The sequence below is a fragment of the Mesorhizobium sp. RCAM 05104 genome (assembly GCF_059683645.1).
The window spans coordinates 3,394,161-3,450,370 of sequence record NZ_CM185033.1; the positions used below are offsets into that span (position 1 = coordinate 3,394,161).

The window sequence follows — 56,210 nt, forward strand, 5'->3', positions numbered from 1 at the left end:
TGGCTGCTCGGCGAGCCGGCCACCGCGATCAGGCTGGCTTGCATCGCGCTCATCGTCTGCGGCATCATGGGGTTGAAGTTCGCGGCCTGAGCCTGCCTTCAAGACAAACGCTTTCAGGGCCGCTGCAAGGCGACCCTGATCTCAACTCAATTCGGCGCGTGGCCGTGAAGGCGCTAGCGGGCGGAGAAGCCCGGAGGCGTTCTGCCGGTGCGCTGCTTGCGCGCCGCATAACGCGCGTCGCGCTTGGCCTTGCGTTCGGCTTCGTCGGCCAGCAAACGGGCGATGCGCTCGTTTTCTTCGGCTTCCCGAATCTTGGCCTCCGCCTGTGCCGCCTCTTCGGCTGCAATGCGTGCCGCTTCGGCCGCCGCCTCGCGCTCGGCCTTCTCGACCGCTTCGCGAGCCAGCTTTTCCTGCTTCAGCCTTGCCTTCTCGGCCTCGCGTATCTGGCGCGCCTCGAGGATTGCCTTGCGTTCGGCCTGTCGTGCCTGCACCGCAGGATCATCTGCCGCCGGCTTTGACTTGAAGCGCTCCAGAAGCGCCTTCTTTGCCTCGTTCGCGGCATTGCGCCGCTCGAAAATATCTTTTTCCCTGTAGATAGCCAAGTCCACTTCCCTGAAGTCAATTCGCGAGGCTTACATACGCGCGAATGCCAAGAGTTCAAGCGCCAAATCGGTATGCCAGCCATGAAATTCTGGCTTGTTGCAGCCGGGAGACGGCTTTTTGGGACATTCACTGTTCACAGTCCGCCCCTCTGGCGACGAAGCGGGCCGATCGCTACCTCTAGCGCGAAAAGCCCAACACCAGGATGACATGACATGGAACTCGGTCTCTACACCTTCGCCGACGTCAGCCCGCAGCCGGGCCCCGGCGCCATCGGCCCGCACGAGCGGCTGCGCAATCTGATCGAGGAGGTCGAACTGGCCGATCAGGTCGGCCTCGACGTCTTTGGTCTCGGCGAGCATCACCGGCCCGACTATGCCGCCTCCGCACCGGTGGTGGCGCTGGCCGCGGCCGCCGAGCGCTCGAAGCTCATCAAGCTGACCAGCGCGGTCACCGTACTGTCCTCCGATGATCCGGTTCGCGTCTTCCAGCAGTTTGCCACGCTCGACCTTCTGTCGAGTGGCCGCGCCGAAATCATGGCCGGGCGCGGATCGTTCGTCGAATCCTTCCCGCTGTTCGGCTACAATCTGGAGGACTATGACGAGCTGTTCGCCGAAAAGCTCGACCTGCTGCTTGCCATCCGCGATCAGGTAAAGGTCACCTGGTCCGGCAATCTGCGTGCGCCGATCAACGATCGCGGCGTCTATCCCCGGCCGTTCCAGGACAGGCTGCCGGTCTGGATCGCCATTGGCGGCACGCCGCAGTCGGCGGCGCGGGCCGGCGCGCTCGGGCTGCCGCTGGCGCTCGCCATCATTGGCGGCGAGCCGGCGCGCTTCACGCCGCTGTTCGACCTTTATCGCGAGGCCGCCAAGCGCTCCGGCAGTGATCCGGCGGGCCTCGCCACCAGCATCAACGTGCACGGTTTCATTGCAGAAACCACGGAACAGGCGGCCGATGATTTCTACGGCCCCCAGGCGGAGGTGATGAACCGCATCGGCCGCGAGCGCGGCTGGGGCCCGACATCGCGGGCGCATTTCGACCAGTCGCGCGGTCCCAATGGCGCACTGTTCGTCGGCAATCCAGAGCAGGTGGCCGAGAAGATCGTCGCCCAGCACAAGATCTTCGGCAACGATCGCTTCCTGCTGCAGATGGCGATCGGCGTCATGCCGCATGCCAAGATCATGAAGGCGATCGAACTCTACGGCACCAGGGTGGCGCCGATCGTGCGCAAGGAAACGGCGAAGTCCGCGCCGGCGGTGACGGCGCCTGCCGCATAAACCGACGGCAGCGCCCTCATCGCGGGGCAATGCCGGCTAACGGAACCTTGAAGCCACGCCGGCGTTTTCCGTCGACGGATTGCACCAATTGCGGTGCGCCGCCGAGGGACCACGATGAAAGCCGAACCCGCTGCCTCTGGCGCCGGCGTTGCCGATGAGCCGGATCCGCGTGTCGAGGCACGCGCGGACACGCATTTGATGCGTTCGCTGCTCGTCGGCATCTTTGTGTTCATGACCATCTATGCGCTTTACTTCGCCCGCGCCTTCTTCATGCCGGTGATTCTCGCTTTCCTGCTGGCCTTGACGCTGACGCCGATCGTCCGGCTGCTGCGCAAGCGCGGCATTCCCGAAGTGGTTTCGGCGACCCTTCTGGTGCTGCTGTCGATCTGCGTTTTCGTCAGCGCCGGCTACCTGCTCAGCGGCCCGGTCATCGACCTCCTCAACAACACCTCGTCGATCGGCCAGCAGCTCACCGAGCGACTGGCACAATTGCGGCGTCCGCTCGAGAGGATCATGCAGATCTCGCATCAGGTCGAACAGATGACCCAGACCTCGCAGGAGCCGGGCATACAGAAGGTGGCGGTGGCGCAGTCCGGCATCCTGTCGGCGGCCGCCAGCAACATCCTGTCGGCGGGGACAAGCCTCACCATCATCTTCGTGCTGTCGCTGTTCCTGCTCGCCTCCGGCACGATGTTCTACGAGAAGATCATCCAGTCCTTCGCCAGCCTCAGCGAAAAGAAGCGGGCGCTGCGCGTCGTCTATGACGTGGAGCGCGAAATCTCGCATTACCTGCTCACCGTCGCCATTATCAATGTCGGCCTCGGCACCGTCATAGGTCTCGGCCTGTGGGCGCTCGGCATGCCCAACCCGCTGGTCTGGGGCGTGGCTGCGGCGCTGCTCAACTTCCTGCCCTATGTCGGAGCACTGATGACCATCGTGCTTGTCGCGATCATGGCGCTGATCAGCTTCGACACCATCTCCTATGCCCTGCTGGCGCCGGCCTTCGTGCTGTTGTGCGATATCGTCGAAGGCCAGTTCGTCACACCCATGGTGGTCGGCCGGCGCCTCGAGATCAACGCCGTGGCGATCTTCATTGCCATTGCCTTCTGGTCATGGCTCTGGGGCTTCGTCGGTGCCTTGATGGCGGTGCCGCTGCTGGTTGTCATCAAGGTGTTCTGCGATCATTTCGACGGGCTCAGCCATGTCGGCAATTTTCTCGCCGCGCAGCAGACGGCGGTGGTTGTGGAGGAACCGACCGAGGAGGGCGGCAAGGCCCCCGCATAATCGGCGGACCGTGTTTGCGGCACCCGGATCGAATGCCTATATCCGGCCAGTCAATGCCGGTGCCTGTCCCATGAGCGATACCCCCTTCGATCTCGACGCCTATCTCACGCGCATCGGCTATGCCGGTTCGAGGGATGCGTCGCTGGACACGCTCAAGGCGCTGCATCTCATGCACCCGCAGGCCATCCCCTTCGAGAACATCGATCCGTTCCTCGGCAGGCCGGTTCGGCTCGACCTCGCCTCGTTGCAGGACAAGATCGTCGCCGGCGGTCGCGGCGGCTATTGCTTCGAACACAATCTGCTTTTTATGCATGCGCTGAGGGCGCTTGGTTTTCAGGTCGGCGGCCTTGCCGCGCGGGTGCTTTGGGGCCAGCGCGAAGACGCCATCACCGCGCGCGGCCACATGCTGCTACGCGTCGAACTCGACGGCCGCACCGTCATCGCCGATGTCGGGTTCGGCGGCCTGACCTTGACCGCGCCGCTGCTGCTCGATCCGGGCCGCGAGCAGACGACCCCGCACGAGACCTTCCGCATCGTCGAGACAGACGATCATTTTCGATTGCAGGCGGCCATCGGCGGCGACTGGCGCTCGCTCTACCGCTTCGACCTGCAGCCGCAATATGAAGTCGACTATTCCGTCACCAACTACTTCCTGTCGACCAACCCGACATCGCATTTCCTCTCTTCGATCCTCGCCGCGCGTGCCTTGCCGGACAAACGTTACGCACTGCGCGGCAATCGCCTGTCGATCCACCACATTGGCGGCCGCAGCGAGCAGAAGGAAATAGCCACGGAAGCCGAGCTCGCCGACACGCTGCAAGGCCAACTCGGCATCGTCATTCCCGACCGCGCCGCCTTCGAAGCCAGGCTGCGCGAAAAGAACATCGTGGAGACCAACGCATGACTGACCTTTCCGTCCTCGACCTGTCGCCGATCGTCGAAGGCAGCGATGCCTCGCAGTCGCTCGCCAACTCGCTCGATCTTGCCCGCCATGCCGAGCGGCTGGGCTACAAGCGCTACTGGCTGGCCGAGCATCACAACATGCCGGGCATCGCCAGTGCTGCCACAGCGGTCGTCATCGCCCATGTCGCCGGTGGCACCAGGACCATTCGCGTCGGCGCCGGTGGCATCATGCTGCCCAACCATTCGCCGCTGGTCATTGCCGAACAGTTCGGCACCCTGGCCGCCTTGCATCCGGGCCGCATCGATCTCGGCCTTGGCCGCGCGCCCGGCACCGACATGGGCACCGCGCGGGCGCTGCGCCGCAACCTCGAGGCCGGGGTCGACAATTTCCCGCAGGACGTCGTCGAGCTGATGGGTTATTTCCGGCCGGCCGAGGAGGGCCAGCGCATCCGCGCCGTGCCGGGCGAGGGCCAGAACGTGCCGATCTGGATTCTCGGCTCCAGCCTCTACGGCGCCCAACTCGCCGCCATGCTTGGCCTGCCCTATGCGTTCGCCTCGCATTTCGCGCCGGCGGAACTGGACAATGCGCTGGATATCTACCGCTCGCGCTTCCAGCCGTCGGACCAGCTCGACAAGCCGCATGTCATGCTCGGCCTCAACGTCTTTGCCGCGCCCACCGATGCCGAGGCGCGATTGCTGTTCACTTCGCTGCAGCAGGCCTTTGTCAATCTGCGCACCGGCAGGCCCGGAAGACTGCCGCCGCCGGTGGAGAACTATGACCGCGATCTCGATCCGATGGCCAAGACCATGCTTGACCAGGCGCTGTCCTGCGCCGTCGTGGGGTCCCCGGAAACGGTCAGGCAAGGCATCGACGCCTTTGTCCACCGCACCGGCGCCGATGAGCTGATGGTCACCGCGCAGATCTTCGATCATACGGCCCGGGTGAGGTCGTTCGAGATCCTGGCCGAGGCACACAAATCGCTGTCGCAGGCGGCCTGAAATTTATCGGCCGCCAAGCGCTTTTGCCGACATCGATGCTCTGCTAAGTGCGGTGCATCCATAGGCAAGAGCGAGCTTTCCCGTGACACATGATCTCGACGCACGCGTGCAGTTCGCCATCGATCTGGCGCGGAGGGCCGGCGAACTCGGCCTGAAATACTTCCGCGACCTCGACAGCCTGACCATCGAGAGCAAGGGTCATCAGGACCTGGTCTCGCAAGCGGATCGCGAGGTCGAACTGTTCATCCGCGCCGCCATTGCCAAGGACTATCCGCAAGACGGCATCGTTGGCGAGGAACATGCCTCGGTCGCTGGCTCGACCGGCTATGTCTGGGTCATCGATCCCATCGACGGCACCGCCAATTTCGTGCGCGGCATCCCGGCCTGGTGCGTGGTGATCGCTTGCGCCAGGGACGGAGAGACGGTCGTTGGCGTCATCCACGAGCCGTCGACCGGCGAGACCTTCCATGGCAGGCTCGGCGGCGGCGCCTTCGTCAATGGCAAGACGATCAAGACAAGCGCGGCCACCAGCCTGGAAGAAGGGTCGGTCGGGACCGGATTCTCAAACCGGGCGGAAACCGAACATGTCGCCGTGCTGATCCGCATGCTCCTGGCCGAAGGCGGCGTCTTCTTCCGCAACGCGTCCGGTGCCCTGATGCTTGCCTATGTCGCCGCCGGCAGGCTGCTTGGCTATGTCGAACAGCACATGAACGCCTGGGATTGCCTGGCCGGCATGCTTTTGATCGAGGAGGCCGGCGGCAAAATCGTCAAGCCCGATCCGAAGACGGTGCTGCAGGACGGGACGCTGGTGATATCAGGCGGCAAGGGTGTCTTTTCGAAGCTGCAGGAGCTTTCCTCGGAGGCGTTCAGGCTCTGATCGCGATCCAGCCTGCTCCACCTGGAATGAAACCGATTATTTCCGCTCAGGCCAGTTTGGCCAGCAGCTTCATGAAGGTGGCGATCTCCTTGGCCGAGAGTGGCGCCAGCGTTTCCTGGGTGATCTCGCGGGCCAGCGGGATCAGGCGTTCGACGGCGTCGCGGCCCTCGGCGGTCAGGTTGACCAGCAGCCGCCTCTTGTCGACCTCGTGCTTGGAGAGCTCGACCAGGCCGCGCGCCTTCAGCCGGTCGATGACGCCCTTCACCGTCGCCGCATCCATGGCGATCAGAGTGCCGAGCTGATTCTGCGAGGTCTCGCCGACGTCGCGCAGTTTGGCGAGCGCCGCGAATTGCGGCGGCGTCAGATCGGCGATACGCGCGGCGAAGATCGAGACATGGCGCTGATGCGCCTTGCGCAGGATGAAGCCGACCTGCTCCTGCAGGCGATAGTCGTTTTCGTCAGGCTCTTCGGCCTCGACCAGCTTGAGCAGATTGTCCTCGCCGCTCACCGCAGCCCGTCCCAGGCCTTGATATCCTTGGCCGCCAGGCCGCCCATGCGGTCGTGCACGCGCGGGCCGCAGGTCATGGCGAGGCAGAACAGGATCTCGTCGGGGCGCGGCCCATCGCTGATGCCGACTTCCATGGCGTCGAAGTGGCTGCGCACATAGGCGGCGTTGATGTGGCCGAGCGGCACGTCGAGTCGCGAGCCGAAGGCGCCGACCTTCTTCGCCGACGGCACGATCGCCTTGGCATCGCCGAGCCGCTCGCGCATGGCGTAGCCGCCCGGCACATGCCACAGCGCGCCGTGCTCCAGCTCGCCTGATGTGCCGACAATAGCCCCCTTGCCGTAGCCGTCGATCCGTTTCACGTCGCCGCCGAGGGCCGCGATCAGCCGGTCGGCGAGCAGCAGCCCGAGCGGCTTCAGGTCATCCATGGCGCTCTGCAAGTCCTCGACATAGCGCCCGGCGAACGGGTTCTTGACCAATGCCATCGCGGCGGCGCGCCGGCGTGGAACCGCGACCACCGGCCCGCCCTCGTGAAAGATCTCTTCGGTCAGCACCGCGATCTTGCGGATCGGAAACTCAGGCATGGGCAACTTCCTTCCCTGGAATTTTGTTGGGCGCGGCGAGTGCGACGGAGCCGCTGATGCGGGCCTCGCCGCCAAGAAACAGCGCCGATCCGGCAATCAGCCCGCGCCGGCGAAAATCTTCGGCGACGGCAAGGCCATTGTCCAGCGCCCGTGCCACCTCGCCAAATGCAAGCGTTCCGACGGCCTGTGTCACCAGGCGCGGGCCGAGATCGCTGTCGGGCGACAGTTCGTGTGCTGGAACGCGCTTGATGGCGGGATTGCCGGGCAGGTCGACGGCGTTGGCAATGAGCGTCGCCGCCGCATCGGCCTCGGCGCCAGTCCGCGCGAGAACGGTGACGGCGTCGGCAATGCCAAGCGAGAAGGAGCGGCCGCGCCAGCCGCTGGTTGCAACGCCGCGAACGCCATCTTCTGAGCGAATGGTGATCCGGTCCGCCATGCCGTTGCCGGTGCCGGCAACCGCCAGGCCCATCGACTGGCCCCTGCCGATATGGAGAGCGCTGTCGCCGCCATTATTGACATAGGCGCGATCGAGCTTGCGACCGGCAAGCAGCGCGGCGAGCATTTCGTCGGCTACCGATCCTGCAACGGCCGCCATTGGTGTTATGAAGCATTCCGCCAAGGGCATGACGGCGGCTTCCATGCGGCGCGCCGTCGGGCCGGCGAAGGTACGCGGCGCCAAGAAAAACGCCGGGAGCCGCAATTCGGGAAGCTCCTCGACCAACTCGATCAGGATCGTCTGGAAGCGCGCAACCGCTTGCTCATAGGCTTGGCGGCATTCGCTCGCATCGCCAAAAGCCTCGACGATCAGGTCGATCGGCCCGTGGTTGAGATGCAGCCGCCTGCCGTCCTGCAGCCAATGTGCTTGCGGGCCATCCATCATCCGGCCCCGTTCGTCGGCGTGCGGTGCAATTGCGCCAGCGGCGGCCATGGATTGCCGGCCACGGCATCCGTGCCGCGGCGTGGATTGAGATATTCGCCACCCTTGGCAACGATATCGTCGACGCTGCGGATCTCGGCCTCGTAGCCGCCGAGCCTGATGTAGTCGTCGCGGCGCAGTGTGAATTCGATCGGCGCCACCAGCGCCGGGGTCGGCACATAGCCGAAGGCGCCTTCCGGCACCCGGGTGACATCCACCATCAGCGTGATGCCGCCGCCCGGCCAGACATAGACCGGCGCGCCGCCGACCGTCACATAGGTGGTCAAGCGTTGCACGGAACGGGTGAGATTGACCGGGTTCTCGGTGACGCCGGCGCGCAGCGATCCGCCGGCGCCGCCGATGAACAACACGGTGCATAGCGCCGGCTCGCAATTCTCCTCGATCAGTCCGACGGACTTTTGCAGCCGCTCGGGAAACGGCTTCCGCACCGGCTTCAGTTCATCGTCGAGCTCGTAATAGGCGAATTGCTCGCCGGTGGTCGAGACCATCAGCAGCGACAGGCCCGGCCGCGCGCCCTTCTTGGCGTTCCACTCGCCGAGGATCGACAGCGGGTCGGATATGCTGGTGCCGCCCCAGCCGAGGCCGGGCTCGGATACCTTGAAATAGCGGCCAGGTGTAGAACGGCGGCCGACGATCTTGATCCCGGTATCCTGCCAGCCCAGCACCTTGCCTGCCTGATGCTCGGAGACGACGCCGGTGATGTGGTCGTCGACCACCACAACCTCGTCGACGAGGCCGCGCCATTGCATGGCGAACATGCCGATTGTCGCCGAGCCGCAACCGACGCGCATACGGTGTTCCTGCTTGCCGTCGATGACGGGTGGCTTGCCGGCTTCGACGATGATGGTGGCACCGCCGTCGATGGCGAGTTCCACCGGCTTGCGGTTGCACAGATTGAGCAGCGCGTCGCAGGTGGCGCGGCCTTCCGCCTTGGAGCCGCCGGTGAGATGATGCACGCCGCCCAGCGACAGCATCTGCGAACCATATTCTCCCGTGGTGACATGGCCGATCGCCTCGCCCTGCGATCGCACGACAGCCGTTTCGGGTCCGATATGACGATCGGTGTCGATCTTCACCTTGACGCCGCAGTAGGAGAAGATGCCCTCGGTAACGACGGTGACGAGATCGACGCCTTCGACCTCCTGGCTGACGATGAAGGGGGCCGGCTTGTAGTCGGGATAGGTGGTGCCGGCACCGATGGCGGTGACGAAGCGGCGGCCGGTATTGACCAGTTCGCCATCCCATGCCTCGCCCTCGGCGACGAACGGCACCACGGCGGCACCGGTCTCCGCCGCATGGTCGAGGATGGTCAGCGGGTCCATCCGCACGATCCTGCCGCCGACATTGCCGTAGCGGTCGCAGGCGCCGGTGCGGCCATCGGCGATGTAGCACATCACCGGGCAGGCATCGCAGCGGATTTTCTCCGCCACCAGCTTCTCGCCGGGATCATGGGTTTCGAAGCGTTCGGCAAGCTCGCTCATCGGCGTGCCTCCTTGTCGCGGATGGCGGCGCGGATACGCGTCGGCGTCGCCGGAACCTTGGTGACCAGGACACCGGTGGCGTGCCTGATGGCGTTGAGGATCGCCGGCGCCGTCGGGATCAGCACATGCTCGCCCAGGCCCTTGGCGCCGAACGGACCTTCCGGGTCGGGAACCTCGATCAGGATCGTCTCGATCGGCGGCACGTCGCCGATGGTCGGAATGAGATAGTCGTGCAGGTTCTCGGTGCGGCCGGGAATGTACTCTTCCATCAGCGCCATGCCGATGCCTTGCGCGATGCCGCCCTCGATCTGGCCCTCGACCAGCAGCGGGTTGATCGCCCTGCCGACATCGTGCGCGGCGGTGATCTTGATCAGCTTCACCGTGCCGAGCTTGAGGTCGACCTCCAGCTCGGCGATCTGCGCGCCGTAGCCGTAGACCGCATAGGGTTTTCCCTGGCCCTTGGCATCGAGCGGCAGTGTCGGCGGATCGTACGTCTCCTCGGCGCGGAAGACGAAGCCATCGGCATCCTCGTCAAGAGCGGCAAGCTCGATACGGCGGGCGGCGTCACCCTCGCGGATGACGATCGCCGAGCTGTCCAGCCGCAGGGACGCCTTTTCGGACACATTGGCAAAGCGCAAGATCTTTTCGCGCAAGGCGCGGCCGGCCTTCTCGGCGGCCTTGCCGGTGACGAAGGTCTGGCGCGAGGCCGATGTCTTGCCGGCATCGGGGGTGATCGCCGTGTCAGCGCTCCTCAGCTGAAATTTTTCCAGCGGCAGGCCAAGCGCGTCGGCGCAGATCTGGGCTATGACCGTATTGGAGCCCTGGCCGATATCGACGGCGCCCTGGTGCAGGATGATATCGCCGGAGGGCGAGATGCCGACCCTGATGGTCGACGGATTGGGCAGCGAGGTGTTGCCGCAGCCGTACCAGCAGGAAGCGATACCAACGCCGCGCTTTCTATTTATATTAGCAATATTGAATGTATATGCATCGGCGTTCGCGCGCGCCCAATGCGGGCGCAGGGATTCGAGGCATTCGGCGATGCCGACGCCGGAGTCCAGCCGCTGCCCGGTAACCGTTTCGGAGCCGTTCCGAAGGCAGTTCTTCAAGCGAAAGTCGAGCCGGTCCATGCCGAGCTTGCCGGCCAGTTCGTCGTAGAGCGTCTCCTGCATGATCGTCGCTTGCGGCACGCCGAAGCCGCGGAAGGCGCCGGAGATCGGGCCATGCGTGTGGATGGCGCGGCCCTCGGCGCGGTAGTTGGGCGTCGCATAGGGGCCGGACGCGTGCACCGGCACCCGGTTGGCCACGGTCGGGCCCCAGCTGGCATAAGCGCCGGTGTTGAAATCGCCGGCAAAGATCATGCCGATGACATGGCCGTCGGCATCGGCGCCGATGGTCGCCTTCATCTCCGAGGGATGACGCTTGGTGGTCGACATCATCGATTCGTTGCGGGTGTAGGCGAGCGCCGCCGGGCGTCCGGTCTTCAGCGCCACCAGCCCGATCAGCGGTTGTAGCGACACGTCGAGCTTCGAGCCGAAGCCGCCGCCGGTCGCGGTCGGCACGATGCGCACCTTGTCGGCGGCGAGGCCGAGCACCTTGGCGGTGTCGTCGCGGTCCATATAGGGTGCCTGGGTGCAGGCGATGACGACCAGCGTGTCGCCGTCCAGATATGCATAGCCGGCTTCCGGTTCGATATAGGCATGCTCGACATAGGAAGTGTCGATCGCGCCGGACACGGTGACGGCAGCGCCGGCAAGCGCCGCCTCGGGGTCGCCGCGCTCGACGAAGCCTGAGGTGAGCAGGTTCGCCGGGCGGTTGTCATGGATCAGCTTGGCACCGCTGGCCTGCGCTTCGCAGGGCTGCAGGAGATGCGGCAATTCGGTCCATTGCACCGGGAAGTCCGACAGGTCCAGATCGAGCATGGCCTCGCGCTCGCCGGCAACCAGCGCCACTGCTTCACCACGAAGGCGCACAAACCCTTCGGCCAGCGCCGGCTGGTCGGCGAACGGACCGATGACGCCGAAACAGTTCTTTCCCGGAATATCGGCCGCGGTGAACACACCGGCGATGCCTGGATGCTGCTTCGCCCAGCCTTCGAGATCGCCGAACGCGAAGCTGGCGTGATAATGCGGCGAGCGGACCACCAGCACGGCCAGCGCATCGGCGGGGAAGGAATCGGCACCGAATTTTTCACCGCCAGTGACTTTCGGCACACCGTCGAGCCGGACCGGGGAGGAGCCGATCGCATGGCCGGATTGGGGCAAGCGGAAATCGAGGCCGGCTGCCTGCAAGGAGGCATCCATCACCGCCGCGATGATCTTCCGGTAGCCGGTGCAGCGGCAGAGAATGCCGCCCAGCGCATCCTGCACCTCGGTCTCGGTCGGGTTGGGTTTCTTGTCGAGCAGCGCAGTCGCTGCAACAAGCAGGGCCGGCGTGCAGATGCCGCATTGCGCGGCGCCATGGGCGAGGAACGAGGCCTGCAACGCCGACAGCCGGCCGTTGGCGAGCCCCTCGACGGTCGTAATCACCGTCTCCGCGGCGGAAGCCGCCGACATCAGGCAGGCGCAGACGGGATCGCCGTCGACCAGCACCGTGCAGGCGCCGCAATCACCGGCGTCGCAACCGACCTTGGTGCCGGTCAACCGCAGGTCGTCACGCAGCACGGAAGACAGCCGGCGCAGCGGCGGTACGTTGACCGATATGGCGGCCCCATTGACCTCGAAGGCGATGTCGGCGCGATCCAAACTCATGCCAGGCTGAGTGTCGCTCATGCGGCCACCTTGTCGCCTGCTAGTTGCCCTGTAGCGGCAAGCACGGCGCGGGCAACGATCTCGCGCACCGCATCGAGCCGGTATTCGGCGCTGCCGCGCACATCGGCGATCGGCGACAGTTCAGCCATCGGCGCGGACAGGACCGCATCGGCGAGCGAGGGGTCGACAGCCAGCCCGCGCAAGGCGGCCTCGACGCCGGCAAGCCGCTTGGCCACCACGGAGCAGGAGCCGGCGGCGACGGCCGCATCCCTGACAGCGCCATTCTCGACGACCAGACGTGCCGCCACCATGGCGATGGAAATGACGAGATAGCGCCGCGCGCCGAGCTTGACGAAAGCCGACATGCCGGAGGCGGCAGGCTTAGGGACGCGGATTGCCGTGACCATCTCGCTTGCCTGCAAGGCAGTGCGGCGATTGCCGAGAATGAAATCCTGCAGGGGCAGGTGGCGGGTCGCCGCTGCCGAACGCAGCTCGACCTCGGCCTCGAGCGTCAGCAGGCCCGGCACGCCATCGGCGGCCGGCGAGGCGTTGCAGAGATTACCGGCGACCGAGGCGACGTTCTGGATCTGCGCCGAGCCAACCTCGGCCGCCGCCTGTTTCAGCGCATCGAAGGCCGGCGGCAACGGATGGCGGATGATGTCGGTCCAGGTCGTGCGCGCGCCGATGACCCAGTGGCTGCCGGTCTCGGCGATGCCGCGCAGCGCGGCCAGGCCATTGATGTCGAGGACATTGTCACGGAAGGGCTTGCTGCCCTGTGCCGGGTAGAAATCGGTGCCACCGGCAAGGATACGCCAGGCGCCCTCGCCGAGCAGAGCGAGCGCCTCGTCGACCGTGGTGGGTTTCGCGTAACGGATCACGCTTTACCTTCCAGAAAAGGGGGTCTTCCAGAAATGGGTGTTTCGAAAGACCTTGCCAGCCTCGGAGTTGGCGAAATTCATTCGTATGCAAATGATATCAAGCCGGCGGGAATTGTCAAAGCCGGAGTTTGCGGCAGCTCGGCCGGCACGCATTTGTTATGTCGCCAGAGGTTGACGCAGCCGGCCATCTGGTCAAGTTTCTGCGTCTGGTCGCGTCCGCGGCACTTTTTCACTGGAGCACGCTCCCAGGACAGCCCACAAGGAAGCCCCATGGCCGACGAAGCGCTTGTTGTCATCGACCTGCAGAACGACTTTTGCCCGGGTGGCGCGCTGGCGGTTGCCGGTGGCGACGAGATCGTGCCGCTGGTCAACGATTTGATCCGGCGAACCGACCATGTCGTGCTGACGCAGGACTGGCACCCCGCCGGCCATTCGAGCTTTGCCTCCAGCCATCCAGGCTCGCAGCCCTTCACGATGATCGAGATGCCCTACGGCCAGCAGACGCTGTGGCCGGATCATTGCATCCAGGGCAGTCTCGGCTCGGATTTCCATTCCGGCCTCGCCTGGACCAAGGCCGAGCTTGTCATCCGCAAGGGATTTCGGTCGGAGATCGACAGCTATTCGGCCTTCTTCGAGAACGACCGGACGACGCCGACCGGCCTTGCCGGCTATCTGCGCGAGCGCGGCATCGACAGGCTGACCCTGGCCGGCTTGGCGACCGACTTCTGCGTTGGCTTTTCAGCGCTGGACGCCGTCAAACAGGGGTTCAAGATCACCGTCCGCCTAGATGCCTGCCGTGGCATCGATCTCAATGGTTCGCTTGAAGCAATGCTGCAGCGCATACGCGACGCCGGCGTGACGCTCGAAGACCATTTGTCGGACTGAACGGACAGTGGGGCGTCAGGGGGGCTTCTTGCGGGTCACAGGGGGGATGGCGGGCGCTGCGATCGCCGTCGCGCTGCTGTTTCCAGCACAGGCTTTCGCGGTAGAGGAACACGGCCTGCCCGGCGCAACGATGTCGCTGTGGTGGGCGCTGCCCTTTGCCGGCCTGCTCTTGTCGATTGCCACGGGGCCGCTGCTGTTCCACCATGTCTGGGAGCATCACTACGGCAAGATCACGGCGCTTTGGGCGGCACTGGCGGTGGTGCCGCTGATCGCGGCATTCGGTGCCCCCGCGGCCATCGAAGCCGTGCTGCATACCGTGCTCACCGAATATATGTCGTTCATCATCCTGCTGTTCGCGCTGTTCACCATTTCGGGCGGCATCCTCCTCGCCGGCAACATCCATGGCACGCCGCTGGTCAATGCCGGACTGCTGCTGGTCGGCGCCATTCTCGCCTCCATCATCGGAACGACCGGCGCCTCGATGATCCTGATCCGGCCGATCCTGCGCGCCAACGACGCCAGGCGGTTCAATGCCCATGTCGTCATCTTCTTCATTTTCCTGGTGTCCAACATTGGCGGCTCGCTGACGCCGTTGGGCGATCCACCGCTGTTCGTTGGCTTCCTGCGCGGCGTCGACTTTTTCTGGACAACGACGAACCTCTGGCGCGAGACGCTGTTCGTCAGCGGGGTGGTGCTGATCGTCTTCCTGGCGATCGACATCGTCCTGCATGGCCGCGAAGCCGGCGCGCCTAAGATCAAGGACCCCACGCCGGACAAGACGGTGCGCCTGCGGGGGCTGCCCAACATTCCGCTCCTGGCCGGCGTGATCGGTGCGATCCTGCTGTCGGCAAGCTGGAAGCCGGGCGTGAGCTTCTCCATCCTCGGCGTCAGCCTCGAGCTGCAGAACCTGATGCGCGACGCCATCATCCTGGCGCTCGCCTTCCTTTCGCTCGCCGTCTCGCGCAAGAGCCACCGGGAGGCGAACGGCTTCAACTGGGGCCCGATATCGGAAGTCGCGAAACTGTTTGCCGGCATCTTCATCTGTATCGTGCCGGTCGTCGCCATCCTCAGGGCAGGCCACGAAGGCGCATTGGCGCCCTTGGTCGCGCTGGTCACTTCGCCAACTGGCCAACCCAACGACCTCGCCTATTTCTGGCTGACCGGAGCGCTGTCGTCCTTCCTCGACAATGCGCCGACCTATCTGGTGTTCTTCGAACTCGCCGGCGGCGATCCACGGCATCTGATGACTGAAGCCGCCCCGACATTGGCGGCGATCTCGGCCGGCGCAGTGTTCATGGGCGCCAACACCTATATCGGCAACGCACCCAACTTCATGGTCTATGCCATTGCCAGGCATCGTGGCGTGAAAATGCCAGGCTTCTTCGGCTACATGGCGTGGTCTGGCCTTGTGCTGATCCCGACCTTCTTGATCGCCGGATTCCTGTTCTTCGGGTGAACCTCACCCGACGCCGACATAGCGCCTGACCGCGGACGGATCGGCGCGCAGTTGCTCGACATCGACCGTCTCGCGGTTGCGGCCATTTTCGATGAAGCAAACGCGGTCGGCGACGGACAACACGGCATCGACACGCTGCTCGACCAGGATGGTGGAGACGCCCATGTCGCGCAACTTCGCCACCGTCTCGCGGATCTTGGCGATCATCGACGGCATCAGGCCTTCGGTCGGCTCGTCGAGCAGCAGCACCCGCGGTTCGAGGCAGAGCGCGCGCGCCATCGCCAGCATCTGCTGCTCGCCGCCGGATAGCGTGCCGGAGCGCTGCCGGAGCCGCTGGCGCAGCAGCGGGAAGAGGTCGAGCACGGTCTCGCGCGTCGCCTTGCCCTTGCCGCGCGCCATTAGCCCGATCTCGATGTTTTCCGCCACCGTCATCTCGGCGAACAGGCGCCGGCCTTGCGGCACATAGGCGACGCCGGCCTTCGGCACCTCATGCGCCGGCAGCCCGGTCAATTCCCGGCCGTCGAGCCTGATCGAGCCGGCGCTTGACGGAACCAGTCCCATGATCGCCTTCAGCGTCGTCGTCTTGCCGGCGCCGTTGCGGCCGAACAGGCACAGCACCTCGCCCTTGTTCAGCACGAGATCGAGACCGTAGAGCACCTGGACCTCGCCATAGAAGCAGTCCAGTCCCGAGATCACCAGCGCCTCGGGCTTTGTCTCCGCCTTGTTCGTTTCGGTCATGGGGCGGTCCCCAGATAGGCCTCCTGCACCGCTGCGTTCTCGCGGATCGCTTCCGGCGTGCCTTCGGCCAGGATCTTGCCGGCGTTGAAGACGGTGATGCGGTCGGCCAGATGCATGACCACAGGCATGTTGTGTTCGATCAGCAGCACGGTGGCGTTTTTGGCGATCTCGCGCACCAGGGTGATGAAATTGTCGATCTCGCCGTCGGCCAGCCCTTGCGTCGGCTCGTCGAGGATCAGCAGGCGCGGCTTCAGTGCAAGGCCCATCGCCACTTCCAGCAGGCGCTGATGGCCATAGGACAATTGTCCGGCCGGCATGGCGGCTTGGTCGGCAAGGCCGGTGCGTTCGAGCGCCGTCATGACGGCGGCCTGTATCGCGCTCTTGGAAGGGCCATGCCGCAGCGTCAGTTGCGCGGGCAGCGCGACGTTGGCGTAAACGGACAGGTTGGCATAGACGCTGGTGATCTGGAACGTGTAGGCGATGCCCTGGCGGACCCGGACGTAGGCCGGCTGGCTGGTGATGTCGGCGCCGTCGAAGACGATCATGCCGGAAGAGGGCTGGATACGGCCGCTGACCAGGCTGACAAAGGTGGTCTTGCCGGCGCCGTTGGGGCCGATGACGGCGCGGATCTCGCCCGGCATCAAGGTGAAATCGACATTGTCGACGGCGCGCAGGCCGCCGAAATTGCGCGACAGGCCCTTGGTGATCAAAAGTGGCATCATGGCAGCCACCCGAGCCAGCGCTGGCGGATGCTGCCGAGAATGCCCTTGGGGAAAAACAGCACCAGCAGGATCAGTGCGATGCCGACGATCAGCAGATAGGCGGAGGTGTAGCCGCTGGTGACGTCGATGACATAGTACATGAACAGCGTGCCGATCAGCGGCCCGAGCGTGGTGGCGGCGCCGCCGAGCAGCACCCACAGCAGCGGCAGGATCGAGTATGGCACCGAGGCGAAGCTCGATCCGACATAGCCGAACAGCAGCGCGTAGGCAGCGCCCGAGGCGGCGCAGATGGCGCCGGAGACGACGACGGCCGCGAGCTTGTTGGAGAAAGTGTCGTAGCCGAGCATCTTCGTGCGTTCCTCGTTCTCGCGGATGGCGACCAACACGCGGCCATAGCGGGAGCGGACGATGGCCAGCGTGATCAGCAGCACGAGCGAGAACAGCGCCAGCGCTGTCATGTAGCGCACGGTCGGGTTGGTGAGGTCAAGCGCGGTCGCGCCGAAAGTGAGGACACGCGCCGGCTGCGGCACGACCATGCCCTGGTCGCCACCGGTCCACGCCGCGAAGTAGAGGATGAGGAGGTAAAAGACCTGCGCGAACATCATGGTGACGATCATGAAGGCGACGCCCGTGGTGCGCAGCGCCAGCAGCGCGATGACCAGGGCCAGAACCGCGCCGCAGGCAATCCCGCTGAGCATTGCCGCCGGCACGCTCCAGCCGAGTTGGATGACGGCAAGGCCGGCGCCATAGAGCCCGGCGCCGAAGAACATGGCATGGCCAAGGCTGAGCAGGCCGACATAGCCGAACAGCATGTTGTAGCCCATGGCGAAGACCGCCAGCACCATGATGCGGGCGAGCAGGCCGTGATAATAGTCCGGCAACAGGAAGCTCAGCACGAAGAGCAGCGCGATGACGCCGAGATGCAGCGCATAGGCTCTTGCCGGCGAAGCTTCGCTCATCGCGATGCCGTCCCGAACAGGCCCTGCGGCCGGAACACCAGCACCATGGCGACGAGCAGCGTGGCGATGATCTTGGCCAGCGTCGGCGAGAAGAACATTGAGATGATGCCGTCGGACAGGCCGATCAGCACGGCGGCGACGACGGTGCCGCGCAGCGAGCCGAGACCGCCGATGATGACGACGATGAAGGACAGGAGCAGCGGATCCTGCCCCATCAGGTAATGCGCCTGGCTGATCGGCACGATCAGCACAGCGGCGACAGCCGCCAGCATGGCGCCGAGCGCGAAGACGCCACCATAGACGCGGTCGACCGGAATGCCGAAGGCCTGCGCCATCTCGCTGTCATACTGGGTGGCGCGCATGATGAGGCCGATCCTGGTCCGGGTCAGCACCAGCCATGTCGCCACCAGCATAAGCGCCGATGTGGCGATAACAGACAGTTTGTATCCGGAATAGCCAAACCACGGCAAAAGGATGCGGTAGCTGAAGGGCGGCTCCACCGGACGCGCCTCCGGACCGTAGAAGGTCAGCGCCAGCTGCTGGATGATGTAGAGCATGCCGATGGTGGCAACGATGGTGGCTTCCGGATTGTAGTTGAGCCGGCGCAGCACGAGCTGTTCGGCGATCAGCGCAATGGCGCCGACGATCAGCGGCGCAATCACCAGTGCCGCCAGGAAGCCGAGCGCCGGGTGGCCGCCGACCGCCGTGGTGATCGCCCAGGCCAGCACCGCGCCAAGCATGAAGAACTCGCCATGCGCGACGTTGACGACCCGCATCACGCCGAACACCAGTGACAGGCCAAGCGCCGTCAGCGCCAGCACGGCCGAGGTGACCAGGCCTTCGAGGGCGGCGAGGAGGAGGTGGGGTCCGAAGTGCATCGGCTATGCACCGGCGGATGCGCGAGGCACCCCCCTCTGCCCTGCCGGGCATCTCCCCCGCAAGGGGGGAGATTGGATGTCGTCGCTGGTTTGGCCAATCGTCAACGCGGGCAGATGGGCGCTGCCGTACAAACTGCCGATCTCCCCCCTTGCGGGGGAGATGTCCGGCAGGACAGAGGGGGGTGGCTTGGCGTTCACGCTGGCTGGATGAGCCTAAAGCGCCTGCGTCGTGTAATCCCCTTCCGGCTCGTAAAGCCCGTCCTCGATCTTGGTCTTGTGGACGACCTTCAGCTTGCCGCCTTCGACCTTGGAGATGTTCTGGATGCCGAAACACTGGTGGATCTTGCCGTTGAAGGTCTTTGGTCCCTGCGGATGCTCGGGTCCCTCGGCGAACTCGGTCAGCGCTTCAGTCGCCTCGACCAGCTTCGCGCGATCTTCCGGCCCCTTGTAGCCGGCGTCTTCCATCGCCTTCTTGACGACGTAGAGCGTCTCCCAGCAGCCGAACATGTGCGAGGCGGTGGAGATATCCTTGGGATCGCCGACGGCGGCGCCATTGTCGTCGATGCCGACGGCGGCGCGGTAGGCCTTCTGCGCGGCGGAATCGTCAGGCTGCGCATAGCGCGGCGAGCCTTCCCAGAAATGGCTGCCGTCGAGGAATTCGAGGCCGGGGCTGTTGATGTCGGTGGCCTCGAGTGAATCCATGAAGCCGAAAAGCTGCGGCCGGTTGGAGCCGTAGAACTCGCCGAGTTCCTTGACGAAGGTGAGCACCGCCGGGCCGACCATGACGTGGTAGATCACCTCGGTCTCGGCCGGGATCTGCGGGAAATATTTGGTGAAGGACGATTCAGTCGGCGGGATGGCGATCTGGGCGATGACGTCGGCGCCTTGCGCCTTCAGCGCCGGCGGCAGGTAGTCGCGGTGGTCGTAGCCGAAGGCGAAATCAGGGAATATCTGCGTCACCTTCTTGCCGGCATTGGCCGCGATCCACGGCGCCATCGACTGGATCTGGCTCTTCACATCGGTGATGCCGGGCTGGAAGACGTAGCGGTTGAGCTTGGTCGAGGCGACATGGTGGCCTTCGCTGACGACGAAGTAAGGGATCTTGGCCTCACCTGCTGCGGGCGCCGAGCCGATGACGACATGCGAGAACAGCGTGCCGAACACAATGTCGGTCTTGTGCTGGGTGGCGAACTTACCGACCACCTCGGCGCCGCGGCCGGGATCGGTGCCGTCATCCTCGATGATCACCTCGACCTGACGGCCATTGATGCCGCCGGCGGCGTTGATCGCCTTGACCGCGGCGGCGGTGGTCTTCTCGTACCAGCGGCCGTAGGCGGCGCCGATACCGGTGCGGTGCGACTGGAAGCCGATCTTGATCGGCGCCGAGCTCTGCGCCTGCGCGTAACGGACGAAACCCGGGGCAACAGCAAGGCCGGCGCCTGCGGCCAGCCCCTTCAGCGCCGTGCGGCGGGTAAGGGCAGTCTTGGAGAGGTCAAAAAAACCATTCTTGTCAGCCATGTTCGTTCCCCTGTTTTTCAGTCTTGACCAACGATAAAGCTGCTTCGGCATCCTCGCTCAGAGGGTGCAAAAAATTGCATGTGTACAAACTAAATCACCAATGCCTTGATGTGGCAAGCGAGCTTTCCCCAACGACATCGGAGCCGCCCTTTTCTCATCCGGCGGTCGGCGTGGCAAGCAACCAGAGGCCGAAGACCGTATAGGCGATCATCAGCACGGTGAGCGGAAACTGGCTGAGTGCGGCACGCGCCGGCATCGGGTGCAACCGTCCGGCGAAACCGTGGGCGACGAGGACGGCGAGCACGTGGCCGAGGATGATGGCGCCAGCCTGGAGATTCCACAGCCACCACGCGGAATCCGCGCCGGCAACGATGCCGGCCTCGATCTGCATATCGGCGGTGCCGAACAGGTTCCAGCCCAGCGCGAGCGGGTCGGACAGCGCCGCAAGCGCGTATTGGCCGTCGACGAGCAATGCCGTCAGATAGTGGGCGACATGATATGCGAGAGCGATCGGCACGATCGACCACACCAGCAGGCCGGCTGCCTTCCCCGGAGCCTGTTCGTTGCCCGCAAGTCGCCGGCCGAGCAAGACAGCAAGCATGAACACCGCCGCCAGCAGCACGAAGGTCAGGACAAGACCGAAAGTGCCGCTGCCGATCATGGCGGTGCGGCCGGGGAACTCGAGCGGATTGATACCGAACAGGCCGAGCCAGAAAAAGGTTTTCGACAGGCCGTCGATGGACACCGACGACAGGGCCAACAGCAGAAAGGCGATGCCGCTGATCGGCAGGGGCTCGGCGGCGAGCAGTTTGGCGCCCGGCCAGCACAGGCCGAGCCGGCCGGTTTCGTCGCGCTCGACGACGGCGAAGCGCGCCACCATCGAGAAGAAGACCGTCAGGAATTCGCCGCTGCGGCTCCAGTCGCGGTAGCCGAACACCAGCATGGCGAGGAAGGTGAGCAGCCAGTAGAGGCCGGCGGCGGCGGCCAGCCGTGCCGGATCGTCGGGAGCCGGATCGATGAGTTCGAACCAGGCAAAGGCAAAAAACAGGAAGACGGCTGGCCAGCAGCCGAGCCAGCGGGGAACGCGCCATGCTCCTTCATGGCCTGCGCCGAACAGCCGTGACACGACGCGCCAAGGCCCATACCATGGGTTCAGCCATGACCAGAGATCGCCGAAGACACCTTGCAGCAGCGTGGCGCCGGCCCACAGCAGGGTCCAGATTACCAGAGGCAGCGGGTTGGAGAGTGGGTCGCGGCTGCCGAGGACGCCAGCGGCGATCAAAATTGCAAAGCCGGCAAAGGATATCAGGCTGACGCCGGCCCGGGCGCTGTCACCGAGCGTGAAAAGCGGCAGCCGGCGTCGCCAGAAGCGCTCAAGCCAGTCCGCCGGCAGCAACGCCAGTACGAGGAAACTGACGGCCACGGCGAAGGCGCCGCCGGCCAGATAATAGCCGGTGGGCAAGAGAAGGACATGGCCACGGTCGGAGGCATGGGCGAAGGCGGGGGTGGGTGAGACGAGCCAGAGCGCCGCAGGTAGTATCGCCAACCTCAGACGACGGCCTCCCACGCTATCCAAGATTGCCATCTTGGCTGGCGCACCCATGCCTCAAACCTTGACCAGATGCTCCACGCGGTCCTTCTCACCGAAGATGCCGATATAGCGCTCGATCTCTTTCTCGTCGCCGGTCGCCTTGGCCGGGTTGTCGGAAAGCTTGACCGCCGGCCGGCCATTGGCTTCGGTGACCTTGCAGACCAGCGATATGGCGTCCAGTCTGTTGGTCTCGGTCGGCGCGCAGCCTTCGAAATCATTGGTCAGGTTGGTGCCCCAGCCGAAGGACATGCGCACCTTGCCCTTGAAATGGCGGTAGGTCTCCTCGATGGTTTCGACCTCGAGCCCGTCGGAGAAGATCAACAGCTTTTGCCGGGGATCCTTGCCCTTCTCGCGCCACCAGGACAGGATCTTCTCGCCGCCTTCGATCGGCGGCGCGCTGTCGGGGCGAAAGCCGGTCCAGTCAGCCACCCAGTCCGGCGCGTCGCGCAGGAAGGAGGCGGTGCCGAAGGCATCGGGCAGCACGATCAGCAGATTGCCGCCATAATAGCGTTGCCAGTCCTGCAGCACCTTGTAGGGCGACTGTTTCAGCTCCTTCTCCGAATTGGCGAGCGCGGCAAACACCATCGGCAGTTCATGCGCATTGGTGCCGAGCGCCTCGAGGTCGTTGTCCATCGCCAAAAGCACGTTGGAGGTGCCGGTGAAGGCCTCACCGATGCCTTCCTTCAACGCTTCGACGCACCAGCGCTGCCACAGGAAGGAATGCCGCCGGCGGGTGCCGAAGTCGGAGATGCGGATGCCGGGCAGCGCCTTCAGCCGCTCGGTCTTGGCCCACATCTTGGCCTTGGCGCGGGCGTAGAGCACATCGAGCGCGAAAGGCCCGAAGGCGCGCATGGCCGCGCGAGATCGAAGTTCATTGATAATAGCCAGCGCCGGAATCTCCCACAGCGTGGTATACATCCACGGCCCGCTGAAGGTGAGTTCGTACTGGCCATCGCGCCTGCAGAGTTCGTATGCGGGCAGCCGGAAATTCTCCAGCCAGGCGAGGAATTCCGGTTCGAAGATCTGCTTGCGGCCATAGAAATTGTTGCCGCCGAGCCAGATCATTTCCTTCTTGGAGAAGCGTAGCGTGCGCGCATGGTCGAGCTGTTCGCGCAGGTCGCCTTCATCGATCTCGTCCGCCAACCGCACCGAGGTGGTGCGGTTGATCAGGGTGAAGGTGGTGTCGACCTTGGGATACATGCCCCAGATCATCTGCAGCATCAAAAGCTTGTAGAAATCGGTGTCGAGCAGGCTGCGCACGATCGGGTCGAGCTTCCAGGTGTGATTGTAGACGCGCCGCGCAATATCGGTCTTAGCCATATTTCAACACCGCCTTCGCTGCCTGCTGTCCACACCGCGACAGGCCTCATAGCATCGAATTGCCCAAAACGCTGCCCGGTTTGAGGCTGGCCCGACAAAAGAAAACCCTGCGGCAAGGCCGCAGGGCTCAGTTCGTGGTCGCGGGATCAATAGCAGTAGTAGGCGTATTCGCAGTAGCCGTTCCAGTAGCAATAGTACTGCCAGTAGCAGACGGCCTTGGAGTTGGCCTGAGCCAGGGTGCGTACGTCGCCGGCCACCTTGGTGATCAACTCGTCGCCTTGGGCCAGCCCTTCGGCCTTCTTGAGCACCGCTTCGATGTCGAAGTTCGCGCCCTTGTCGCCCTGCTGGCCATCGGCCAGGACGCGGCCGGGAACGCTTGCCACCATCTTGGCGGCGGTGACGAGAGCAAGCGGATCGCCCTTGGCTTCGCCATAGCTTTCGAGAGCCCGTGCCGTCTCCAGAATCTGGCGGCCTTCGGCCTGCTGGGCTGCGGAAATGTCCGGTTTCTTGTCTTCCGCAAGCGAGGCGCCGGCGGTCAGGCTGGTTGCGGCCAGAAGGCCGGCAAGAAGCAGTTTCTTCATCATTGGTCAGTCCTCTGTTGTGTCAGTTTCACCACCGCCGGCTACCCATCGGTTTTTCCGGCGCTTCCCCAATCCGATGCCGCCTCCCTTCGCAGCGAAACCAGTTGCGGACCTTGCAGGCGCCGGCTCTGACGGCGCCAATTCGTTCTACTGCCCAGGCAGCCTCTATTTGCCCGTCACGGTCGTGAAGGGCCTGATATCGATCGACATTTCCTCCTCGATGCGCGGCGATTTGCTGGTCGAGTCCCGCGTCATGTCGTTCAGGCTCGTCGAAACCAGATTGTGCAGTTCGGCTATCTCCGGTGCATCGTCGCTCGCCGCGGCATCGCGCAGGCCTTCCTGCTCGAGATTGTCGAAGACGGTATGCGCCTTGCCGAGGCCCGGCACCGCGATGAAGACCAGGCGCTCGTCGCTGGCTGTCGGCGAGCCGGGATCGATCTGGGCGATGTCGGCGCTCTTCTCGTCGCCGGAGGCTATCCGGTTGATGGTTGCCTGCGCCGGCCACAGCGTGGTGATCGAGAAATCCTGGCCGATCAGCAGCACGGTCACATCAGCCGGTTTGGCTCCCGTATTGCGCATTCTCACCGATATGATGTCGCAATCGCCCAGGCGTGGCGCCGGCCCCGCCTCGACCGGCGGCCCATAGTTGGCGCGATCGTCGGAACAGGCGGCTCCGCCAACAGCTTGCGGCTTTGCGGTTGAAATCAGGACCTCCGATTCCAGCCCGATGGCTTGCCCGGCCGCGCTGCCGGCCAGGCGTTGCAGGGCCAGGGCGCGGGCTATCCGGTTGATTGCCGCGGCCACGGTCGAAGCGGCGGCGGCTGGATTGCCAGGCAAGGTCAGGCGCGGCGACGAACCCGGCCCGCTTTGGTCGACCTGCCCGCCGCTGGCGGAAAAGGCCAGTTTGCCGTCGACCAGGGCGACGGCAATGTCGTAACCGCTCGAGCGCATCGACACGCGCCGGGACAGCGCCTCGGAGCCTATCGCCGCGCGAAGGGCCGTAATCACTGGTTCGTAGTCCTTGCCGTCGGCCGGGTCCATCCGGACGGGCTCCGACAGCGTGACCGAGAGATCGACGCCGGGCTCGACGACACGGGCGAAGCGGCCTTTCTTGAAGGAACCGGCATCGGGCGCGGCCGGGCAGGAGCCGGTCTCGAAGCTCGGCATGGTACACGGCCAGGCGACCTGCGTGACGAAGCTTTTGGTCGCGCCCGCGCTCTCCACGACGCCATAGGCCACGGCGTCCGCGTCGGGGGCGGCGGCATCGGTGTAAAGCGCGACGATGGCGCCGTCCTTCAGGCCGGCGAGCTGGCCGGCTTGAAGGTTTCCAGCATAGATTGGCCACTGCCGGATCGCGGCGGCCTTGCCCAGCCTGAGCACCGGTTCATCGAGCAGGTCGCCCTCCAGGTCCGGTGTCTGCGTCGCCATCAGCGTGTTGCGCTTGATGTCGGCGACCACGGCCTGATGCAGCGTCCGGTATGTCAGATCCGGCGTCTGGTTGAGCCGGCTCAACATCGTGTAGGTGAAGACGCCATAGCTTTCGCCGTCGGCGGCGCCTTTCGGCGTTTTCTCCAGGGCCACCTCGGTCGTCTGGGCGGCATAGAAGAAGGCGGCTCGGCCACGGCCTTTCGGCAGCGCCTTGCGTTCGAGAACAAGCGACCGGACTGCCGAGCCAGCGCCCTCCGGCACCCCGAGATCGGCCGGATCGACGGCGCGGGCGCGAGCGTCATCGCCGGCAATATCGCGAAAACCGGTGGCGGAGTGGCAGGCATCGATGATGCCGAAGAAGTCGGCTCCCTTGTCGAGGATGCGCTGGACGCGCTCGCCGAGTTCGTCATCGACAATCGCACGGTCGACGCCTTCGCCGTTCCAGCGGCCGATGTCATAGGGAAGGAAAATCTGGTCGAGGCCGCCTTCCTCGTCGCCATTCAGGTCCGGCTGCTGCGAGCCGTGGCCGGAGAAATAGAAGATGACGAGATCGCCATTGCCGGCCGTGTCCGCGAGATGATCAAGGCCGGCCAGAACCGCCGGCCTTGATCCGGGACCCGGCGCCGACACGCCGTCGGCCAAGTCCTTGACCCCATCGGCCAGGACGGTGACATCCCTCGCCGGCACGCCCAGACGAACCAGCGTGTTAGCCACTTCGCGGGCATCGTTCTTCGGTCCGACAAGGTGAATGGCTTCCGGAAGATTCGGATAGCCCGATACCCCGACGACAAGCGCTCGGGTCTCCGCATGCACCAAGGTGCAGCCAAGCAGAAAAGCACTGGCAAAAACGCACGGCCACCCCAAGCGCACAGTCATGTCGCTCGCCCGCCACTATTTTAGCCCCGGCTCACATTCGCAAGCCAAGGCAGCCCATGTCCAGTTAAATCGCCAAGTTGGGCGCCCTGATGTCCATGTCAGGGCGCCTTCGCGGGCATTTCGCAACAATCCGATGAGTTTGTATCCGGCGGCTGACGGTCGTGGCCTCGCACCGGTCGTTGGATCAGGATGTTGCCTTGCCGATGACCCTGAGCGCCGGACGCTTCCGGCGGCTGACGATGCGGCCCGCCACCGGCGCGTCGGCGCGGCCGTCATCCTGCGCCTTCTCGGCAAACAGCCAGTCGATGAACACCTGCACGATCGGCGTCGCACGCATCTCGTTGCGGCAGACGACGTAGAAATCGTCGACCGCCGGCACCGACAGGCTGAACGGCGCGACCAGCATGCCCCTGGCCAGCAGCGCGCTTGCCGTCACCGAATCGCCAAGCGCCACGCCATGGCCGTGGACCGCGGCCTCAGTCGCCATACGGGCATCGCCCAGGTGATGGCGGCGGCCGCGTTCCAGATCCAGGGCATCGGCGGCTGCCAGCCAGGTGTGCCACTCGCGGCCATCGTCGCCATGCAGGAAGACATGGTCGGCGAGATCGCGCACGCTGCGGATCGGACGGTTGTTGATCAATGTCGGGCTGACCACGGGAAACAGTTCGAGGCCCGACCATTTGCGCATCCAGCAATCGGTCCAGCTGCCGTCGCCATAGTGCACGCAGACATCGATATCCGGCGCCCGGATGTCCTTGGCCTCGTTGGAAGGAATAAGCGTCAGCTGGATGTCGGGATATTGCGCGGTGAAGCTGCCCAGTCGCGGCGTCATCCACAGCAACAGCAGCGCCGGCACGCAGGACACAGACAGCGCGCCGCTGCTCGCCGGCCTTGTCAGCCGCTGGGTGGCGGCCGCGATCCCGTCGAAGGCGGTCGATACGGCCGGCAAGAGTTCGGCGCCATGCGGGGTCAGCTTGACCCGCTGGCCGACACGCTCGAACAGCTTGACGCCGAGCGACTGCTCCAGCGCCTTGATCTGGTGGCTGATGGCGCCGTGGGTGACGTTCAGCTCGCTCGCCGCCTTGGTCAGCGAGCCATGGCGGGCCGTTGCCTCGAAGGCGCGCAACGGATTGAGGGGCGGCAGGCGCTTGGCCATCTTGCTCTCGATAGTTTGTGAGTTTTTCTCACAAAAACCACCCTAACAATATCAATTGATTTTTCAATGGGGCTGCCCGACACTTTGCCCTGGGAATAGCATCAAGACGTCAGGTCAACAGGCGGCCGGCGCAACCACGGCGGGATCCGAAACGGGTCGAGCCACGCGTCTCCGAAGACCAGATCGCTCCAGTCAAGCAGGGAGAACCGGCATGGGTTACGATCGAGGCAAGCTCGACGCGTTGCGTCGCAAATATGGTGAGAGCCATGGCGGCGAGATGTTCGACCCGAAATTCCGCAAGGTCGCCGACAAGATCTTTTCCAAGTCCGGCACAAGGCTGGCGCCCTATTCCGGTATTCCGACCTTTCTCGCCGCGCCCTATCGCGAAATCGCGGCCGAGAACCCGGATTTCGGCGACCTGCAGGTGGCGATGATCGGCGTGCCGATGGATCTCGGCGTCACCAACCGGCCAGGCTCGCGCTTCGGGCCAAGGGCGTTGCGCGCCATCGAGCGCATCGGCCCCTACAATCACGTGCTGGAATGCGCCCCGACCCACGAGCTCAGGGTCGCCGATATTGGCGACACGCCGTTCCGCAGCCGCTACCGGCTGGAGATCAGCCATGAGGACATCGAGCGCCGCACCAACCAGATCGTCGATGCCGGCGTCATCCCGCTTTCGGTTGGCGGCGACCATTCGATCACCCATCCGATCCTGAAGGCCGTCGGCAAGAAGGCCCCGGTCGGCCTGATCCACATCGACGCCCATTGCGACACCAGCGGCCTGTTCGACATGACCAAGTTCCACCACGGCGGGCCATTCCGCAACGCGGTGCTGGACGGCGTGCTCGACCCGACGCGCACCATCCAGATCGGCATTCGCGGTTCGGCCGAATATCTGTGGGAGTTCACCTACGAGTCCGGCATGACCGTGGTCCACGCCGAGGAGGTCACCGGCCTAGGCATTCCCGTCATCATCGAGAAGGCGCGCAAGATCGTCGGCGACGGGCCGACCTATGTCTCCTTCGACATCGACAGCGTCGACCCGGCCTTCGCGCCCGGCACCGGCACGCCGGAAGTCGGTGGGCTGACGACGCGGGAAGTGCTGGAGCTGCTGCGCGGCCTGAAGGGCCTCAACATCGTCGGCGGCGACGTCGTCGAGGTGGCGCCGCAATACGACGCCACTACAAACACGGCGCATGCCGCCGCACAGGTGCTGTTCGAGATCCTGAGCCTGATGGTGTTCAGCCCGGCTGTCACCGGCAAGGCAGCCCGATCCTGACAAAGCAAAGGGCGGCCGCCGCGCTGGAGCCGGCGACCGCCTCAAACAGACAAAGCTTCCAGACAGGGGAATAACAATGACAATCCGCACGACACTCAAGTCAACCATCGCCGCCGTCCTGGTGCTGGGCGCCGCTGGCCTCGGCTTCGCCACGCAGGCCGCCAACGCCGACGCACTGGCCGACATCACCAAGGCCGGCACCATCAATGTCGGCGTCTTCGCCGATTTTCCGCCCTTCTCCTCGGCCAGCGCCGACATGAGCCTCAAGGGCTACGACATGGACGTCGCGCAATACATTGCCGACACGCTCAAGGTGAAACTCAATCCCGTCGCCGTCACCGGCCAGAACCGCATCCCTTATCTGAACGACCACCGCGTCGACATCCTGATGAGCGTCGGCTATTCGAAGGAGCGTGAACAGGTCATCGACTTCGCCGCCGCTTACGCGCCCTACTACATCGCGGTGATCGGTCCGGCGGCCCTGACGGTCAAAGGCAAGGAAGACCTCGCCGGCAAGTCGATCGCCGTCAATCGCGGCACGCTCGAGGACACCTCGCTCACCGAGGCGGCACCCGCCTCGGCCGACATCAAGCGCTTCGACAACTACAATTCGGTGATCCAGGCCTTCATCTCCGGCCAGACCCAGTTGATGGTGGTCGGCAACGATGTCGGCGCGCAGGTTCTGGCAAAGCAGGATCAGCTCAAGCCGGAACAGAAGTTCCAGCTTCTGACCTCGCCCTCGCATATCGGTCTCAACAAGAATGAGGACAGCCTGAAGAAGGCGGTCAACGACGCCATTGCCAAGATGCTGGCGGACGGCAAGCTGGACGAAAGCTCGAAAGCCTGGCTGAAGACGCCGCTCAATCCCGACAACCTCAAGGATTGAGTTTCCGTGGCCTTTCCCTGGCTTCCAGGTGCTGCAGGCGATATCGCGCGAGGGGCGGCCACGACGATCCTGTTGATCGCCGTGACCACGCTCGCGGGAACGTTCCTCAGCATCCTGGGTGCGGCGGGACGCCGAAACGGCCCCGTACTGCTGAAGCGGGCGATCGCCTGGTATGTCGAGATTGTCCGCAACACGCCGTTCCTGGTGCAGCTGTTCTTCATCTTCTTCGGGCTGCCCAGCCTCGGCATAAGACTCGACCCGGTTCTGGCCGCCATGCTGGCGATGACGCTCAACATGGCGGCCTACACCATCGAGATCGTTGGCGCCGGGCTTGACGCCGTCCCTGTCGGGCAGACGGAAGCGGCCCTGTCGCTTGGGTTGCGGCCGCGCCAGGTCTTCATCAAGATCGTGCTGCCGCAGGCGCTCAAGGTGATCTTTCCGGCGCTGACCAGCCAGATCGTCATCATGATGCTGGAATCCGCCGTCGTGTCGCAGATCGCGGTGCGGGAGCTGACCTACGAGGCGGACATGCTGCAGGCGCGCACCTTCCGCTCCTTCGAGACCTATCTTGTCGTGACGCTGGTATATCTCGGCCTGTCGATGGCCTTGCGCCGGCTGCTGGTCACGGGCGGACGCCGTGTCCTGGGGGCTGGCGTGTCATGATCGAATTCACCTTCTGGGACATCGTTCGCAACCTGCTGCTCGCGGCCCGCTGGACCGTGCTGTTGTCTCTGGCCGCCTTCATCGGCGGCGGTATCGTCGGCATGATCGTCTTGTTCTTCAGGATCGCCAAGAACACATGGAGCCGGCGCCTCGCCTCCGGCTACATCGCGCTGTTCCAGGGCACGCCGCTGCTGATGCAGTTGTTCCTGATGTTCTTCGGCCTGCCGATGCTCGGCCTGCGCATCGAGCCGTGGACGGCGGCGGTGCTTGGCCTCACCTTCTTCGCCAGCGCCTATCTCGCCGAGATCTGGCGCAGCGGCGTCGATGCGCTGCCATCAGGCCAATGGGACGCCGGCGCCAGCCTCGGCCTGCACTATCTGCAGGAGCTCAGGTTGATAATCCTGCCGCAGGCGTTTTCGATCACCCGCGCGCCAACCGTCGGCTTCCTGGTGCAGCTCATCAAGTCGACGGCGCTCACCTCGATCATCGGCTTCGAGGAGTTGGTGCGGACCTCCAACGCCATCAACAACGCAACCTTCGAGCCATTCAAGGTCTACGGGCTGGTGGCGCTGATCTTCTTCGCCATGTGCTTCCCGCTGACGCAATATGCGCGTTCGCTTGAGAAGGGCGCCGCCCATTGAATGGAGAGCATGTTGTGTTGACCAACATCAACGGGACCAAAACAAGAGAGCGCTCGAATGCCTCCTTTGGATCATTTGATGACGTTGGGTGCGTCAGCTTTTGACGCAAAAGCGGACTCTTCCAGGTGAAAGCGCACATGACCGCTTTGCGCCGACGTCAAGATCGGCCTCGCCGCCTCCTGTGAACCAGCCGCTGCTTTCTATCTCAAAAGCCTTTGCCGGTGATATGATTTGGAGAGATGAGTGAAGCATACCCGTCCGTCCGTGACGATCGCCCGAAGCATCGCCCCGGTCTCCAAGCGCTCAAGTAGATATGTTGCAGGCAACCTCGTGTGTTATACACGCTGGGCTTTTCGGGTCGGACACAAGATCGATGGATCAGGAAACGCTTCTTGCCGCAGTCCTCTTAGCTGATGTCGTGGGCAGCACGCCCCTCTATGAGCGCATCGGCGACGATGCCGCTTTGCTGCAGCTTTCGGACTGCCTGGACGCAATGCGGGCGATCGTCTCCCAATACGGCGGTGATTTCATCTACTCGAAGGGCGATGACGTACTCAGCCTCTTCGAGAGCCCGGAGATGGCGCTGGCGGCCGTTTGTCAAGTCAGCCACCAACTGACGAAAGGGCCGTTGCTCGCTCGTATCGGATTGCATTTCGGGCGGGTCATTCGCGCGCGGGGCGCGATATTCGGTGACGTTGTCAATGTCACCGCAAGGTTGTCCACCACGGCCAACCCCGGGGAGGTGCTGATCAGCCAGAGCTTCTTCGAAGCCCTTTCCGCGGGCAGCCGCAAGGGCCTGCGGCTCCTCGACAAAATGGACTTCAAGGGAAAGCAGGAACTCTTCGATGTCTATACCCTGTGGAGCAGCGATGGGGTCCCCAACACTCAGGTCGCCACCCGTGGCGCCACTACCGATAGGCGCTCCGTCCCGCCGCGGCAGATCCATCTGGTCATCCGCTATAGAGATCAGTTGCGATCGTGTCGAAACAACGAATCCGTGACAATCGGCCGATCCGCGGAATGCAATATTATCGTCGAGCGGCCCTGGGTGTCGAGGCGCCACGCGACCTTCACCATTTCGAATGGCAGGGCCCGGCTTGTCGAACGAAGCTCTTCGGGCACATTTGTGTCGATGGGACCCGGCCATGAAGTATTCGTACGCCGCGAAGATATTCTCCTCTTCGGCTCCGGCGTCATCTCGCCTGGACTGAAGTCGTCACTCGGCGACGCCCAGGTTCTTCACTACGAAATTGTCTCGGACTGACCCGCCGGGAGCCGCGACCGGTTTCGAGCTGGTTCGCTGACGCCGTCGATGCCGCGCCCTATCTTTTGACAGCCATTGAGATCAACCATTCACGGCTGGGGGCCAAAGACGAATCTAGGAACGTCTGCTTTCAAAGTTGGACTGCGAAAAGCCGACCTTCCGTTTCCGGCCCCCAAGCTGCAACGCCGGCGATCCCGTTTCTCATCCGGCTAATCAAGGCCGAGGAGAACTTACATGGGCCACTCTCAATACGATGATGCTAGTCGCGAGCGCGCAGCTTGGAACGCTGGCAAGAAGGTTGGACCGAAGCGGCCACTCACGCAGAAGCAGATCTGGGCCGTTCGTTTCTTTCTCGACCGCGAGAGACGCGTTCGAGACCGTGCATTGTTCGATCTTGCAATCGACAGCAAGCTTCGCGGCTGCGTCCTGGTCAAGGTCAGAATTCGCGACCTCGTTGCCGGACCGGAGATCAGGGCTCGTGCGCTCGTCGTTCAGCAGAAGACGGGGCCCGGTCCAGCTTGAGATCACCAGCGACGTCAGGGCCAGCCTTCTGGTTTGGCTTGAGAGGCGTAGAGGCACGATCGAGGACTATGCCTTCCCGAGCCGGATCGATCACGCGAGGCAGTACGCCCGCCTGGTCGACGAATGGATGACGGCGATTGGCCTGCGCGATCTGAACGTGTAGCGTTCAGTATTGAGATGTGACACCTTGGCGGCGGGCTCAAACCATGTGCGCGATAGGTGAATTAGAAGTTGTTCAAGTCCGCCTGAGCAATGTCCCACATCTTATCGGTGGTTTGCAGGGTTTGATCTGGTCCGCTCGGCCACCTCAGGCCCATGCAATCAAAGAACTGTTTTAAAAGCGCTCGATCGAAATGACCGCTCCACGTCCCCATCATCTCCGCGGCAGCCTCCGGAGTGAAGCCCTTCTTGTATGGCCGAATAGACGTCAAGGCATCGAAAACATCGCAAATCGCGACAATCCGTGCCGCGGCACCGACCTGTCCGTCTTTTAAGCCATCCGGGTAGCCGGACCCGTCCAGCTTTTCGTGATGATGAAGGCAGATTTTTCCCACGATTTCCGGTACACCCTTCGTCCTTGCCAGCATTGCATATCCCTCGCGCGGGTGGGTCTGCATGACCGCCATCTCATCAGCCGTGAGCTTGTCGGTCTTGGTCAGAATGGCAGTCGGGATGCGAATCTTCCCGATGTCGTGCAGAAGACTGCCAACGGACAGTATCCGGACCAGATTACTGTCAAGCTTGAGATGTCGCGCGAATAAGCCGACAAGGGCACAGACTGCTACTGAATGTTGAAAGCTGATCTCGTCCTTTGTCTTGAGCTTGGTGAGGTTCAAGACGCTTGCCGGGCGAGTGTACAGGAGCTGGTCGACGACATCGACAACCGCTTCCACTTGCTGCCGGTCAATGCATATTGATGAGGCTGCGTTGCTGAAGATCGAGCGGACCATCCCGGTCGCCTTCGTCAACGCCGCCCCAGCGTTGGCGGGCGTTGAGCTCTCATTGGGTTTTGGTATCTCGGCCGTCGAACTGGTCGGCCCGATCCCCGTCGAACTGGTCGGCCCGATCCCCTTTGAAAGATCGATGACAAGCGTCGTTACGGAACTTTCGCGAAGCGTCTCCAGCTCGGCCGGGCTGGATAGTTTGAACTGGCTGGCTGCAAATGGGCTGCGTAGCCATTGCTTGCCGAACCCATGGATAAACATGCCGAGACGGGCATCATTCTTGTCGATCTGAAGAAGCGTGGAATTCGTCATGCAGTGCTCGCTCGGTTGGCCTTTCGCTCGAAATCGTCGGAGCGACCAAATGCTTGGCTGGGGCGTCCACTTGAAGGCATAGCGCATACCTGCCTGGAAATTACTCTCTCGCGGCTCTCAATCCTCGTCGCCGTTCAACGTTACGGCATGTTAGTAAACTTTCCTTACTCTATCGAGCAGGCGACAAGATCTTCCCGCAGTCATCCCGGTACCATACGAGAACGCTCGGTTCGATTTCGGCCCCGGCTCTGCCGATCGGCCTAACAGGACAAATAGCGAGTCTCGGGTGCTGACCGCGGCGTGGAGAACATCCGACAACGGGTCGGCTGCAGTACGGCAGTTGTTGGCCCAAGGTCAGCCAAAAGCCGCCAGTCCGGGGACGGCCCAAAGGCGACATCAGAACATCTGCTCTGCAAAGACCGCTTCTGGCGGATACTGGCGAAAAAGGCCGGCACACCGCAAAGCCGCCACCGATCATGGGCCGACATAAAGGCTCCGTTTGATGAGCCGCAATGTTAGGACATGACGGCCGCCAAACCGGCGGCCGTTAGCTTTCAGTGCCCAAAGGCGAGCGGCGGTGCGATCCGATCCCGCCGCAGCCAGCGCACCAGAAGCAGCGCCGCCACCACGGCCAGCCCTGACGACAGGCCGATCCAGATGCCGACGCCATGCAGGCCGAAATGAAAGGCGAGCAGCACGCCGAGCGGCAGGCCGACACCCCAATAGCCGATCGCGGCGTAGATCATCGGCACCTTGGTGTCGTGCAGTCCGCGCAGCATGCCGGCGGCAACCGCCTGCGCGCCGTCGAAGACCTGGAACAGCGCTGCGAAGGCCAGGAACGACACGGCAAGTGCGATCACCCTGGCATTGGCCGGGTTGGCGAGATCGATGAAGGCGCTGATCAGCGGATGCGGCCACAGGATCATCACCAGCCCCATCAGCGCCATGAACGAGACGCCGATGACGAAGGCGGTCCATCCGGCGCGGGAGACGCCTTCCGGATTGCCGGCGCCATGGGCAAGGCCGACGCGCACCGTCACGGCCTGGTTGAGGCCGAGCGGCACCATGAAGCTGATCGAGGCGATCTGGATGGCGATCGCGTGTGCGGCCAGCGAATCCGCGTCGATCAGCCCCATCAGCAGCGCCGCCGCATTGAAGATCGTCACCTCGAAGGCGAGGATGCCGGCGATCGGCAGGCCGAGCCGCAACAGGCCCTTGAAGCGCGGCCAGTCGGCGCGCCAGAAACGCCCGAACAGTTGGTAGCGGCGGAATTTCTTCTCCAGCATCACCACGACAGCCATGCCGATGAACATCAGCGTGCTGGACAGCGTGGTGGCTAGGCCCGAGCCCGCGATGCCCATCGGTTCGACACCGAGATTGCCGAACATGAACACCCAGTTGAAGAAGACGTTGCAGGCAACGGCGACGAAGACGATGACCAGCGCCCAGCCCGGCCGCTCCAGTGCCGAGATGAACGAGCGCAACACGATATAGCCGTAGAACGGCAGCACCGCCCATTCGAGGTAGCGCAGATAGATGCCGGCCTGACGCGCCAGCGCCGGTTCCTGGCCCATGGCCAGCAGGATGGCCTCGCCATGCCAAAGCACGATCCAGATCGGGATGCAGATAAGGATCGCCAGCCACAGGCCCTGGCGCACCGTGCGGCGCAGGTCGCGCACCGAATGACGGCGGCGTCCGAGCTCGGTGGCCATCATCGGCGAGGTCGCCAGCATCAGGCCGAGGCCGAAGATCAGCGGCATGAAATAGAGGTTGGCGCCGAGCGCGCCGCTGGCCAGTGTATCCGGTCCAAGACGACCCATCATCATGACGTCGGTTGCCGTCATCGCGGTCTGGCCGAGATTGGTCAGCACCATTGGCCAGGCGAGCGCCAGCGTCGCCTTGATTTCCTGACGCCAAAGATTTTCCGGCGCGCGAGCGCCGGCTTCGATCGCAGACATTTTTCCGCTCTTTCCAATTGCGGCACGTCGGGATCGAGCCGGAAGCCGCATTTCAAACGGCAAAACCTTCGGTTTCGCGGCGTTTGCGTCAGCTTTTGTACGAAACGCGACATGAAGGCAAGAGAGGAAGGGGCGAGAACAGATTGAGCCAGAAGATTGGCTTCGGCGCTCTACCGGATCGCGTCCAGCACCTGCCGCTGCCGGTGCATTTCGAGGAAAATCCGGTAATCGCGGTCGAAGCGCCCGGTTGCCGTGGGATTGGACGCGCGCCGCTTGCCGCCCTGTTGCATGGCAAGGCAGGCGGCGTTGAGGTCGGGGAAAAGCCCGGCCGCGGTGGCCGCCACCATGCCGGTGCCGAGCAGCACCGCCTCGTCCGCCAGCGGCTCGATCACCGTGCAACCGGTGGCGTCGGCATAGAGCTCCATCAAAAGCGGGTTCTTGGTGTGGCCGCCAGTGACGTGCAGTGTGTCGATCAGGTAGCCGTTCTCGTTCAGCGCCTCCAGCACATGGCGCACGCCGAGCGCGATGCCGACGGCGGTGCGCCAGTAGAGCTTGCACAGGCTGTCGAAGGAAGAATCCAGCGTCAGCCCGCTGACGACGCCGACGGCGTGCGGATCGGCAAGCGGCGAGCGGTTGCCGTGGAAATCCGGCAGCACATGCAGCCTTGCAGCCAGGTTTTCTCCCTCGACGGTGCGCAGTTCGGTGACACGCCTGGCGATTTTTGCATGCATGGCGGCATCCGGCTCGCCGCCGGCGCCGTGCCAGCGGATGATGTGGTCGAGCAGGGCGCCTGTCGCCGACTGGCCGCCTTCCGACAGCCACAGCTTCGGCAGTGCCGCGCCATAGTAGGGGCCCCAGACGCCGGCGAAAGGCTGCGGGTCGGGCGACATCGCCATGACGCAGGAGGATGTTCCGGCGATCAGCGCCAGATGCCGGCCGATATTCTGTTCGTCGCCGGCAAAGCCGCCGAGCACGCCAAGCGCGCCGGCATAGGCATCGATGACGCCAGCGCCGACCCGGCATTTTTCCGTCAGGCCAAGCTCCGCCGCCGCTTGCTCGGTCAATTGGCCGATATCGGCGCCCACCGGGCTGGCTCTCTCCGGCAAATTGCCGTGCTCAAAAAGATCCTCGAGGCCAACGATCTTGAAGAAATCGCGCCGCCAGCCGATCTCCTCGTGCGCCAGATAGGTCCATTTGGCGGTCAGCGTGCATTGCGAGCGGGCCAGCGAACCTGTCGCTTGCCAGGTCAGGAAATCGGTCAGGTCAAATAGATAGCCGGCTTCATTCCAGGTCTGCGGCAGGTTGCGCTTCAGCCACATCAGCTTCGGCGTCGCCATTTCCGGCGACATGACGCCACCGATATAGTCGAGCACGGCATGGCCGCTTGCCGTGCATTCGTCGGCCTCGGCAATGGCCCGATGATCGAGCCAGACGATGGTGTCCCAGCGCTTGTCGCCGCTGACCGAGACGCTGAGCTGACCACCTTGCCGGTCACGCACCACCAGCGAGCAGGTGGCGTCGAAGGAGATGCCGACAACATCTTCGGCGGCGACACCGGCTTTTTCGCGCGCGGCGCGCACCGCGGTGCAGACTGCTGACCAGATATCGCGCGAATCATGTTCGGCGTGATCGGCCTTTGGCTGGTTCATGGCGATGGGCCGCTCGGCGCGGCCGAGCAGGCTGCCAGTGGTGTCGAGGATGCCCGCGCGGGCGCTCCCGGTGCCGACATCGACCGCGCAGACAAATTGTTTCGTCAAGATGCTTTAACTCTCGCTCCCAGGCCTGCAATCAGATCGGGCAATTGCAGCATGTCAGCGAATATAAAGTCCGGTTCACTCGACGCAAGCCGCGCTTTCAATGCCGGGTTGCCGGCATGCGAGCCGCCGGTGAAGGCAAGGACGCGCATGCCCGCCGCCCGCGCCGCGGCGATGCCGGCCGGGCTGTCCTCGACGACGACGCATTGGCGCGGATGGGCTCGCATGCTGGCGGCGGCATGCAGGAACAAGTCCGGCGCGGGCTTTCCCTTGGCCACCATGCCGGCGCTGAACAGATGCGGCTCCATCAGCCCAAGCAATCCGGTGACGTCGAGCGCATAGCGGATGCGGTCGAGCGTGCCCGAGGACGCGACGCAGAACGGCAGCCCGAGCTTGGGCAGCATCTCGGTGACGCCGGGGATCGGCTTCAGCTCGTCGCGGAACCTGCGCATCAATTCGACGCGCATCGCGGTCAGGTGCCTGTCGGTGATGTCGAGGCCGAAGTCGCGGCCGAGGATCTCGCGGACGCTTTTCATGCTCTTGCCGAGGAAATGCTCGTAGGCGGTGTCCTCACTGACACTGCCACCGGCAAGGTTGATCATGCCAATCAGCGCCGCGACGGAGAGCGCTTCGCTGTCGACCAGCACGCCGTCGCAGTCGAAGATGACCAGTTCAGGCGCCATGGTTTCGGGTGATCTCAGAGCTTGCCGGCGAGGTAGCGCGTCAGCGTGGCCCGCGCGCCATCCGCCCACAACAGGTCGAGGGCATGAGCAAACGCCTCGAGGAACGGCGCAGCGCGGCCGACATCGCCATAGATGTCCTCCATGGCAAGCCAGGCGGCAGGCGCGTCCTTGGCCGCCTTTGCCGTCGCCTGCAGCCGGTCCCAGCTCGGATCGTTGGGCTCGATGACGGCGCCACTGTCCGTCGTGCCGAAGCAGTAGCGGCACCACAGCGCTGATTCCAGCGCCAGGCCGGCGACGCTTTTTCCCGCCTTCAGGCGGTCGGCGATGGTCGGGATGATGAATTTCGGCTGGCGGTTGGAGCCGTCGAGGCAGAGACGGCGCACCGTGTCGCCGATCTTGGGATTGGAGAAGCGGCTCTCGATGAGCTGGTAGTACTTTTCCAGAACCGTGTCCGGCACCGGCGGCACGGTCGGAATGATCTCTTCCCGTTCGAGTTTGGCCAGGAAGCCGGCGACCAGAGGCTCTTGCATCGCCTCATGGACGAAATGGATGTCCATCAACCCGGCCGGATAGGCAATGGTGGCATGGCCGCCATTGAGGATGCGGATCTTCATCAACTCATAGGGTGCAACGTCCTTGACGAACTGCACGCCGACCTTTTCCAATGGCGGACGGCCATCGGTGAAATGGTCTTCCAGCACCCATTGCCGGAACGGCTCGCAGAACACCGGCCAGTTGTCCTCGACGCCAAAGTCCCTGGCCAGGATGCCGCGCTCGCGGTCGGTTGTGGCCGGGGTGATGCGATCGACCATGCCGTTCGGAAAGGCAACATGGTCGCTGATCCAGTTGGCCAGATCCTCATCGATCAGCCGCGCCAGGCCGATGACACCGTCCGAGGTGACATGGCCATTGTGGGGGATGTTGTCGCAGGACATCACGGTGAACGGCACGATGCCGTCATCGCGGCGGCGTACCAGTCCGGCAAGGATGATGCCGAACACGGTCTTCGGCGTGGCGCCTGGCTGGGCATCGGCGACGATGTCGGGATGGGTCGGGTTGAACACGCCGGAGGCCGGGTCGATGAAATAGCCGCCCTCGGTGATGGTCAGCGAAACGATCCGGATCGCCGGGTCGGCAAGCCGTTCGATGATGCCGGCCGCGTCGCCCGGCGTCAGGAAGTCGATCATCGCGCCGGTGACGCGGGCGCTCATATGGCCGCTATCCTGCTCGACCACGGTGGTCAGCCAGTCCTGCTCTTCCAGTTTGGCCCGGCCGATCTTCTCGCCCTCGAACACGCCGGCGCCGACCAGCGCCCAGTCGTGGCCGATGCCCGAATTGAACAGGTCGTCGAGATAGACGGCCTGGTGCGAGCGATGGAAATTGCCGACGCCGAAATGCACGATGCCGGCCTTGAGCGCCGCGCGGTCATATTTCGGACCGGCGACCTTGGCGGGCAGCTTGGAGAGATTTGAAGACGAGAGTTTCACGGTCATCTGTTTTACCCTTTGGCCGGGCTGCGGCCTTCGTTATTCCCCTCTCCCCGTCTTTAACGGGGGGAGAGGTAAGGTGAGGCGCGGTGCAATCTTCCGAGGTCGATGCTGCCCCTCACCTTGATGTCGGCCTCTTCTCCGCGTGGAGGAACGAGGAGAAGAGGCCGTCCCCGCCCTCAACTCATCCACTGGCCGCCATCGACATTGTAGGTCTGGGCGACGATGTATTCGGCGTCGCTGCTGGCGAGAAAGACCGCCATGCCGGTAAGGTCATGGGCCGTGCCCATGCGGCCATAGGGCACGGCGTCACCGACCAGCTTCTTCTTCTCGCCCTTCGGCCGGTTTTCGTACTTGGCGAACAGCGAATCGACGTGATCCCAATGCTCGCCATCGACCACGCCGGGGGCAATCGCGTTGACGTTGATGCGGTGCTTGATCAGGTCGAGCCCCGCCGACTGGGTCAGCGAGATGACGGCGGCCTTGGTGGCGCAATAGACGCCGACCAGTGCCTCGCCGCGCCGTCCGGCCTGGCTCGCCATATTGATGATCTTGCCGCCCTCGCCTCGCGCGATCATCGAGCGGGCGGCGGCCTGCAGCATGAACAGCGTGCCGGCGACATTGACGGAAAATAGCTTGTCGTAACTGGCCTTGGTGATCTCGACGATCGGCGCCAGATCGAACAGGGCGGCGTTGTTGATCAGGATATCGAGGCCGCCGGTCTTCGCTTCGACGGCTTTCACCGCCGCCTCGATCGAGGCGAGGTCGGTCACGTCGAGCTTGACCGCATAGGCCTTTGCGCCGATCTCGGCGGCTGTCTTCTGCGCAGCCTCCAGATTGATGTCGGCAATGGCGACGGTGGCGCCTTCGCCGACATAGGCCTCCGCGAAAGCCCTGCCAATGCCACGGGCGGAGCCCGTGATCAGCGCCGATTTGCCGGCCAGTCGCATGGTCACATCGCCTTTCCGTCGGCGCCGAAACGATGCAGCTTGGCCTTGTCGGGCGTCAGATAGATGGTGTCGCCGTGATGCACGGCCAGCTCGCCGTCGGCGCGCACCGTCAGCGGACCGACGCCATCGGCCTGGACGTGCAGGAAGGTGTCGGAGCCGAGATGCTCGGCAACGCCGACGGTCGCTTTCCATTCGCCAGCGGTGGTCGAGATCTCCATGTGCTCGGGACGGATGCCGATCGTCTTGGCGCCGTATTTGGCCGCCGGCGCGCCTTCGATCAGGTTCATCTTCGGCGAGCCGATGAAGCCGGCCACGAACAGGTTCTTCGGTGTCTTGTAGAGCTCCATCGGCGAGCCGACCTGCTCGATGTTGCCGGCGTTCAGCACGACGATCTTGTCGGCCATGGTCATGGCTTCGACCTGGTCGTGAGTGACGTAGATCATGGTGGTCTTGAGCTGATGGTGCAACTCGCTGATCTCCAGCCGCATCGTGCCGCGCAGCGCGGCGTCGAGGTTGGACAACGGTTCGTCGAACAGGAAGGCCGAGGGCTGGCGCACGATGGCGCGGCCGATGGCGACGCGCTGGCGCTGGCCGCCGGAGAGCTGGCCGGGCCGGCGTTCGAGATAGTTGGTCAGGTTCAGCACACGCGCCGCGTCCTTCACCTTCCTGTCGATGGTGGCCTGGTCCTCGCCCGCCATCTTCAGCGGGAAGGCGATGTTCTTGGCCACCGTCATATGCGGGTAGAGCGCGTAGGACTGGAACACCATGGCGAGCTTGCGCTTGGCCGGCGCTTCGCCAGTGACATCACGGCCGTCGATGTTGATGGTGCCGCCGCTGGTGTCCTCCAGCCCGGCGATCAGGCGCAGCAGCGTTGACTTGCCGCAACCCGACGGGCCGACGAAGACGACGAACTCGCCATTCTCGATCACCAGGTCGAGGCCGGGGATGATGGACGTCGCCCCGAAGGACTTGGAGACGTTCTTGAGCGTGATGTTTCCCATGGTTTCCTCCCCGAGGGGTTATTTTTCGTCGTTTGCTTCAGGCAACGTCCGTTACTTAACCGCACCAAATGTCAGGCCGCGCACCAGCTGCTTCTGGCTGAACCAGCCCATGATCAGGATCGGCGCGATCGCCAGGGTCGAAGCCGCCGAAAGCTTGGCCCAGAACAGGCCCTGCGGGCTGGAGAACGAGCTGATGAAGGCCGTCAGCGGCGCGGCTTCGGTGGTGGTCAGGCGGATCGTCCAGAATGCCTCGTTCCAGGCCAGGATGATGTTGAGCAGCATGGTCGAGGCAATGCCTGGCACCGCCATCGGTGTGAGCACATAGACGATCTCGTTCCACAGCGAAGCGCCGTCCATGCGCGCCGCCTCCAGGATCTCGCCAGGGATTTCGCGGAAGTAGGTGTAGAGCATCCAAACCACGATCGGCAGGTTGATCAGCATCAGCATGATCATCAGGCCGATACGGCTGTCGAGCAGGCCGGTGTCGCGGAAGATCAGGTAGATCGGGAACAGCACGGCGACCGCCGGCATCATCTTGGTGGACAGCATCCACATCAGGATGTCCTTGGTTCGCTTGGTCGGCGAGAAGGCCATCGACCATGCCGCCGGGATGGCGACCAGCAGGGCCAGGATGGTCGAGCCGACCGAGAGCAGCACCGAGTTGAAGAAGAATTTGAAGTAGCCGCTCTGCGCCTGCACCTCGGCGTAGCTCTCCATCGTCCCCGACGGGATGATGCTGAAGCCCTGGATGGCTTCCTGCTCCGATTTGAACGAGGTGATGATCGTATAGAGGATCGGGAAGAAGATCAGCAGGGCGACGATCCAGGCGGCCGCGGTCGCGATCGTCTTGTGCTGGGTGGTGACTGAGCGTGCCATCGTATCCTCCCTATTTGTCCAGGTTCTTGCCGACGGCGCGCATGGCGAAGAAGGCAACGATGTTGGCGAGAATGACGGCGATCACGCCGCCGGCGGATGCCTGGCCGATTTTGAATTCCAGCAAGGCCTTCTGGTAGACGAGGAAGGGCAGGTTGGTGGAGGCGTATCCTGGGCCGCCATTGGTGGTGACGAGGATCTCGGCATAGACGGAGAGCAGGAAGATCGTCTGGATCAGGATGACGACGGTGATGGCGCGCGACATATGCGGCAGCGTCAGATAGATGAAGCGGCTGATGAAGCCGGCGCCGTCCATCTCGGCGGCCTCCTTCTGTTCACCATCGAGCGATTGCAGCGCGGTCAAGAGGATCAGCGTCGCGAAAGGCAACCACTGCCAGGCGACGATGATGATGATCGCCAGCATCGGATGTTGCCCGAACCAGTCGATCGGCTGGGCTCCGAAGAAGCGCGCTATATCGGCGAACACGCCATATTGCGGGTGCATGATCATGTTCTTCCAGACCAACGCTGCCACCGGCGGCATGACGAAGAACGGTGAGATGACGAGAATGCGGACGATGCCTTGCCCCCACATCGGCTGATCGATCAGAAGCGCCAGCAGGATGCCGCCGATCACCGTGATCAGAAGCACGCTGACCACCAGCGTGAGCGTGTTGATGATCGATTGCAGGAAGGCCGGGTTTGAATAGAACAGCGCGTAGTTCGAGAAGCCAACGAAGCCGTCGTGGATCGGGTTGAGTGGGTTGTACTGCTGGAAGGAGAACCAGATGGTGATGACCAGCGGCACAATCATCCAGACGAACAGCAGCACCACGGATGGCGCCATCATGAAACGGGCAAGCGAACGGGTCTGCTGAGTAGCCATGACGGTCACCCTTCACTGGTCAGACTGAATTTTCAGAGGCATTGAGGGCGGCCGCCCGAACTGGGACTCGGGCGGCCGTTGCCGGCCAAGAAGGCGGCCGGCATTCGGCACCGGGAGGAGCCTTACTTGATATAACCGCCTTCGGTCATTGCCGCGGTGGCAGCGTCCTGGGCCTGCTTCAGCGCATCGTCGACGCTCGACTGGCCGGCAAGAGCCGCCGAGAAGAGCTGGCCGACTGTGGTGCCAAGACCCTGGAACTCAGGGATGGCGACGAACTGGACGCCGACATAAGGAACCGGCTTGACGGTCGGATGCGTCGGATCGGCGGCGTTGATGGAGTCCAGCGTCATCTTGGCGAACGGAGCCGCCTTCTGGTACTCGGCATTGGCGTAGAGCGAGGAGCGCGTGCCCGGAGGAACGTTGGCCCAGCCTTCCTTCGAAGCTACCAGTTCAGCGTAATGCTTGCTGGTCGCCCAGGAAACGAACTTCTCGGCGGCGTCAGCCTTCTGCGTGCCGGCGGGGATCGCCAGCGACCATGCCCACAGCCAGTTGCCGCGCTTGCCGAGACCATTGTCGGGTGCCAGGGCATAGCCGACCTTGTCGGCGACGGTCGAGTTCTTCGGGTCCGAAACGAAGGACGCCGCGACGGTGGCGTCGATCCACATGCCGCACTTGCCCTGCTGGAACAGCGCCAGGTTCTCGTTGAAGCCGTTGGAGGACGCGCCCTCGGGGCCGTCGGCCTTCATCAGGTCGACATAGAACTGAAGCGTGTTCTTCCATTCAGGCTGATCGAACTGCGGCTTCCAGTTCTCGTCGAACCAGCGGGCACCGAACGAGTTCGACATCGCCGTCAGGAAGGCCATGTTCTCGCCCCAGCCGGCCTTGCCGCGCAGGCACACGCCGTTCACGCCATTGGCGCGGTCGGTCATCTTGTCGGCGGCCTGCTTGATGAAGTCCCAGGTCGGCGCGTCGGGCATTTTCAGCCCGGCCTTGTCCATCAAGTCCTTGCGGTACATGACGAACGAGCTTTCGCCGTAGAAGGGCGCGGCATAGAGCTTGCCGTCGACCGAAAGACCGCCGGCGATGGCCGGGATGATGTCCTTGGCGTCATAGTCGTCGCCGAGCTTGTCGAGCGGCAACAGCCAGCTCTGCTTGGCCCAGATCGGAACCTCGTAGGTGCCGATGGTCATCACGTCATACTGGCCGCCCTTGGTGGCGATGTCGGTCGTGACGCGCTCGCGCAGCACGTTTTCCTCGAGCGTAACCCAGTTGAGCGTGATGTCCGGATTAGCCTTGGTGAAGTCGTCGGTCAGCTTCTGCATGCGGACCATATCGCCATTGTTGACGGTGGCGATGGTGATGGATTCGGCGTGTGCGGCGAAGGCAAGAGCGCTGGCCGACAACAAGCCCAGGGTGAGCGTGCGAAGTTTCATCAAATTCCTCCCATGAACCAAGATGAGCATTTGCCTTGGCTGTGAGCAATTACTCATTTAGTGTTAATTATGTCAAGCCGGATTCGATGCTGCAGCGCAGCACATCGGCGGCGGTGATGGGCAATGGACGCTCGGACGGTGCGAGGACGAGCCCTGCCCTTCGCCTTTGTCAGGTGGCGGGACAGGACGGCGTGCAGTATTGCGTGGGGGGTGCCGGAGGGCTTGCCTCTCAGCCGGCGATCTCGGCCAGCAGCCAGTCGCGAAAGGCACGGATCTTCGGCACGTTGCGGCGCGCCTCCGGGTAGACCAGCCAATAGGCGTGGCCGTCGTCACCGACCAGGTCGAAAGGCTGGATCAGGCGGCCGTCCGCCAGCTCCGCCTTGAACAGCGCCCTGGTCAGGATCGCCACGCCGTGACCGGCGATTGCCGCATTGGCCTCATAAGCCTGTGCCCCCATGCTGCTGCCGGGCCGACTGGCAAGGTCGTGCGAATGCACGCCGGCAGCCGAAAACCACTGCGCCCACCAGATGTCGCCGGGATCGAGGATCGGCAGCCGCAACAGGTCGGCCGGTTCCTTGACGCCGCCAATGCTCGCCGCGAGCCTGGGGCTCAGCATCGGCGTGAAATCGGCATCGAGCAGCTTGTGGGCTTCCAGCCCCGGCCATTTGCCGCCACCCGAACGGATGGCGAGGTCGACATCCTCGCGGGCGAAATCGGTCAGCCGGCTCGACGTTTCGAGCCGCACGGCAAGCGCCGGATGCGCGATCTGGAACGAGCCCAGGTGATGCGCCAGCCAGTTCGAGGCAAAGGTCAGCACCGTGGTGACGCACAACAAGCCATCCGCGCCGCCACGCGCCGCGGCATAGGCCTGGCCAAGAATGGCGAAGGCTTCGCTGACCGCCGGCGCCAGGCGCTGTCCGGCCTCGGTCAGCGCGATCTGGCGCGGCCGCCGCAGGAAAAGCGGTGCGCCGACCCGTTCCTCCAGCACCTTGATCTGATAGCTGACCGCCGCCTGCGTCATGGCAAGCTCCTCAGCGGCCTTGGTGAAGGAAAGATGCCGCGCCACCGCTTCGAACACCCGGATCGCCTGCAGCGGCGGGAGCTGCGAAACCTGTCGCGAGCCAAGGTCCGGCATAAAGCCTCCTTATGGGTCCTTATCGACGTTCGATTGGCAAAGGCGGCCGGCAAGACCGACATTCAGCATCAGCCCGTCGTTTGGGCGCAAGATAGCGAAGGTTGACGATCATGGCCATGGCGCAGCAAAAATGCACTCCCGCACCGGATCATCGCTGGATTTCGTGGCTCGCGGACGGATTCGGCTGGTTCGCGGTCAGAAAAAGAGCGCATCTCGATATCAGGGACCTCTCCCCACATCTGCAACGCGACCTCGGATTCCTCGATGGCAACGACCCTCTCGGGCCGGGCAAATAGCTTGACTGGCCTTATCCCAGATCGATCGCGGTGCCGTTGCAGTCCCGCAAGCAAAGGCGGTTCGGTGTCATCCGCCGGCCAGCAGGGCTTCCGCCGTCCGTTCATCGGTTATGAGCCCGTTGACCAACCGCCGGTTCACCGCCGCCAGGATACCCGGCAGCTTGCGCTCGCCCATGGCAAGTGCGATGACCAGCGATTTTTCGCGTGACGGCAGCGAAGCTGACGACACCCGGTCGTTGGTGATGCCTTCGATCATGCGGCCTTCGCGATCGAACACCCAGCCGACGATTTCGGCTATGCCGCCGGCCTTCTGCAGGGCCTTCAACTCACTTTCCGAAATGAAGCCGTCCTCGTAGAGCGGCGCCTTGGGGCCGAGGTCGCCAATGCCGATGAAGGTGACGTCGGCCTCGGCGGCCAGCGCCAGCGTCGGCTGGATCATCGGCTGGTTGAGCAGCATCTCGCGCTCCTCCGGCGAAGAGGCGATGACCGGCAGCGGCATCGGGAAGGATCGCGCCTTCACTCTGTCGGCCATGGTGAAGATGACGTTGTAGAAGGCGGCCGAACCGTCCGGCGAGATGTTGCCGGTCAAGGACACCACCTTGTGCTGCGGACAGTCCATCGGCGGCAGCTGCTCGATCGCCGCCTTCAGCGTGCGTCCGGTGCCGATCGCCATGACGATCGGGGTCGGCGAGCGCAGCCGCCGCTCGATCTCGGCGGCGGCCGCCTCGGCGATGCCGATGGTGGTGGAGGATGAGTTGGGATCGCTCGGCACCACCTCGACCAGATCGAGCGCGAAGCGCGATTTCAGCCGTGTCGCCAGATCAAGGCAGTTGGCGATCGGATGGTCGACGCGAACCTTGATCAGCCCTTCCGACACCGCCAGCGACACCAGCCGCTGTGCCGTCTGCCGTGAGATGCCGAGCGTGGCGGCAATCTGGTCCTGCGTGTTGCCGGCAACATAATAAAGCCAGCCGGCGCGCGCCGCGTCATCCAGCCTGTTGCTGCCGCCATCCTGCCGGGTACTCACGTCCTGCCTCCCGAAGCCGCCGGTCATCCGGGCGGTTCGCTGCTACTCTTACAGGGAAAAGCCTCCTGCGCAATTGTCAATCTCCAGGGCAATTGCTTGCGCCGGGGCATGCTCACGACGGAATTGTCATCCCTCGCTCATGTCGAGCGAGGGATGACTGGCGGTTTCGGCCCTGGAGAGACGACAAGGGATAGCTGGCCAGAAGGTTTATCTCCCGGCACAAACCCTTTAAGGGATCAGAAAAAGGGATTTTTCTGCATGACACCGAAAGCGGTTTTCTGGGATATGGATGGCACGCTGGTCGATAGCGAACCGCTGCACGAAGCCGCCCTGATGGCGGCGATGCGCAATGTCGGCCTCGTGCCGCCGCCCGACCTGCATGAGCGTGTGCTCGGTGTCGCCGCCTGGCCGGTCTACGAAATGATGCGCGACGAGTTCGGCCTGGATCTGCCCTTCGACGACTGGATCGTCCGCAAATACGAGCACTATCTGCCGCTTGTCGAGAGCCTGAAGCCACGCCCCGGCGCGATCGAGATCTTCAACGATTTGCGGGCAAGGGGCGTGGCGCAAGCCGTGGTCTCGAATTCGGACCGGATGATCGTCGACGCCAATTTGCGTGTGGTCAGCCTGACCTATCCCGGCATGAAGACGATCAGCCGCAACGATGTGCGCGAAGGCAAGCCGCACCCCGAACCGTTCCTGCGCGCCGCGTATCTCGCTGGCATCGATCCCGCGCAGGCCGTGGCGATCGACGACAGCTGGCCGGGCGCCATGGCCGGGCTGGCGGCGGGAATGAAGACGATCTTCTGGCCAGAAAAGCCGATGGATGGACCGCCCGGTGCTGTCGTTATCGACAGCGCCGAGGAATTGCGGAAAGAGCTCGGACTTTAGTTTCCAGAAGGCGATCAGTTCCGGTAGGCCGGTTCCTGCTCGTCGAGGATCGCCTTCAACTCGCTGAGATGGCGTTCGGCCTGGCCGGGATAGTCATCCATCTCGCTCGCCGCCTTTTCCGCGATCGCGTCCGAGAGCACGCGCAACGGCCGGCCGGTCCACAGCGCCTTGATATAGGTCTCGGCGGCACGCTCGAAATAGAACATGCGGTTGAAGGCATCGGCGACCGTATCGCCGATGACCAGCACGCCGTGATTGCCCATCACCATGACCTTGACCTTGGGATCGACGAGCAGCTGCGAGCAGCGTTCGCCCTCTTCCTCGAAGGCCAGTCCGCCATAGTGGCCGTCGACGACATGGCGATTGAAGAACATGGCTGAATTCTGGTCGACCGGCGGCAGGCGAGAATCGGCGAGCGACGCCAGAACCGTGGCATGGATTGAATGGACATGCATGACGCAGCGCGCGTGCCGCACATTGCGATGGATGGCGCCGTGCAGGCCCCACGCCGTAGGGTCGGGCGCGTTCGGGCCGGAGAGCGTATCGGGATCGTTGGCATCGATCAGCAGCAGGTCGCTCGCCTTGATGCGCGAGAAATGCACCTGGTTGGGATTCATCAGGAACTGCGTGCCGTCATCGTTGATGGCCAGCGAAAAATGGTTGGCCACCGCCTCGTGCATGTTGAGCCGCGCCGTCCAGCGAAAGGCGCAGGCGAGATCGACGCGCTCTTCGTAGAAAGGCAGATTGGTCAGCGTTTCTTTCTGCAGGCGGGCAATGCTCATCTTGAAATCTCCGATTTCAGCAAGAATGCCGCGACCTACGTCCGCCCGCAACGGATTTTGGTTGGTGCAGGAAGAAGCAGCTGTCTGTCAGGCTGCCGTGCTGACAGCGGTTCCGGCACGCAAGCCGCCATGCTCGACGATGAAATCGATGACCTCCTGCAGTCCCTTGCCGCGCGATAGATCGGTGAAACCGAACGGCCGCTTGCCGCGCATGCGGCCGGCATCGCTCTCCATGATTTCGAGATTGACGTTCACATAGGGCGCAAGATCGCTCTTGTTGATGATGAGGAAATCGGAGCGGGTGATCGCCGGCCCGCCTTTGCGCGGGATCTCCTCGCCCTGGCAGACCGAGATGACATAGAGCGTCAGGTCGGCAAGATCCGGCGAGAAGGTGGCGGCGAGGTTGTCGCCGCCGGATTCGATGAAGACGATGTCGAGATCCGGAAATTTCCGGTTCATTTCGGCGATCGCCTGCAGGTTGATCGAGGCATCCTCGCGGATGGCGGTGTGCGGGCAGCCGCCGGTCTCGACACCCATGATGCGATCCTCGGGCAGCGCCTGCAGCCGGGCCAGCATCATGGCGTCTTCCTTGGTGTAGATGTCGTTGGTGACGACGGCGATCGAGAATTCGTCGCGCAGCGCCTTGCACAGTTTTTCGGTCAGCGTCGTCTTGCCCGAACCGACCGGACCGCCAATGCCGACGCGCAGCGGGCCATTTTTCTGTGTCATGCGGGAAACTCCGTGATGGCAAGGACTGCGAAACCGAGCCCGATCAGCAGGCACAGCGGCGAATAATAGCGGACATCGAGCCGCGCGAAAGGCTGCTCGGGCGCCAGTCGCCGCCACCATGGCGTGAAGCCGGCGATGCCGCGTCCCAGGAAAACCAGGCCGATGAGCAGCGCGGTGGCGGCGAGGCCTTGCCTGGGGAAGGGTGAGGCAAAGACGCCCTCGAGCGCCAGCGGCCACAGCGTCGCCAGGCCCAGACACGCGGCAACGGCGAAACTGGCGAACGGCGTCGGCATGTCATCGACGCCGCGAAAGCCGACGACGGCATGGGCGCAGGATGCCGCATCCTTGCCCGGCCAGATGCCGCCAATGCCCCAATAGACATGCAGCACGGTGATCAGCAGCAGAACAAAGGACAGCACGAAGGCAAGGACGATCATGAGCGGAACAATCGCGAATACTGGGTTTCGTGCTTCATCGCCATGACATCGGAGACGAAAGCGCAGCCACCCAGATCGTCAAGTGACGAGCGCGCAGCGCGGGCAGCGGTCGCCAAGGCCAAAGGCTCGAAGCCGGCAAGCAACGCGGTGGCCGCGCTTTGGCCGACGATGCCGAGCCTGATCGCGGCCTGGACGAGATTGGAGAAGAAGGCTTGCAGGAAGGCGGAAAGCGCGTCCTGAAGAGCGATGCCATTGCCGCCGGCAACAGCGCCGACGGCGACACAATAGGCGCATTCGGCCGGCAAGCGTTCCAGCACGGGGTTGGGCCAGGCCGAAGCCGCTTTCAGGAAGGCGGCGCCCTGCAGCATGGTCTCGGTGTGGCGTTCGCGCGAGCCGGCCAGAGCCTCGGCCAGCGCGGCAATCTCGTCGATATCCCCGGCGTGGCGCGCACGACGCCAGCTCTCGGCGAACAGCACGGCATCGTTCCAGCCCGAGCCCATCTCGACCAGCGTTTCCAGCCAGCCGGCGAGGCTGCCGGCATCGGCAACCAGCCCATCGTGCACCGCGCGCTCGAGGCCGTGGCTGTAGGAAAAGCCTCCGACCGGAAAGGCCGGCGACAGCCACGCCATCAACCGCAGCAGGGCGATGTTCGACGGCTGGTCAGTCATGGTCGTGGTGGTGGCCGGCGTGGCTGTGCGAATGGGAGTGCGATTCGCCATGGCCATGGCTGTGCGCTTCGGCGTGGCTGTGTGCATGCGCCTCTGCATGACCATGGCCATGATCGTGCCCGCCGGAATAGGCACCGCGCACCGGCTTGAACGGTTCGGAGACATCGCGCACCGTGGCACCCAGCCCCTCCAGCATCGCCTTGATGACATGGTCGCGCAGGATGAGGATGCGCCCGGCCTCGATGCTTGCCGCGAGATGGCGGTTGCCGATATGCCAGGCGAGCTCGCTCAGATGCACAGCATCGCGGGCACGGATGTCATAGACGTCTTCCGGCGCGGCGATGATCTCGATATGGCGACCATCCTCCAGCACCAGACGGTCGCCATCGTTCAACGCGACAGGCTCTGGCAGGTCGACCAGCACCTTGCTGCCGTCGGCAAGTTCGATGGCCCGGCGGCGCAGATGTCGCTCATCATGGGCGAGAACGGCACGACCGGATGGCGCGGTGGTTCCCGTGCCGCCGGCGGGCAGCACCGAGACAGCACGCGGGAATTTGGTGAAGTCGGTGTTGAGATTGAGCTTCATTTTATGGAGCCTCCATTGGCCTGCGCCCGCGCCCGCGCGGGCCGCGCCAGCACCCGGTCGAAATAGCCGTTGACGCGCTCGGACTCGATCGGAAATTTTCCGGCGCGAGCCCAGCCGCCCATGTCGCCGAGCAACACGTCGACGGCGGAAAACCGGTCACCCAGCGCAAAGGGCTTGTCGCCAAGCCGACGGTCCAGTGCCTTGACCTCCGTGGCAAAGTCGTGAGCCGCGGCGGGGCCGACATCGACCCGCACATCCTTCGGCAGCAGGAACCGGTGGCGCAATTTGTTCCACAGCGGCGCTTCGAATTCCGATTGGGCAAAATGCATCCAGGAATCCATCTCGGCGCGGCCGGCAACGCCCGGGTTTGCACCCATTCCCTTGTCCGCGTGCTTGTCGGCCAGATAGACGCAGATCGCCGCCGAATCCGTTACCGTGAGGTCGCCATCGATCAGGATCGGCACCTTGCCCGACGGGTTCAACGCATAGGCTTCCGGCGAACGCAATTTGACCTCGAGGAATTCATGGGGCTGCCCGAGTTCCTCGAGCATCCAGAGAACGCGGCTGACCCGGGACCCACGCGATCCGACGGCCTTGTACATTGTTGAACCCTGCTTTCTCAGAAGCCTAGACCATGCCAGCGGTCCACCCAATGCCGCTCAAACGATCGTGTCGAAGAGCCGCAGGATGAACGATATCTGATAGACGAGCGCGGCCGCGACAAAGGCGATGTGGAAGCGGCGGTCGCGCACCAGGATCGCGACGATACAGAGCGCGACGAAGACCGGCGTGCGGAACAGGTACTCGCTGCCGAAGCGGGCGAAATGCTCCGGCCCCTTCAAGAGCGTATCGATGACGTCGAGCAGATAGGTCGCTGCCAAAAGGCCGAAGAACCAGCCTCGGCGCGAATAGAAGAAATCCTCGTAGCTGGTGTAGTCCAGCATTGAATCCGGAAACAGCAGCGCGCAAAGCAGGAACAACGTGATCGCGTAGAAGATGATGAACAGGTACTTGCCGAAGGTCCAGTTCTCGATGGCGTAGAGGCCGAACTCCCACCACCAGAAATGCACCAGCATCAGAAGCACCGAGGCGACCCAGGCCAGATGCACGGGGTAGAGCTTGTACTGGCCGGGGTGCTGGACGATGCGCGCCAGTCCCGACAAAAGGCGGGTGACGCCGAGCCCGATCACCATGCCCATGACGATGCGGATATGCGGGAAAACGTCGTGGGCAGAGGCGATTTCGGTGGCCATGGCTAGTCATGCGATTTCGTTGAGCCGCATATTGCGGCGTCCGGTCACCAGCCGCAACGGATTTTGCACCAGCCGGCCCGGTCACCGATTTCGCGTCAAAACAGAAAGTATCGTTGCGCCATCGGCAGCACTGTTGCCGGTTCGCAGGTCAGCAATTCGCCGTCGGCGCGGACCTCGTAGGTCTCGGGATCGACCGCGACATGCGGCGTGGCGTCGTTGAGCACCATCGAATGCTTGCCGATGCCGCCACGCGTGTTTTCCACGGCGACGAACTGCTTGTCGACGCCGAGCCTGCCATGCAGGCCTGACTCGAGCGCGGCTTTCGAGACGAAGGTCACCGACGAGTTGGTCCTTGCCTTGCCATAGGCGCCGAACATCGGCCGGTAGTGCATTGGCTGCGGCGTCGGGATTGAGGCGTTGGGGTCGCCCATCGGCGCGGCGGCGATCATGCCGCCGATCAGCACCATGTCCGGCTTGACGCCGAAGAAGGCCGGGTTCCACAGCACCAGGTCGGCGCGCTTTCCGACCGCGACCGAGCCGATGTGCTTCGACAGCCCGTGCGCGATGGCCGGATTGATCGTGTATTTGGCGATGTAGCGGCGGACGCGGAAATTGTCGTTGTTGCCGGTTTCCTGCGGCAGCGAGCCACGCTGGCGCTTCATCTTGTCGGCGGTCTGCCAGGTGCGGATCGCGACTTCGCCGACGCGACCCATGGCCTGGCTGTCCGAGGAGATGATCGAGAACGCGCCGATATCGTGCAGGATGTCTTCCGCCGCGATGGTCTCCTTGCGGATGCGGCTTTCGGCAAAGGCGATGTCCTCGGGGATCGACGGCGACAAGTGATGGCAGACCATCAGCATGTCGAGATGCTCGGCCAGCGTGTTGACCGTGTAGGGCCTTGTCGGATTGGTCGAGGACGGGATGACGTTGGGCAAGCCGCAGACCTTGATGATATCGGGCGCGTGGCCGCCGCCGGCGCCTTCGGTGTGGAAGGCATGGATGGTGCGGCCCTTGATCGCAGCCACCGTGTTCTCGACAAAGCCGGACTCGTTGAGCGTGTCGGTGTGGATCATCACCTGCACGTCGTAGTCGTCGGCGACCGACAGGCAGCAGTCGATCGCCGCCGGCGTCGTGCCCCAGTCCTCGTGCAGCTTCAGCGAACAGGCGCCGCCCAGCACCATTTCCTCGAGCGCCGCGGGCAATGACGCATTGCCCTTGCCCGACAGGCCGATGTTCATCGGAAAGGCGTCGAACGACTGGATCATGCGGGCCATGTGCCACGGCCCCGGCGTGCAGGTCGTTGCCAGCGTGCCGTGCGCCGGGCCGGTGCCGCCGCCCAGCATGGTGGTGATGCCGCTCATCAGCGCTTCCTCGATCTGCTGCGGGCAGATGAAATGGATGTGCGCGTCGAAGCCGCCGGCGGTCAGGATCTTGCCTTCGCCGGCGATGATCTCGGTGCCGGGGCCGATGATGATGGTGACGCCATCCTGCGTGTCCGGATTGCCGGCCTTGCCGACGGCGGCGATGCGGCCGTCGCTCAGGCCGATATCGGCCTTGAAGATGCCGGCGCTGGCATCGACCACCAGCGCGTTGGTGATGACGGTGTCGACGGCGCCCTGTGCCCGCGACACCTGGCTCTGGCCCATGCCGTCGCGGATGACCTTGCCGCCGCCGAACTTCACCTCCTCGCCATGGATGGTGAAATCCTTCTCGACCTCGATGAACAGCTCGGTGTCGGCGAGCCGCACCCTGTCGCCGACAGTCGGACCATACATCTGCGCGTAGGCGGCGCGGGTGATTCTAGCCATCAGCAATTGCTCCCGAAAACGCTTTGGCCGCAGCCGAACTCCATGGCGTCGCCATCCTATGGTCATGCAATGACCCGCTGGGCGACACCTTCTGATCCCATTTCCCGGTTGAGGTGGGCCGGCCACCCCAAAACGACCATTTGTCAATCGTTGGAAAGGAAAATCCATGCGCAAGATGATACTTCTCGCGGCGGCCAGCCTGATGCTGGCGAGCGCCGCCAGTGCCCAGCAGCAGCCCACGCCGGCTCAAACGCCAGCCGCGCCCACGCCAGCAGCACCCGGTGCGCCGGCGGCCGCGCCGACGATCCAGAGCGTCAACATCGTCGACATCAAGGAATTGCCCGAAGCCACGCAGACGCAAGTCAACCAGGTGATCGCCAAGCGTGGCGACGCCGGCCTGCAGAAACTGCGCAGTTCGATCGACTCCACGCCGGAGGTCAAGTCGGCGCTCGAAGCCAAGGGGCTTACCTCGGCGCAAGTGATCGCGGCCAGCATGCAGCCCAACGGCGCGCTGACCCTGATCACCAAGAAGGCGAGCTGAGGACGCGGAGCGGCGGGCCAAATTCCGGCCCGCCGCCCACACCGGCAAGGGAACCGTGGCAGGGCTGGAGTCGTTTCGTTTCCTGAGTGCTGAAACAAATCTCGAAAGCGAGCGATGTCCATCACCACCTTGCCCAGCGCCCGATGGCTGCATGCCGTCGCGGCGACTGCGTTTCTGGCAGTGAGCGTCCCCCACGCCGCGCTGAATGCGCAGGGCCTTGAAAGCCCGGAGACCGTCAACCGTATCATCGGCTCGGAGGTCAGGCAGGAAGAGGCCAAGGCCAACGCCGAAGCTGGGAACGTCAACACGGCGATAGAGCGGACGCGTGAAAACATCGGCACGGTGCGCAAGACTTCCAAGCTCGACAAGGTCGATATCGTGTTCCTCACCGACGCCGAGCGCAGCGAAGGTGGCCCCCCGCCGGTTATCGAGAGCAAGGTAAAGCAGCATCAGGACGACATTGCTGAACTGCGCAAGGAGATCGAGGCCAACGCCCTGCTGTTCAACGCCATCGAGTCGCGGCGCGTGCTTGCCGAGGATGTTCTCGCCGTCGAATTCGACGATCCAGGAAAGATCGTCATCTATGCCGCGGCCAAGCCGTCGAACTGAGTCGAAAGCGTCACTTGTTTTTATGCATGTCGGTGCCCCAACACCGCTCGACACTTTTGGGCGACGCGCATAAGACGCCATCGATCTCACAGCTTCCCCATCACCTTCTGCTGAAATCCGTAGACCTCGCGCTTGCCGCCCAAGGGCACCAGCGTGACGTCGCGCTCCTGGCCGGGCTCGAAGCGCATGGCGGTGCCGGCGGCGATGTCGAGGCGCATGCCGCGTGCCTTGTCACGATCGAACTTCAGCCCCTCATTGGTCTCGAAGAAATGGTAGTGGCTGCCGACCTGGATCGGCCGGTCGCCGCTGTTTGCCACTTTCAGGGTGACGGTCGGCAGGCCCTTGTTGAGCTCGATGTCGCCGCTTGCGGTGATGACTTCGCCCGGGATCATCGCGCCCCTCACAGAACGCCGAAGACGAGACCGGCACCGACCGCCGCGCAGGCCGCACCCGCGGCGCGGGCCAGACCACGGAACCTGATGCCGAGGCCAAGGCCTGCAGCGATGCCGATGGCGTGCAGGAACGCGGTGGCAATGGCAAAGCCGGCCATGTATTCAAGCCCGCCGGCGTTTTCCGGCACTTCGGTGCCATGGGCATGGCCATGGAACAGGGCGAACAGGCCGATGATGGCGACCCCGGCCGAAACCGGCAGATCGACCGCCAGCGCCACCAGCAACCCGAGCGCCACGACCGAGGCCAGGATGGCCGGTTCGACGAAGGGCAGCGGCA

The 56,210-nt window shown here is 63.9% G+C and carries 56 protein-coding genes and 1 pseudogene (2 of these 57 cut by a window edge); 18 read left to right on the forward strand and 39 right to left on the reverse strand.

What is annotated here, in order from left to right; all coding sequences use genetic code 11:
* A protein-coding gene (gene sugE, locus AC56QP_RS16605) for a quaternary ammonium compound efflux SMR transporter SugE (protein ID WP_256752438.1) crosses the window boundary here: on the forward strand, positions 1–90 show its 3' portion. It extends 225 nt beyond the left edge of the window; 90 of the gene's 315 nt are visible here — the last part of the coding sequence; the start codon falls outside the window, past its left edge; its stop codon occupies positions 88–90.
* An 83-nt stretch (positions 91–173) separates the two neighbouring features.
* On the opposite strand, the gene AC56QP_RS16610 is transcribed toward sugE, so the two are convergent.
* Positions 174–602: a DUF6481 family protein gene (locus AC56QP_RS16610; protein ID WP_091575699.1), complete on the reverse strand. Its 429-nt coding sequence runs from the start codon at positions 600–602 to the stop codon at positions 174–176.
* Between the two features lie 213 nt (positions 603–815).
* Here AC56QP_RS16610 and AC56QP_RS16615 point away from each other — a divergent pair, with 213 nt between their 5' ends.
* The 5 genes from AC56QP_RS16615 to AC56QP_RS16635 all read left to right on the forward strand — a co-directional run bounded on the left by AC56QP_RS16615 (position 816) and on the right by AC56QP_RS16635 (position 5,940).
* Entirely contained in the window at positions 816–1,877 is a 1,062-nt protein-coding gene (locus tag AC56QP_RS16615) for an LLM class flavin-dependent oxidoreductase (RefSeq protein WP_489858940.1), read from the forward strand.
* A 114-nt stretch (positions 1,878–1,991) separates the two neighbouring features.
* Entirely contained in the window at positions 1,992–3,161 is a 1,170-nt protein-coding gene (locus AC56QP_RS16620; RefSeq protein ID WP_489858939.1) for an AI-2E family transporter, read from the forward strand.
* A 70-nt stretch (positions 3,162–3,231) separates the two neighbouring features.
* Positions 3,232–4,065: an arylamine N-acetyltransferase family protein gene (locus AC56QP_RS16625; RefSeq protein ID WP_489858938.1), complete on the forward strand. Its 834-nt coding sequence runs from the start codon at positions 3,232–3,234 to the stop codon at positions 4,063–4,065.
* Positions 4,062–5,063, forward strand: a complete 1,002-nt coding sequence (locus tag AC56QP_RS16630) for an LLM class flavin-dependent oxidoreductase (protein WP_489858937.1) — start codon at positions 4,062–4,064, stop codon at positions 5,061–5,063. The genes AC56QP_RS16625 and AC56QP_RS16630 overlap by 4 nt, the downstream gene beginning before the upstream one ends.
* Before the next feature lie 82 nt (positions 5,064–5,145).
* Entirely contained in the window at positions 5,146–5,940 is a 795-nt protein-coding gene (locus AC56QP_RS16635) for an inositol monophosphatase family protein (RefSeq protein WP_489858936.1), read from the forward strand.
* A 46-nt stretch (positions 5,941–5,986) separates the two neighbouring features.
* Here AC56QP_RS16635 and AC56QP_RS16640 read toward each other — a convergent pair whose 3' ends face one another.
* The 6 genes from AC56QP_RS16640 to AC56QP_RS16665 are packed head-to-tail and all read right to left on the reverse strand — an operon-like array spanning position 5,987 to position 13,075.
* A complete protein-coding gene (locus AC56QP_RS16640) occupies positions 5,987–6,448 on the reverse strand; it encodes a MarR family winged helix-turn-helix transcriptional regulator (protein ID WP_091575693.1) in 462 nt (153 codons plus the stop codon).
* Complete coding sequence (locus tag AC56QP_RS16645) at positions 6,445–7,029, reverse strand: amino acid synthesis family protein (protein WP_489858935.1); 585 nt, start codon at positions 7,027–7,029, stop codon at positions 6,445–6,447. The genes AC56QP_RS16640 and AC56QP_RS16645 overlap by 4 nt, the downstream gene beginning before the upstream one ends.
* The gene (locus AC56QP_RS16650) at positions 7,022–7,906 is read right to left on the reverse strand and encodes a UPF0280 family protein (protein ID WP_489858934.1); all 885 of its coding nucleotides are present in this window, start codon (positions 7,904–7,906) and stop codon (positions 7,022–7,024) included. Before AC56QP_RS16650 ends, AC56QP_RS16645 begins: the two co-directional genes overlap by 8 nt.
* Positions 7,906–9,447 (reverse strand): 6-hydroxynicotinate reductase, encoded by a 1,542-nt coding sequence (locus AC56QP_RS16655; protein WP_489858933.1) that lies wholly within the window; start codon positions 9,445–9,447, stop codon positions 7,906–7,908. Before AC56QP_RS16655 ends, AC56QP_RS16650 begins: the two co-directional genes overlap by 1 nt.
* On the reverse strand, positions 9,444–12,218 hold the full coding sequence (locus tag AC56QP_RS16660) for a molybdopterin-dependent oxidoreductase (RefSeq protein WP_489858932.1): 2,775 nt from the start codon (positions 12,216–12,218) through the stop codon (positions 9,444–9,446). The genes AC56QP_RS16655 and AC56QP_RS16660 overlap by 4 nt, the downstream gene beginning before the upstream one ends.
* Complete coding sequence (locus tag AC56QP_RS16665) at positions 12,215–13,075, reverse strand: FAD binding domain-containing protein (protein WP_489858931.1); 861 nt, start codon at positions 13,073–13,075, stop codon at positions 12,215–12,217. The genes AC56QP_RS16660 and AC56QP_RS16665 overlap by 4 nt, the downstream gene beginning before the upstream one ends.
* Before the next feature lie 270 nt (positions 13,076–13,345).
* On the opposite strand from AC56QP_RS16665, the gene pncA reads away from it, so the two are divergent.
* Together pncA and AC56QP_RS16675 are read left to right on the forward strand one after the other, a co-directional pair.
* Positions 13,346–13,960, forward strand: coding sequence for a bifunctional nicotinamidase/pyrazinamidase (pncA, locus tag AC56QP_RS16670; RefSeq protein ID WP_489858930.1), 615 nt, complete (start codon positions 13,346–13,348; stop codon positions 13,958–13,960).
* A gap of 46 nt (positions 13,961–14,006) precedes the next feature.
* Positions 14,007–15,416, forward strand: a complete 1,410-nt coding sequence (locus tag AC56QP_RS16675; protein WP_489858929.1) for a sodium:proton antiporter — start codon at positions 14,007–14,009, stop codon at positions 15,414–15,416.
* A gap of 3 nt (positions 15,417–15,419) precedes the next feature.
* On the opposite strand, the gene AC56QP_RS16680 is transcribed toward AC56QP_RS16675, so the two are convergent.
* From AC56QP_RS16680 to gcvA (AC56QP_RS16725), 10 genes are all read right to left on the reverse strand, one after another.
* Complete coding sequence (locus AC56QP_RS16680; RefSeq protein WP_489858928.1) at positions 15,420–16,154, reverse strand: ABC transporter ATP-binding protein; 735 nt, start codon at positions 16,152–16,154, stop codon at positions 15,420–15,422.
* Positions 16,151–16,876, reverse strand: coding sequence for an ABC transporter ATP-binding protein (locus tag AC56QP_RS16685; protein WP_497100421.1), 726 nt, complete (start codon positions 16,874–16,876; stop codon positions 16,151–16,153). Before AC56QP_RS16685 ends, AC56QP_RS16680 begins: the two co-directional genes overlap by 4 nt.
* Positions 16,873–17,835, reverse strand: a complete 963-nt coding sequence (locus AC56QP_RS16690) for a branched-chain amino acid ABC transporter permease (protein ID WP_489858926.1) — start codon at positions 17,833–17,835, stop codon at positions 16,873–16,875. The genes AC56QP_RS16685 and AC56QP_RS16690 overlap by 4 nt, the downstream gene beginning before the upstream one ends.
* A complete protein-coding gene (locus tag AC56QP_RS16695; protein WP_489858925.1) occupies positions 17,832–18,713 on the reverse strand; it encodes a branched-chain amino acid ABC transporter permease in 882 nt (293 codons plus the stop codon). Before AC56QP_RS16695 ends, AC56QP_RS16690 begins: the two co-directional genes overlap by 4 nt.
* Before the next feature lie 213 nt (positions 18,714–18,926).
* Positions 18,927–20,231: an ABC transporter substrate-binding protein gene (locus tag AC56QP_RS16700; RefSeq protein ID WP_489858924.1), complete on the reverse strand. Its 1,305-nt coding sequence runs from the start codon at positions 20,229–20,231 to the stop codon at positions 18,927–18,929.
* Positions 20,232–20,385: 154 nt separating this feature from the next.
* Entirely contained in the window at positions 20,386–21,834 is a 1,449-nt protein-coding gene (locus AC56QP_RS16705; protein WP_489858923.1) for a hypothetical protein, read from the reverse strand.
* A 3-nt stretch (positions 21,835–21,837) separates the two neighbouring features.
* Positions 21,838–23,142: a nicotinate phosphoribosyltransferase gene (pncB, locus tag AC56QP_RS16710; RefSeq protein WP_091575682.1), complete on the reverse strand. Its 1,305-nt coding sequence runs from the start codon at positions 23,140–23,142 to the stop codon at positions 21,838–21,840.
* Between the two features lie 146 nt (positions 23,143–23,288).
* Positions 23,289–23,726: a hypothetical protein gene (locus tag AC56QP_RS16715; RefSeq protein WP_489858922.1), complete on the reverse strand. Its 438-nt coding sequence runs from the start codon at positions 23,724–23,726 to the stop codon at positions 23,289–23,291.
* 162 nt (positions 23,727–23,888) lie between these two features.
* On the reverse strand, positions 23,889–26,027 hold the full coding sequence (locus tag AC56QP_RS16720) for a caspase family protein (protein ID WP_489858921.1): 2,139 nt from the start codon (positions 26,025–26,027) through the stop codon (positions 23,889–23,891).
* A gap of 184 nt (positions 26,028–26,211) precedes the next feature.
* Positions 26,212–27,183, reverse strand: coding sequence for a transcriptional regulator GcvA (gene gcvA, locus AC56QP_RS16725; RefSeq protein WP_489858920.1), 972 nt, complete (start codon positions 27,181–27,183; stop codon positions 26,212–26,214).
* A 211-nt stretch (positions 27,184–27,394) separates the two neighbouring features.
* Here gcvA (AC56QP_RS16725) and speB point away from each other — a divergent pair, with 211 nt between their 5' ends.
* The 6 genes and pseudogenes from speB to AC56QP_RS16755 all read left to right on the forward strand — a co-directional run.
* Positions 27,395–28,462, forward strand: a complete 1,068-nt coding sequence (gene speB / locus AC56QP_RS16730) for an agmatinase (RefSeq protein ID WP_489858919.1) — start codon at positions 27,395–27,397, stop codon at positions 28,460–28,462.
* Positions 28,463–28,538: 76 nt separating this feature from the next.
* Positions 28,539–29,348, forward strand: a complete 810-nt coding sequence (locus tag AC56QP_RS16735; RefSeq protein WP_091575679.1) for a transporter substrate-binding domain-containing protein — start codon at positions 28,539–28,541, stop codon at positions 29,346–29,348.
* Positions 29,349–29,354: 6 nt separating this feature from the next.
* On the forward strand, positions 29,355–30,011 hold the full coding sequence (locus AC56QP_RS16740) for an amino acid ABC transporter permease (RefSeq protein ID WP_489858918.1): 657 nt from the start codon (positions 29,355–29,357) through the stop codon (positions 30,009–30,011).
* Positions 30,008–30,652: an amino acid ABC transporter permease gene (locus AC56QP_RS16745; protein WP_489858917.1), complete on the forward strand. Its 645-nt coding sequence runs from the start codon at positions 30,008–30,010 to the stop codon at positions 30,650–30,652. Before AC56QP_RS16740 ends, AC56QP_RS16745 begins: the two co-directional genes overlap by 4 nt.
* Before the next feature lie 373 nt (positions 30,653–31,025).
* Positions 31,026–31,916, forward strand: coding sequence for an adenylate/guanylate cyclase domain-containing protein (locus AC56QP_RS16750; protein ID WP_489858916.1), 891 nt, complete (start codon positions 31,026–31,028; stop codon positions 31,914–31,916).
* A gap of 234 nt (positions 31,917–32,150) precedes the next feature.
* Positions 32,151–32,586: pseudogene (locus AC56QP_RS16755) on the forward strand (site-specific integrase); the annotation flags it as partial.
* A 76-nt stretch (positions 32,587–32,662) separates the two neighbouring features.
* Here AC56QP_RS16755 and AC56QP_RS16760 read toward each other — a convergent pair.
* From AC56QP_RS16760 to gcvA (AC56QP_RS16810), 11 genes are all read right to left on the reverse strand, one after another.
* Positions 32,663–33,694: a cyclic di-GMP phosphodiesterase gene (locus AC56QP_RS16760; RefSeq protein WP_489858915.1), complete on the reverse strand. Its 1,032-nt coding sequence runs from the start codon at positions 33,692–33,694 to the stop codon at positions 32,663–32,665.
* A gap of 554 nt (positions 33,695–34,248) precedes the next feature.
* On the reverse strand, positions 34,249–35,652 hold the full coding sequence (locus tag AC56QP_RS16765) for an MATE family efflux transporter (protein ID WP_489858914.1): 1,404 nt from the start codon (positions 35,650–35,652) through the stop codon (positions 34,249–34,251).
* A 170-nt stretch (positions 35,653–35,822) separates the two neighbouring features.
* The gene (locus tag AC56QP_RS16770) at positions 35,823–37,409 is read right to left on the reverse strand and encodes an FGGY-family carbohydrate kinase (RefSeq protein ID WP_489858913.1); all 1,587 of its coding nucleotides are present in this window, start codon (positions 37,407–37,409) and stop codon (positions 35,823–35,825) included.
* Positions 37,406–38,089, reverse strand: a complete 684-nt coding sequence (locus AC56QP_RS16775; protein ID WP_489858912.1) for an HAD family hydrolase — start codon at positions 38,087–38,089, stop codon at positions 37,406–37,408. The genes AC56QP_RS16770 and AC56QP_RS16775 overlap by 4 nt, the downstream gene beginning before the upstream one ends.
* A gap of 14 nt (positions 38,090–38,103) precedes the next feature.
* Complete coding sequence (locus AC56QP_RS16780; RefSeq protein ID WP_489858911.1) at positions 38,104–39,582, reverse strand: mannitol dehydrogenase family protein; 1,479 nt, start codon at positions 39,580–39,582, stop codon at positions 38,104–38,106.
* Between the two features lie 173 nt (positions 39,583–39,755).
* The gene (locus tag AC56QP_RS16785; protein WP_489863576.1) at positions 39,756–40,526 is read right to left on the reverse strand and encodes an L-iditol 2-dehydrogenase; all 771 of its coding nucleotides are present in this window, start codon (positions 40,524–40,526) and stop codon (positions 39,756–39,758) included.
* A 2-nt stretch (positions 40,527–40,528) separates the two neighbouring features.
* Positions 40,529–41,527 carry an ABC transporter ATP-binding protein gene (locus AC56QP_RS16790; protein WP_091583998.1) on the reverse strand — a complete coding sequence of 333 codons (999 nt, stop codon included), beginning with the start codon at positions 41,525–41,527 and terminating at the stop codon, positions 40,529–40,531.
* A gap of 51 nt (positions 41,528–41,578) precedes the next feature.
* Positions 41,579–42,403 (reverse strand): carbohydrate ABC transporter permease, encoded by an 825-nt coding sequence (locus tag AC56QP_RS16795; protein WP_256752469.1) that lies wholly within the window; start codon positions 42,401–42,403, stop codon positions 41,579–41,581.
* A gap of 10 nt (positions 42,404–42,413) precedes the next feature.
* A complete protein-coding gene (locus tag AC56QP_RS16800; RefSeq protein ID WP_489858910.1) occupies positions 42,414–43,286 on the reverse strand; it encodes a carbohydrate ABC transporter permease in 873 nt (290 codons plus the stop codon).
* Positions 43,287–43,408: 122 nt separating this feature from the next.
* On the reverse strand, positions 43,409–44,719 hold the full coding sequence (locus tag AC56QP_RS16805; protein WP_091584003.1) for an ABC transporter substrate-binding protein: 1,311 nt from the start codon (positions 44,717–44,719) through the stop codon (positions 43,409–43,411).
* A 229-nt stretch (positions 44,720–44,948) separates the two neighbouring features.
* Positions 44,949–45,854 (reverse strand): transcriptional regulator GcvA, encoded by a 906-nt coding sequence (gcvA, locus tag AC56QP_RS16810; RefSeq protein WP_489858909.1) that lies wholly within the window; start codon positions 45,852–45,854, stop codon positions 44,949–44,951.
* A 110-nt stretch (positions 45,855–45,964) separates the two neighbouring features.
* Here gcvA (AC56QP_RS16810) and AC56QP_RS16815 point away from each other — a divergent pair, with 110 nt between their 5' ends.
* Positions 45,965–46,150 (forward strand): hypothetical protein, encoded by a 186-nt coding sequence (locus tag AC56QP_RS16815; protein WP_489858908.1) that lies wholly within the window; start codon positions 45,965–45,967, stop codon positions 46,148–46,150.
* A gap of 67 nt (positions 46,151–46,217) precedes the next feature.
* On the opposite strand, the gene AC56QP_RS16820 is transcribed toward AC56QP_RS16815, so the two are convergent.
* Complete coding sequence (locus tag AC56QP_RS16820) at positions 46,218–47,177, reverse strand: sugar-binding transcriptional regulator (protein WP_489858907.1); 960 nt, start codon at positions 47,175–47,177, stop codon at positions 46,218–46,220.
* Positions 47,178–47,435: 258 nt separating this feature from the next.
* Between AC56QP_RS16820 and AC56QP_RS16825 the strand changes: the two genes are divergently transcribed.
* Positions 47,436–48,068 (forward strand): HAD family hydrolase, encoded by a 633-nt coding sequence (locus AC56QP_RS16825; RefSeq protein ID WP_489858906.1) that lies wholly within the window; start codon positions 47,436–47,438, stop codon positions 48,066–48,068.
* 14 nt (positions 48,069–48,082) lie between these two features.
* On the opposite strand, the gene AC56QP_RS16830 is transcribed toward AC56QP_RS16825, so the two are convergent.
* From AC56QP_RS16830 to ureC, 8 genes are all read right to left on the reverse strand, one after another.
* Entirely contained in the window at positions 48,083–48,850 is a 768-nt protein-coding gene (locus AC56QP_RS16830) for a class II aldolase and adducin N-terminal domain-containing protein (RefSeq protein ID WP_091584011.1), read from the reverse strand.
* An 87-nt stretch (positions 48,851–48,937) separates the two neighbouring features.
* Complete coding sequence (gene ureG / locus AC56QP_RS16835; RefSeq protein WP_489858905.1) at positions 48,938–49,579, reverse strand: urease accessory protein UreG; 642 nt, start codon at positions 49,577–49,579, stop codon at positions 48,938–48,940.
* Complete coding sequence (locus AC56QP_RS16840) at positions 49,576–50,016, reverse strand: DUF3995 domain-containing protein (protein ID WP_489858904.1); 441 nt, start codon at positions 50,014–50,016, stop codon at positions 49,576–49,578. The genes ureG and AC56QP_RS16840 overlap by 4 nt, the downstream gene beginning before the upstream one ends.
* Positions 50,013–50,684, reverse strand: coding sequence for an urease accessory protein UreF (locus tag AC56QP_RS16845; RefSeq protein ID WP_489858903.1), 672 nt, complete (start codon positions 50,682–50,684; stop codon positions 50,013–50,015). The genes AC56QP_RS16840 and AC56QP_RS16845 overlap by 4 nt, the downstream gene beginning before the upstream one ends.
* Positions 50,677–51,270 carry an urease accessory protein UreE gene (gene ureE / locus AC56QP_RS16850; RefSeq protein ID WP_489858902.1) on the reverse strand — a complete coding sequence of 198 codons (594 nt, stop codon included), beginning with the start codon at positions 51,268–51,270 and terminating at the stop codon, positions 50,677–50,679. The genes AC56QP_RS16845 and ureE overlap by 8 nt, the downstream gene beginning before the upstream one ends.
* A complete protein-coding gene (locus AC56QP_RS16855; protein ID WP_489858901.1) occupies positions 51,267–51,872 on the reverse strand; it encodes a glutathione S-transferase family protein in 606 nt (201 codons plus the stop codon). Before AC56QP_RS16855 ends, ureE begins: the two co-directional genes overlap by 4 nt.
* A 57-nt stretch (positions 51,873–51,929) precedes the next feature.
* On the reverse strand, positions 51,930–52,523 hold the full coding sequence (locus tag AC56QP_RS16860) for a hypothetical protein (RefSeq protein WP_489858900.1): 594 nt from the start codon (positions 52,521–52,523) through the stop codon (positions 51,930–51,932).
* Positions 52,524–52,618: 95 nt separating this feature from the next.
* The gene (gene ureC, locus AC56QP_RS16865) at positions 52,619–54,331 is read right to left on the reverse strand and encodes an urease subunit alpha (RefSeq protein WP_489858899.1); all 1,713 of its coding nucleotides are present in this window, start codon (positions 54,329–54,331) and stop codon (positions 52,619–52,621) included.
* A gap of 166 nt (positions 54,332–54,497) precedes the next feature.
* On the opposite strand from ureC, the gene AC56QP_RS16870 reads away from it, so the two are divergent.
* On the forward strand, positions 54,498–54,872 hold the full coding sequence (locus AC56QP_RS16870; RefSeq protein WP_489858898.1) for a hypothetical protein: 375 nt from the start codon (positions 54,498–54,500) through the stop codon (positions 54,870–54,872).
* 114 nt (positions 54,873–54,986) lie between these two features.
* On the forward strand, positions 54,987–55,481 hold the full coding sequence (locus tag AC56QP_RS16875; RefSeq protein WP_497100420.1) for a hypothetical protein: 495 nt from the start codon (positions 54,987–54,989) through the stop codon (positions 55,479–55,481).
* Between the two features lie 86 nt (positions 55,482–55,567).
* On the opposite strand, the gene AC56QP_RS16880 is transcribed toward AC56QP_RS16875, so the two are convergent.
* Complete coding sequence (locus AC56QP_RS16880) at positions 55,568–55,873, reverse strand: urease subunit beta (RefSeq protein ID WP_489858897.1); 306 nt, start codon at positions 55,871–55,873, stop codon at positions 55,568–55,570.
* A gap of 8 nt (positions 55,874–55,881) precedes the next feature.
* Positions 55,882–56,210 carry the 3' portion of a HupE/UreJ family protein gene (locus AC56QP_RS16885; protein ID WP_489858896.1) on the reverse strand. 262 nt of this gene lie beyond the right edge of the window, so 329 of the gene's 591 nt are visible here — the last part of the coding sequence; the start codon falls outside the window, past its right edge; the stop codon is at positions 55,882–55,884.

Bases quoted from the DNA above. Each gene is read 5' to 3' on its own strand.
- AC56QP_RS16615 (WP_489858940.1), top strand. From the start codon at position 816: ATGGAACTCGGTCTCTACACCTTCGCCGACGTCAGCCCGCAGCCGGGC.
- AC56QP_RS16620 (WP_489858939.1), top strand. From the start codon at position 1,992: ATGAAAGCCGAACCCGCTGCCTCTGGCGCCGGCGTTGCCGATGAGCCG.
- AC56QP_RS16625 (WP_489858938.1), top strand. From the start codon at position 3,232: ATGAGCGATACCCCCTTCGATCTCGACGCCTATCTCACGCGCATCGGC.
- AC56QP_RS16630 (WP_489858937.1), top strand. From the start codon at position 4,062: ATGACTGACCTTTCCGTCCTCGACCTGTCGCCGATCGTCGAAGGCAGC.
- AC56QP_RS16645 (WP_489858935.1), bottom strand. From the start codon at position 7,029: ATGCCTGAGTTTCCGATCCGCAAGATCGCGGTGCTGACCGAAGAGATC.
- AC56QP_RS16650 (WP_489858934.1), bottom strand. From the start codon at position 7,906: ATGGATGGCCCGCAAGCACATTGGCTGCAGGACGGCAGGCGGCTGCAT.
- AC56QP_RS16655 (WP_489858933.1), bottom strand. From the start codon at position 9,447: ATGAGCGAGCTTGCCGAACGCTTCGAAACCCATGATCCCGGCGAGAAG.
- AC56QP_RS16660 (WP_489858932.1), bottom strand. From the start codon at position 12,218: ATGAGCGACACTCAGCCTGGCATGAGTTTGGATCGCGCCGACATCGCC.
- pncA (WP_489858930.1), top strand. From the start codon at position 13,346: ATGGCCGACGAAGCGCTTGTTGTCATCGACCTGCAGAACGACTTTTGC.
- AC56QP_RS16675 (WP_489858929.1), top strand. From the start codon at position 14,007: ATGGCGGGCGCTGCGATCGCCGTCGCGCTGCTGTTTCCAGCACAGGCT.
- AC56QP_RS16680 (WP_489858928.1), bottom strand. From the start codon at position 16,154: ATGACCGAAACGAACAAGGCGGAGACAAAGCCCGAGGCGCTGGTGATC.
- AC56QP_RS16685 (WP_497100421.1), bottom strand. From the start codon at position 16,876: ATGATGCCACTTTTGATCACCAAGGGCCTGTCGCGCAATTTCGGCGGC.
- AC56QP_RS16690 (WP_489858926.1), bottom strand. From the start codon at position 17,835: ATGAGCGAAGCTTCGCCGGCAAGAGCCTATGCGCTGCATCTCGGCGTC.
- AC56QP_RS16695 (WP_489858925.1), bottom strand. From the start codon at position 18,713: ATGCACTTCGGACCCCACCTCCTCCTCGCCGCCCTCGAAGGCCTGGTC.
- AC56QP_RS16700 (WP_489858924.1), bottom strand. From the start codon at position 20,231: ATGGCTGACAAGAATGGTTTTTTTGACCTCTCCAAGACTGCCCTTACC.
- AC56QP_RS16705 (WP_489858923.1), bottom strand. From the start codon at position 21,834: ATGGGTGCGCCAGCCAAGATGGCAATCTTGGATAGCGTGGGAGGCCGT.
- pncB (WP_091575682.1), bottom strand. From the start codon at position 23,142: ATGGCTAAGACCGATATTGCGCGGCGCGTCTACAATCACACCTGGAAG.
- AC56QP_RS16715 (WP_489858922.1), bottom strand. From the start codon at position 23,726: ATGATGAAGAAACTGCTTCTTGCCGGCCTTCTGGCCGCAACCAGCCTG.
- AC56QP_RS16720 (WP_489858921.1), bottom strand. From the start codon at position 26,027: ATGACTGTGCGCTTGGGGTGGCCGTGCGTTTTTGCCAGTGCTTTTCTG.
- gcvA (WP_489858920.1), bottom strand. From the start codon at position 27,183: ATGGCCAAGCGCCTGCCGCCCCTCAATCCGTTGCGCGCCTTCGAGGCA.
- speB (WP_489858919.1), top strand. From the start codon at position 27,395: ATGGGTTACGATCGAGGCAAGCTCGACGCGTTGCGTCGCAAATATGGT.
- AC56QP_RS16735 (WP_091575679.1), top strand. From the start codon at position 28,539: ATGACAATCCGCACGACACTCAAGTCAACCATCGCCGCCGTCCTGGTG.
- AC56QP_RS16745 (WP_489858917.1), top strand. From the start codon at position 30,008: ATGATCGAATTCACCTTCTGGGACATCGTTCGCAACCTGCTGCTCGCG.
- AC56QP_RS16750 (WP_489858916.1), top strand. From the start codon at position 31,026: ATGGATCAGGAAACGCTTCTTGCCGCAGTCCTCTTAGCTGATGTCGTG.
- AC56QP_RS16760 (WP_489858915.1), bottom strand. From the start codon at position 33,694: ATGACGAATTCCACGCTTCTTCAGATCGACAAGAATGATGCCCGTCTC.
- AC56QP_RS16765 (WP_489858914.1), bottom strand. From the start codon at position 35,652: ATGTCTGCGATCGAAGCCGGCGCTCGCGCGCCGGAAAATCTTTGGCGT.
- AC56QP_RS16775 (WP_489858912.1), bottom strand. From the start codon at position 38,089: ATGGCGCCTGAACTGGTCATCTTCGACTGCGACGGCGTGCTGGTCGAC.
- AC56QP_RS16780 (WP_489858911.1), bottom strand. From the start codon at position 39,582: ATGACCGTGAAACTCTCGTCTTCAAATCTCTCCAAGCTGCCCGCCAAG.
- AC56QP_RS16785 (WP_489863576.1), bottom strand. From the start codon at position 40,526: ATGCGACTGGCCGGCAAATCGGCGCTGATCACGGGCTCCGCCCGTGGC.
- AC56QP_RS16790 (WP_091583998.1), bottom strand. From the start codon at position 41,527: ATGGGAAACATCACGCTCAAGAACGTCTCCAAGTCCTTCGGGGCGACG.
- AC56QP_RS16795 (WP_256752469.1), bottom strand. From the start codon at position 42,403: ATGGCACGCTCAGTCACCACCCAGCACAAGACGATCGCGACCGCGGCC.
- AC56QP_RS16800 (WP_489858910.1), bottom strand. From the start codon at position 43,286: ATGGCTACTCAGCAGACCCGTTCGCTTGCCCGTTTCATGATGGCGCCA.
- AC56QP_RS16805 (WP_091584003.1), bottom strand. From the start codon at position 44,719: ATGAAACTTCGCACGCTCACCCTGGGCTTGTTGTCGGCCAGCGCTCTT.
- gcvA (WP_489858909.1), bottom strand. From the start codon at position 45,854: ATGCCGGACCTTGGCTCGCGACAGGTTTCGCAGCTCCCGCCGCTGCAG.
- AC56QP_RS16815 (WP_489858908.1), top strand. From the start codon at position 45,965: ATGGCCATGGCGCAGCAAAAATGCACTCCCGCACCGGATCATCGCTGG.
- AC56QP_RS16825 (WP_489858906.1), top strand. From the start codon at position 47,436: ATGACACCGAAAGCGGTTTTCTGGGATATGGATGGCACGCTGGTCGAT.
- AC56QP_RS16830 (WP_091584011.1), bottom strand. From the start codon at position 48,850: ATGAGCATTGCCCGCCTGCAGAAAGAAACGCTGACCAATCTGCCTTTC.
- ureG (WP_489858905.1), bottom strand. From the start codon at position 49,579: ATGACACAGAAAAATGGCCCGCTGCGCGTCGGCATTGGCGGTCCGGTC.
- AC56QP_RS16840 (WP_489858904.1), bottom strand. From the start codon at position 50,016: ATGATCGTCCTTGCCTTCGTGCTGTCCTTTGTTCTGCTGCTGATCACC.
- AC56QP_RS16845 (WP_489858903.1), bottom strand. From the start codon at position 50,684: ATGACTGACCAGCCGTCGAACATCGCCCTGCTGCGGTTGATGGCGTGG.
- ureE (WP_489858902.1), bottom strand. From the start codon at position 51,270: ATGAAGCTCAATCTCAACACCGACTTCACCAAATTCCCGCGTGCTGTC.
- AC56QP_RS16855 (WP_489858901.1), bottom strand. From the start codon at position 51,872: ATGTACAAGGCCGTCGGATCGCGTGGGTCCCGGGTCAGCCGCGTTCTC.
- AC56QP_RS16860 (WP_489858900.1), bottom strand. From the start codon at position 52,523: ATGGCCACCGAAATCGCCTCTGCCCACGACGTTTTCCCGCATATCCGC.
- ureC (WP_489858899.1), bottom strand. From the start codon at position 54,331: ATGGCTAGAATCACCCGCGCCGCCTACGCGCAGATGTATGGTCCGACT.
- AC56QP_RS16870 (WP_489858898.1), top strand. From the start codon at position 54,498: ATGCGCAAGATGATACTTCTCGCGGCGGCCAGCCTGATGCTGGCGAGC.
- AC56QP_RS16875 (WP_497100420.1), top strand. From the start codon at position 54,987: ATGTCCATCACCACCTTGCCCAGCGCCCGATGGCTGCATGCCGTCGCG.
- AC56QP_RS16880 (WP_489858897.1), bottom strand. From the start codon at position 55,873: ATGATCCCGGGCGAAGTCATCACCGCAAGCGGCGACATCGAGCTCAAC.